Origin of the sequence: Streptomyces hygroscopicus, assembly GCF_026168105.1 — a bacterium.
GTDB lineage: Bacteria > Actinomycetota > Actinomycetes > Streptomycetales > Streptomycetaceae > Streptomyces > Streptomyces hygroscopicus_D.
In genome coordinates this window covers 57,175-101,090 of record NZ_LBMW01000030.1, presented here as the reverse complement: position 1 = coordinate 101,090, position 43,916 = coordinate 57,175, and the positions used below count along the sequence as shown (strand labels likewise).

Here is a 43,916-nt window from a genome sequence, read left to right as displayed (position 1 = left end):
CCGCTCCGAAGCCATAATCCACGTCGCGATGATCGACCTCATAAGCCGACGACTCACCAGCGAATCAACCCCGAACTGGCGCGACACCTGAACCTCGAACCAAACAACCTCGCCGGGACAAAACGCTCTTTTAGGATTGGCCCAGGGGGATTGATATCTGCCGCATATGAATACCCTGCAACGAAGTATTTGTGGGATCGGTAGTCACGTTCCTACGCTGGGTCGCAATGGGGGGAGATTCCGATGGAGCTCAGGCATCTGCGCTATTTTGCGGCAGTCGTCGAGACGTGCCATTCGGCCGGGCGGCGGAACGGTTGCACATGGCGCAGCCGCCGCTTTCCCAGGCGATCCGCCCGCTGGAGGTAGAACTTGACGTCGAGCTCTTCACTCGCACCACCCGGCAGGTCGCCCTGACCGGCGCCGGCCAGGTGTTCCGCGGTGAAGTGGAGGCATCCCCAAAGGCGTCGACGACGCCGTAGCCAGGGTCGGACGCTTCGCTTCGGGAGCTGAGGGGGTGGTGCGAATCGGCCTCACCGGCTCTGCCTCGTACCGCCAACTGCCGACCCTCGCCCGCCTGCTGGAGCGCAAGATGCCCCAAGTGATGCTGGAGGTGCACACCGAGATGCTCACCCGAAGGTGTCGGCGTCGGGCCACCAGCTCATCACCACCCAGCTGTACTTCCAGGGCGGCAGCCACGTCGAGGACGACATCGCGTCTGCCGTCAAGCCGGAGCTGATCCTCGACCCGAAGCCGGCCGCCGACGGCAGCGGCAACGAGGGTCACCTACGACTTCATCCTCGACAAGGCGTGATGAACAGTGCTGTTCGCGGTACGGACGGACGTTGAGATTCCGCGCGACCTCGCCCCGGAGGTTCGCACGGACCTGTTGGCCCGGGAGAAGGCCTACTGCCAGGAACTTCAGAAGTCAGGGGAATGGGTCCACATCTGGCGGCGCGTCGGGCATTACGCCAACATCAGCGTCTTCGACGTCGCGGACAACGAGGCACTGCACCGCATCCTCTGGAACCTGCCGCTGTTCCCCTACATGAGGGTGCAAGCCACCCCTCTGGCGCAGCATCCCTCCGATCTGGCGGCTGCCGCTGAGGACGTGGCGTGATGGACAAGGTGGTCGCCACGGCCCTGGAGGCGATGGCTGATGTACCGGACGGCGCATCGCTCGCCGTCGGCGGAATGGGGCTGAGCGGTGTGCCGAACGTACTGACCCAGGCGCTGTACGAGCGCGGAGTCGCCGCTCTGTGCGTGGTGTCCAACAACTGCGGGGCGATGGGGTCAGGACTCGCAGTGCTGCTTGCCGCTGGGTGGATCGCCCGAGTGACCGGCTCCTACATCGGCGCCAACAAGGAGTTTGCCCACAAGTACCTGGCCGGGGATCCTGATACGACTGAAACCCCGGTCGGCCGCACCCTGCTGGCGGCGTTCTCCGAGAGGGACCCGGCAGGCTACGCGGCCTGCTGTGACGCCCTGGCCGCTTACGACCTGCGAGCCGATCTCAACCGGATCACCGCGCGGACGCTTGTCATCGGCGGTTCACGCGATGTGGCCACTCCGCCTTCCCATGCCATGGAAATCGCCGGAGGCATCCCCGGCGCCGCCTTGATGACCATCGATGCCGGACACCGCGCGGTGGAGCAGCCAGAAGCCGTGCTTCAAGTCCTCTTAGCTCACCTGGGCGCGGTGGTTCGCCAGGAGTAGCGGCGCCGTTCCATAAGTGAACAGTTACCTCGCGGCGCGGCTCACACACTGTCATCCAGCTGTGGGAGCGCAGATGCAGCATCGCACCTCGTACCACCGCTGCCGGTGGCGTCAGCCCACGGCGCGCCGACGACCGGTCGGCGCATCGCCCGCCCGCGGCAGTATCCGAGCCCGGATGACACCGCAGCACAGTGGTCCGGCCCGGGGCCGCTCAACACCCCACCGGACCACGACAAGTTCAGCCCTTCCCCGTCGCGGCGTAGGACCCCGCCGGTGACCGCCACGGCCACCCCAGTCGCCGCATCCCCGTCCCGGACCACCGCTCACCTTCAGGACATGTCATGAGAACCACCATCCGGCCCGCTGTAGGGGCTCCCCCTTCGGCCCTGGCCCGCTGTTGTCTGTACCGCGACGGCAAGCTGCGCCACCCCATCACCAACGCCGTCGGGGAAGGCAGTGAGACTGCCGCACCCGACTTCGCCTGCGCACAGGTGCTGCAAGAGGGCAGGCCGTCGGACGGTGAGGTGCGCCAGAGGCACAGCTGGGCTCGTCGTATGGCACGGGAGCTGTCCCACCACACGGCCGTGCACACCGACCGGCCCAAGGGGACGGCCGTGGTCAACGGCCGCACCGCGCCACTGCGTGGTGCGGCGTGAACCCGTCGGTCCCGCCGTCCAGGCGGTATGTGGCATGGGGGGAGCCGGATGCGTCGCGTGGGCCGGACGCGTGGCCCGGTCGCCACAGGTCACCACAGGGTCGTGGGCGACAGGACGGTTCCCCCCCACGGGAGCCCGGCGCCGACCCTGCGGTCGCCCAGCAGCTCCAGGCAGATCTCGCCCTGTTGCGACTGGGTGCGGCCAGCAGGCGCCCCGTCTTCACCGTCACCGGCGCCGTCGTCTCGCTCTACCTCTTGGACGCCCTGCTGGCTGGCGCGGCGCCGGGCTTGATGGCCATGCATCTTGCCGGACCGCTGAATGTTGCCCTGGCGTTGAACCTTCTCCAGTACGGGACCAGCGCATGGGCGGTCTGGTGGTACGCCCGCTACGGGAGGAGAGTCCTGGACCCGCAGGCCGCACAGGTCAGGGCCTGGCTGGGAGAAGAGGAGGACACCCGATGACCGCTGCCCTGCAATCGGGGCACTCCGCTCCCGTGTTCGTGATCTTCGCAGTATTCGTGAGCTGCGCGCTGTTCCTCGCCATCTGGGTTACGACGGACGCGATCACACCCCGCGACTTCTACATCGGCGACGGCCGCCTCGCACCAATACAGAACGGCATCGCCATCTTCGGTGTCTATCTGTCGGCCGCTACGGTGCTGGGTACGCCTGGCCTGATCGCACTGACGGGGTACGACGCCCTCGGCTATCTGAAGGGCGCGATCGTTGCGTTGGTCGTGAACCTACTGTTGATCGCGGGCCGCTATCACAGCACCGGTCACTACACCATTGGCGACAGGCTCGGTCGGCGATTGCACACCCGGTCCGTGCAGGTGGCCGGAGGAGTGGCCGCACTCGGCATCTGCCTGGTGTACGTGACCGCCCAGATGGTCGGTGCCGGGGCACTGGCCGCACCAGTCCTGGGCCTGGAGGGACCGGGCGCGCGGCGGATCATGGTCGTCTCGCTCGGCCTCCTCCTCATCCTCTATGTGGCGATCGGGGGCATGCGGGCAACGACGGCGGTCCAGGTGGTCAAGACGGTCCTGGTGCTGGGTGGAGGCGGTTGGCTGAGCATGCTGGTGGTGTCGAAGATCGGCTGGAATCCTATGCTCCTGCTGAGCCGGGCTGCGGACCACAGCGGACTCGGAGACACCTTCCTCCAGCCCGGCGTAAGCTACGGCGACGGCACCATGGGCAAACTCGACTCCTTCAGCCTGCAGTTGGCACTGCTCGTCGGACCGGCTGTGCTCCCGCACGTACTGGGGAGGCTCAGGACCGTCCCCACGGCGCGCGCGGCCCGCCGATCCGTCGAGGTCGCGACCTGGTTGACGCTGGCTTTCTGTCTCATGGTCACCATACTGGGGTTCGGCGCGGCGGCGCTGCTCGGCCGGACCGCCATCAAGGTCAATAACGCGACGGGAAACTCTGCCGTGCTGATGCTGAGTGAGTCCCTCGGCGGGGTGATCCTCATTACTCTGATCTCGTGCTTGGCCTTCACTACGGTCCTGGCCGTGGCCTCCGGAGTTATCCTGACCGCGTCGACCGCATTGGCGCACGACATCTATCAGGTCGGGCTGATGAAGGGAAAGGCGTCGGAGAAGAGCGAACTTCTGGTCGCTCGGGGCGCGGTGGTGCTCGTCGGTCTCACAGCAATCGGGCTGTCGTTGTTCGCCCAGGGCCAGAACATCGCGTTCCTGGTGACCCTGGCATTTGCCGTCGGGGGATCCGCCGTGCTGCCGCCGTTGCTCTACAGCATGTACTGGCGACATTTCACCGCCAAGGGTGCCTTGTGGAGCGTGTACGGGGGACTGATCTCCTCGGTGCTCCTGGTGGTGTTCTCCCCCGCCCTCTCAGGCAGTCCGACCTCCATGCTGCCTCATCTGGACTTCGCCGCTTTCCCCCTCAGCAACCCCGCAGTGGTCACGATCCCGCTCGGTTTCCTGCTGGGCTGGCTGGGGTCGGTTCTCGATTCGCGGGAACCCGACATGGCGGAGTACGCCGAGAAGGAGGCCCGCGTCCTCGCCGACGTGGATGTCGACCGCCTGGCGCGGAGCTCCGGTCCGTGAGGTGCCGGCAGCCGGTTCGACTCGGCATGTGCCGCACGTAGCGCTTGTTCCTCGTCGCTCATGTTTCAGACCGGGGGCCGGGACATGTCGTGTCCCGGCCCCCGGTTGCGGGACGGGGTGGTCCGAAACTGGCCAGCAAGGAGTTTCAGCACGTGCCGGGCGGTGCCCGCCGGACCGCATTCTTGCGAGTCGTCCAGCTCGGCGCACCGCTTGAACAAGTGCGGGTTGCTCAGCCCGGCCAGCGACTCGCGCAAGGCGGTGTCGGCCGAGACCAGGACGCTCTTGAGCTGGTTGATGGCCTGGGTCCGGGACTTGATCGCGGACCCCTTCGCGAGCTTGAGCAGCCGCAGCTCTTCGACCGGGCCGTCGCTCGCCTTCGCGGTCGCGGTCGCGCGACCTGACAGCACGGCGCGGGCTGCCGCTTCCGCGTCGACGGCGTCGGTCTTGCCACGTCGTCGGCGCGCTGCCTTGTCAGGCTGGTTGACCTCGGTCACCTCGATGCCCTCGGCGCGCAGGTGACGGGCGAGCGAGGCGGCAGAGGAGCCGGTGCACTCCACCCCGGCACGGTGCAGGGCGCCGAACGAGTGTGCCCACGAGACAAGTTGGTGATAGCCCTCGGTGGTGGCCGGGAAGCTACGGCCGTCCAATGCGGCGCCAAGGACGGTGACGACGGCTGCCGCGTGGAAGTCCTTGTGGGTGTCGACGCCGAGGAGGATCTCTTCGCCGGAATCGACCGGGACGTGACACGGGGCTGTGGGCTGCGTGATGCTGGGCAAGGTCGCCTGTCTCCTGATCGCCTCGGAACCGGTGGCCGTCGTCGGGCAGGGGAGGTCAAGACTGTGACACGGTGCCTGTCGCGAAGACTCCTATCGGGACACGCCCCCTGCCTGGCGGCAGCAGATCCCGCTCCGGGCGGTGGCCGACAGATCAACAGCAGGGCACCAAAGCCAGTCTTTCCGCGGGTCAGGCCACCGCTCGAGGCGGTACCAGATCATCCTCACAGTCGTTCCGAATCTGAGGGCGGCGTTTTCGCTGGTCAGGCGTAGGGCGGGTGATCCGGTGGGAGTGGTGGCGTGTCGTGTCGTCGCTCCGCGGGAGGTTGCGGATGCCGTCGGTCGTCGGACTGCTGGAACAGCACGAGCTCGCCGCTCGCCATCGAGTCGACGGGGTGCGTGAGGAAGCCGGTCGCATCCAGGCCGAACTGGCCGCGGCCGAGCAGGAATCGCAGGAGTGGGCGATCTCCCGCAGGCGGGTGGGCGCCGTCCTGGCTCCGGACAACGGCAACATCGCTGATCAAGATGCTGTCCCCGGCCCGCAGGAGGCGGACGCGCGCTCGGCGCCCGGGCAGGCGGCGAACCCGAAGTCGCAGGTGCCGGTGTGGCATGAGGGGCCGGCCTGGTCGGTGCTGTCGGTGGACTATCAGCGCATCCTCACCGCGCTCGCGGACCGGCACCGGCTCCATCAAGGGCCGCTGACCTGCCAGGAGTTGGCCGTGATGTTCGGTCTGGACGCGGTGGCGGCCAAGGTGGAGGCGGTGCGGTCGAAGGCGAAGCGCCTGGTTGCGCGGGGCTGGCCGGCCGAGCGGCAGCCGGGCCGGTTCACCCCCGCCCAGGGTGTGGCCGGGCAAGGCGGCGCGTCATGAGCAGGCTCATCGACCAGTAGACCATCGCCTCGGCGCTGGTGGTGCGGCGTTCGAAGTCGCGCACCAGATGGCGGGTGCGCATCAGGTGGGCGAAGGACCGCACGACGGTTCACCGCTTGGGCAGCACCACGAAGCCGCGCATGTCATCGCTGCGTTTCACGATCGCAAGGACGGGCGCGAGCGTGGTGAGGCAGTGGGCGACGAGGCCGCCGGTGCGGCCGCCGTCGGCCCGGACCGGTTCCAGCCGGTGGTGCACGTCGGCGACCTGCCCGGGCAGTTCCTGGGCGGCGATGCGGTCGCCGGTGTCCGCGGCGGTGACCATCACGCCCGGCAGAAGGCCGAGCGTGTCGGCCACGACATGCCGCTTGCGGCCGTTGATGAGTTTGCCGCCGTCGAAGCCACGGCTGTCCGCTGCGACGGCGGCGTCCGCCCTGACCGACTGCGAGTGGATCACACCGGCCGTCGGTGCCGCCCGGGAAATCGGTTCCAGCGGCCTCCGAACTCGACGTGGCGCCGCCGACTCCGGGCACACGGTGAGTCGGCCGGAGTCGGCGTCGTAGCCGAGGGCAGTGCATGCCCGGCGAGGTCGGGAGCGAAGTGACGGCCACATGGTTCGGGCGGAACCGAACCCGACCCGCGACACTGATGGCGGTGAGACCGCCGCCCGACCCGTGCAGCGGGTCGGTTCCCCCGGCGCGGGCACGGGCGGGCCTGCACCGGGGATTGCGCTGCGGGTGGCGAAACGGTCGGTCGGCGTTGCGGCAGGGGTCCCGGTCGGGCATCGCAGGACAGACCGGTCGAGATATCGGGCTGCCCGGGCCCGAGGATCCGCGGGGACCGGCGGGCGCATAGCAGTCACAATAGGCGGCGAGGTGGCCAGCGGTGAGGAAGGCGGACCCGTCACCGACGTCACCGCGCCAGGCGCTCACAGGACCCCGACAGTGCCGAACTGCTGGCTACCGGGGCGTCATGACTCAGCTTCTCCGCCCGCGCGACCGCCCATCTGAAGATCCATCGCAACACCCTGGCAGCGCGCCTCACCCTCATCGAGGACCCGCTGGGCCTCGATCTGAACCGGCTCCCCGACCAAGCCGCGCTGGCGCTCGCACTACGCGCCATCGCCACAGACATCCCGCCCCGCCCGGAGCATCACACGACAGCAGCCGAGGGGACAGCGCCCCCGCTGGACGAACACCTCACGCCACCCTACGTCGTGGCGTGGGCACAACGACAGTTCCATCCCCTACAAACGCCCGACGTCTCGACCTGCCTCGCGCAGACGCTCACCACCTGGCTGCGCCTCGATGCCCGCATCGGCCCAACGGCCGCCGCGCTGTCCCTCTCGGCATCCGCGGTGCGCAAACGCCTGTCTCGGAGCGAAGCACTGCTCCAGCGCTCGGGTGGCTCAGCCCATATGTGCCACCGCGTAGTCCGCGTCCGGGGACGCCGCGTCGTCAGGCGTCGCTTCCTGCCGCGAGGCCGTACTGCGCCAGAGCCGACGGCAGGCCGAGACCGTCGCCACCAGCAGCAGCCCGTCGCGGATCAGCAGTACGACTATGCCCGGCAGATTGCTCCGCACGACCTGGCCGAAGCCGACGGGGAATTCGAGCACCGTGAAGAAGCAAGCGGCCAGGATGAGCAGCACAGGCCGGCGCTGGACAGTGGAGCGGCTGGTCAGGCAGAGCGCGCCGAGGCCGAGCAGCCAGATCAGGTACTGCGGGCTGATCACCCGGCTGGTGATGACGAAGACCAGCACCGCGGCGAACGCCGCGTCGTAGAGCACGACGTCGCTGAAAGTGCGGGCGCGTACCCGCCACCAGACCAGCCAGCAGAAGGCCAGCACCGCGCCGGCCAGTGCGATCCGGGCCACGGTGGGCACATACGGGCCGAGGAACTCGTACGACCCGTAGTGCAGCCGGGAGGTGCCGTGCCACAGGCCGAGCCAGCGCAGGACGTGGAACGGCAGGGCGCCCAGCGACTCGATCTCGACGCCGCGCTGACGCTGCTCGGTGAGGAACGCGAACGGTCCCTGGGTGAACGCCAGGAACGCGGCGCTGACGCCGACGGTGGTGACCAGCGCCGCCCCCCAGGAGCGGCGGGTCGTGCGGCCCGGCCGCGCACCGGCGAGCACGAGTACCGGCCAGACCTTGACCAGCGCGCCGATCCCGGCCAGCGCGCCCGCCACCCGGGGGTGCCGTGCGGCGGCCAGCAGGGCGGCGACCGCGAGGGCGGTGACCATCACGTCGTAGCGGGCCAGGGCCAGCGGGCCGAGCACAGCGACCCCGGCGACCCACAGCCAGGCGCCGGCCAGGTCCCGGCCATGGGCCCGCCCGGCCCGCAGCAGCATCGCCAGAACCGTCGCGTCGGCGGCGCAGGCGAGCAGGTAGAAGGCCTGCGAGTAAGTCAGGAACGGCAGCAGCGCCGGGGCGAGGAAGGCCGCCGCCGCGGCGGGCGGGTACTGCCAGGTGACGTCGCCGACCGGAAAGCTGCCGGTCAGCAGCCGTTCGTACCAGCCGTGGTAGATGACGACCACGTCGGGGCGGACGTCGTCACCGGGGAAGCCCAGGGCGCCGAAGAGCGTCAGCAGCAGTACGGCCCGCGTCACCGCCCAGGCCAGCACCGGTATCCATGTCCTTGAGCGACCTGCGGTCACCGTTCCACGCCACCACACCGTCACGTTTCAAGGCCTCTCCGCCAACCGCCTTACACGGGTCACACTGCCGATGTCGGCCCGCATAAAGGTGACAACACGATGAACATAAGGCACTCTCCGCTGAGATCAACAAAAAGCACCACGGCTCTGGCACCAGCCCAGTGAACTGCAACCTCACCCACACAACCACTACGCACACCGAGCCACAAAAGATCAGTCTTGTCGATCTCGGTGCGGATCAGGTGCGGGTCGGCGAGGAGAGTGGTGATGTGCTCCCAGACGACCTTGTCGAGGTAGTCGGCGCGGACGGGCTTGTTGGGGCAGATGCGGCCGCCCTCGTAGCGGTAGTCGTCGGAGCCCAGGCACCGGTAGTAGTAGATCTTCCGGTTCTTGGTGCGGGTGGAGGTGCGGTAGTAGCCGTATCCGCAGCCGGCGCAGGCGGCCAGGCCCTGGAGCAGGGAGGGGACCTTGCTGTTGCGGGAGGCGTACTTCTTGTTGTCGGCCAGGCGCTGGGCTGCGCGTTCGAACGTGGCATGGCTGATGATCGCGGGGACAGGGATTTCGATCCATTCCTTGCGGGGCCGGTCGACGGCCTTGATGGCGCGCGGGGTGGAGCGGCCCTCAAGGCGGGCGATGCGGTTCAGGCCGGGCGACTCGTGGACGATCATCGTCTTGCCGAAGACGGCCGAGCCCATGTAGGCGGGGTTGCGGAGCATGCCCCACACGACGCTGCGGTCCCACCGGGCCTTGCCGGTGCGGGTCGGGGTGTTGGTGCTGGTGCTGGTGCTGGTGCTGGTGAGCCAGCGGGTCAGCTCGACGGGATGTCTCGCCGAAACGGGCCTCACCTTCACGACATCACGGCAACAAGGTCAGTAACCGTTTCTATCCCCTACGACACCGCCATCGACTTGACTGGCCCGGCCCTCCCGGACATCCGCATCGGGAGCCACTTCCAGGTGGGATGCGTGCTATTCAGCGATTGAGGTCGAGGACAGGCACGCCACGCTCTTCGTACGGCTTCGGGTCGACCGTGGCGACGAGCGCGTCTGCACCCCACTCGGGCAAGTGGCGAGCCGCGTGGATCGCGGCTCCGATCCCCAGCGGCACGCGGTCACGGTGCAGCTGGGCCACTGCCAGCATCGCCGGATAGTCCAGATCCACAGTGTGGATGACTTCCAGCTGCCCGACATGCTCGGCGATCCCCAGATATTCCTGGTCCGCCTCCAGGACCGCCAGCACCGGCACCCACAGCCGGGTCTCCGTCTCGAAATGGGCCCGGTGGACGAGCGCGGAGACCTGTCGGTTGCCCGACAACGCCAGTAGGGTCGGTGCGTCGAGGACGAGATGGTGCAGGATCACGCGGCCGCACCCTGCTCGCGGGCAAACGCCTCCCGCAGCCTGCGCCCCATCGCCGCGCTCTCCTCGTCCGACACCTCCACCCCGAAGTGCTCGGCCAGATACGCTCGCGTCTGCTCCGCCCGCTCCCGGCGCTCCTCCTCCGTCAGCGTCGACTCTGCGAACTCCTGCACCAGGGAACGGATCGATGTCCTCCGGGACTCCGCAATCACCGCCAGGCGGTCACGCACCTCAGCGGGCACTCGAATCATCGCATCAGCCATGAGGCAAGTATACGCGGACGTCTACAGCTGTGGAGCGACGGGCTCTGCTCATGCTGCGGCGGGCCCCAACGTCGAGTCGCGCTAGGCAGTGAATCGACCGCTACAGCACCGACACCAAGAGCGGGAAGACCACCCGGCAGACGGTCTACGCGATCACCGACATGACCTCCCGCCAGGCCTCTCCGCAGCGTCTCGGGCAATTCGCCCGCGCCCAGTGGGCCATCGAGTCCCTGCACCACGTGAGAGACACGACCGTCGCCGAGGATGCCTCCGGGGTCCGCACCGGGCACAGCCCGGCGAACATGGCCATCCTGCGAAACCTCGCGGTCAACACACTCCGCGACGCCGGTCATCGCAGCAGGACCCCTGATGATCAACGTTCTCGAAGCATTTGATCACAAACAGGGGTCGCGTTCGCGTGCCGTCCTCCCCGATCGAGGTTCTCCAGCGCCACCGCGGCGTTGTCGACCTGTTGCACTTGCCTGCCGGACCGCCCGAACCCACCTCCCTGGCCGACGTGCTGGACCGGCTGCCCGATCCGCGACGGATGCGGGGTTGCCGCTAGCGGCTGGGGTCGCTGCTCGCCCCGTGCCTGCTCGCGGTACTCGGCGGCGCCACCACGCTGGCCGGCATCGCCCGCCACGCCGTTGGCGTCGCTCCCGACTTGAAGCCTGAGAACGCATCAGCCTTGGGTCCGCCCCTCGTTCGTGCCGCGCAGCCGATCCGGCAGCTGTGGGACCTGACCCGGCATCGCACCGACGTCGTGCGCGAGCGCGCCGGGGAGGCCCAGCGGCTGCGGAACCTGCTGGAGGACTGCGGGATCAAACTAACCTCGGTGGTGTCCGATTTCCTCGGCGTCTCCGGGCGCCGGATGCTCAAGGCAAGATTTTCGTAGCGGAGATCACCACAGGGACGTGGGACACGAGCTTCCCGGTGCTGGGCATCTCCCGTTGTGTGTTGCCGAACTTGCCTCCCTGTCGCACTTGACCGGCGTGACGGTTATCTCCGTAGACACGACAGCCCCTGTCGTGAGCGTCCGAGCTCGTAGCCACGAAGTGCCTGCTCGGTGTACGGGCTGTGGCATCACCAGCGACTGGGTGCACAGCCGCTACGTACGCCATCCGGCCGACAGGGCGATCGGTGGACGGCCGGTGCGCATCGAGCTGAGCGTGCGCCGCTTGTACTGCGAGAACCCGGCCTGTTTGAAGGTCACGTTCGCCGAACAGGCCAGCGGACTGACGGTGCGTTACCAGCGTCGTACCCCGCTGTTGCAAAAGCTGGTTGACACGGCCGGTGTCCTGCTGGCCGGGCGGGGCGGTGCCGGGCTCCTGGAGCCTCTGAACGCGCCGCTTTCGCGGACCAGCGTGCTGTTCCAGCTGTTGACTTCCTCCCTCGCCTGAAGGTGGGGATTCCAGCGGTCGCCCGCTGGGTTTCGTGCTTCATCGGCGACTGCCCCGTCCGGGAGGACTCCCGTTGAGGTCTTACACCGTCTCCGAAGGCAGACGCCGCCAGCCCGGCGGCGAGTATGTTGCGTGCCGCGTTCACGTCGCGGTCATGCACGGTGCCGCAGTCGCACGTCCACTCGCGAACGTTCAGCCGCAGCTTCTCGCGGACCGTGCCGCAGTTCCCGCACAGCTTGCTGCTGGGGAACCAGCGGTCGATCACGACGAGTTCGCGCCCGTACCAGGAGCACTTGTACTCCAGCATGGAGCGCAGTTCCGTCCACGACGCCTCCGAGATAGCGCGCGCGAGCTTGCCGTTCTTCAGCAGGTTGCGGGCGGTCAGGTCCTCGATCACGGCCACTTGGTTCTCGTGGACGATGCGCGAGGTCGGCTTGTGCAGGAAGTCGCGGCGCCGGTCGGTGATCCGGGCGTGGACTTTCGCTACGCGACGCGGGCGGTGTCTCGGTTGTTGGAGCCCTTCGCCTGGCGGGAGAGTTCCCGCTGGACCGTGGCCAAGCGCGCCCGGTCCCGGCGCTGGTGCCGGGGGTTGGTGACCTTCTCCCCCGCGGACAGGGTCAGGAGCGAAGTTGTGCCCGCGTCGATACCGGCCGCGTTCGACGTGGTGGGGGCCGCAGTGATGATGCCCTCGACAAGCATCGAGACAAACCAGCGTCCCGCCGCGTCGCGGGACACCGTCACCGTGGACGGCTCCGCACCCTCCGGAAGGGGACGCGAGCAGCGGATGTGCAGCGGGTCCGCCGTCTTCGCCAGCGTCAGCTTCCCATCACGCCACTTGAAGGCGCTGCGGGAGTACTCGGCCGACGCGCGGGACTTCTTCCGCGACTTGTAGCGCGGGTACTTTGGCTCGCTTGGCAAAGAAGTTCCCGAACGCCGTCCGAAGGTGCCTCAACGCCTGCTGGAGCGGTACCGAGGACACCTCGGCCAGGACGGCGAGTTCTTCAGAAGCGGATCACGAGCGGCCGCGCCGGCGTCCCGCTCCAACGCCAACGCGTCGTTCTGTTTGCTTACTTGAGACTCCGCTGCACCGATCAGGCCGCGTCCCTTTGGTGATATCCGGCTACGAAGATCTACCAGAGCCACGTGAGCTCCTACCCCGACACCAGAGTCCGCGCCACACCGCGTACCGGCACCAGCGCCTCCTCCCAGCGGAGTTATGCCCAGCCACTGCCTGGCCGCCGCCGTCTCGCCGTGGTGACGGAGGCGCTCGCCGTCGAAAGACGCCGCGATCGAAGTCGGCCTTGTTACAACACCAGCGTGCGGCCACGGAGCACGTCCGGTAGTCGGGGCGGCAGCTCGCCGAAGGGAAGTGCCTGCGCGGCTCGCGCCGCAGTTCTTTGCGCACGGTGATCACGGCCGACTCGATCGATTTCAGTCACATAACAGCCGTTGATCCAAGCCAGGCTGAACCAAGCTTGCCCGCGTATCCGTGGAACTTGTAGGCACGGCGCATTCGCCGCGGTCAACAGCCAGACAACGGAGCCGAAATGATTCCACCTATCCTCAACGAGGCATCTCTTGCAGACGATGAACGCGCATTGGTTTGCGATTTTGTCCAAATGGTCGCCATGCGGGGGTTATACGAGACGAAGAGGGTTTTTACCGCCTCTCAGTTGTGGGAGGCCATCGTGAGTGCCGGGCAAGACAGCGGGCTGTCGATTGAGACACTTGCGGGCCTGGCGACTGATGTCCAGGAAGCGTACTCCGACGAGATGCCAGTAAGGAATCTGGACGGTGAGCTCCAATTCACTCTGAACGATGCGGCTGCAGATTTTTTCAGGACCAACCGGGTCGTTGGTGTGCTAGCACGCATGCAGTGTCTGGGAAACCCCTCACAGCGTCAACAGGGCAGCACAGGAACAACGTCTGCCACGACTGGACAGTCGCGAACTACTCAAGGCTAACGGGGCCCAGCACGTTCTCATTGAGCTTCTTCAGCGGTGCTTCCCCCAGGGTGAGAACGGCCTTGATCCTTGACGTCAGACGGATTGGGCTGCAGCGGAGTGCGCACGGCTGACGGACTTCTGGGTGCACGGTCAGCTCACGCCCGCCGTTTGAATGGTGTGCAGACGGTTCCTCCGGCGCGTTCGTAGGCTTTGTCCGCCAGGACGGGAATCTTCAGACGTTCACACACGGTGATGATGCGGTGGGTGGGGGGCGGTGATGTCCACCGTGCGGCCGGGCAGTGCCGGTGGGTACCAGATCAGCTCGCCGGACGGGCTGATGGTCGCCTGGATGTTCACTCCGTGCCGCCTGGCCTTGACGGAGTATTTGCGTTCGCCGTCGCCGAGCCGGTCGCGCTCGGCGACGGCGCCGTCCACCAGGATGTACTCGGTTTGGCTCGCGGCAGGGCGCGGGTGGGAGACGGGGCCCTGTCCGCCGGCAGTGCGTCACGCTGTGTACATAGGCGTGAGCGGTGGCTTCACTGATGCGGAAGCCGGCAGCGATCTTGGCCAGGGTGGTGTGCTCACGCACGTTGCGCGCAATGGGCGAATGGGCGCAGCTTCGTGGAAGGGGGACGGGCAAGAAGAAGTTCGCCTGAGTCCCGCGAGCTCCAGTGCGACGTCGGTCCCGGTAGGCGCCGTAGCGGCGGCTACCGGGACCGACAGCTCCTGGTCGCACCGGATCATCCTGCCCGTTGCGGTGTGGCGGGTGCGGGGCAGGCCCCCGCACCGTTTCCCGAAGCCGGCGGTTGACGGTGGCCCGCGTCAGGCCTGGGCCGTCTCCGGTTCCGGCAGGGCCGGCTCCTCGAGGGTCTCCACGCGGGGGGCTGTGTGTTCGACGGGGCGTCGCTGGGTCTGGTTGAGCAGCAGGCGGGTGACGTCGGGGCGGGAGTAGTGCCCGACGGGGTCGGCGGCGGCCTTGGCGACGGCGATGGCCGCCAGGTTGATGTCGGCGTACAGGATGCCTTCGGCGTCCTCGGGCAGCGGTTCGGCCAGGGGGCTGCCGTCCGGGCCGTAGATCTGTGCGAAGCCGCCACCGCGCTGCAGCATCTGCTGCTTGGCCGGGGTGTCGCAGAACAGCTCGAGGGCGGCGTCGCCGATGAGCGAGCACGGGGCGAGGACGAAGACCTGCCCTTCGACGGCGTACATGCGGGAGGCCGCGGTGTTGACCTCCGGGCCGAGCGCGTAGGCCGCGCCCTTGTAGACCGAGAAGCTGGGCCAGGCGGCCACGTGGATCTGTTCGTGCTGGCTGTACATGGCGTACTTGGACAGCGGCTGCAGGTGTTCCCAGCAGCACAGGCCGCCGATCCGGCCCAGCGGGGTGTCGTGGACGGCGAGGTCGGAGCCGTCGCCCTCGCCGAAGACGGTGCGTTCCACATGGGTGGGCTTGAGCTTGCGCCGGGAGGAGACCAGGTCGCCGTCGGCGGAGATCAGTGCCTGGCCCATGTAGAGACTGCCGCCGCTGCGCTCACTGAACCCGGCCATCACGTTGATGTTGTTCGTGCGGGCCGCGTCGAGCAGGCGCTTGAATCGCGGACCGTCCAGGGTGAGCGAGTTCTCGTGGTAGCGGCCGAAGAACTCAAAGCCCGCGGCGGGCGAGTCCAGCCACAGCCACCAGGGGTAGCCGGGAATGAAGGTCTCCCCGAAGGCGATCAACTGCGCTCCGGCCGAGGCGGCTTCCTCGATCAGGGCGATGCTCTTGTCGATCGTGGCATCGGCATCCAGCCAGACCGGCTCGGCCTGGACCACGGCAGCCTTGAAAGCGCCCGTGTACTCCACCATGTTCTTCGTCTCCTTTGTTCTTGGTCCGGATTGTTCTTGGTCCGGATCGTTCTTTGTCCGGACGCTGCCAGGTCCCGGTCAGTCGGTGATGGTGCTGTGGTGGTGGGCGGTCAGCGGCAGGAAGCCTGTCGCCTGGTGGCAGTTGACGTATTCGGTGGTGACCGCGCCGCCGGGCAGGACCGACACCTCGTGCCAGAACGCGACGTCGAGGGGCCCCGGCCCGCCTCCGACCATCTGGAAGAAGCTGGCGTAGATCTCGAGGTGGGTGCGGTGTGATCGGCACCAGGTCATGAGGTGCTCGAGCGAGGCGAACCAGGCGATGGTGCAGGCGCGCGGCAACGGCGAGCCGTCGACCGACTCCTCGTCGAGGTTGCGGGCGGCGATGCAGCCGGAATCCGCGTGAGTGGCGAGGAAGTCGACACCGCGGTCCTTGACCGGTTTGACGTCGGCCAGGTATTTCTCGCGGTAAAGGGTGCTGGCGGACCAGTCCTGCGCGGTACGGATCAGGGCGACGTTCCCGGGCACCTCGACGGTGATCCGCCGTCCCAGCGTGTCGCACTCGAGGGCGGTCCGCGGTTCAAAGACAGGAAGCCCGGGCTCGAACGGGTCGACGGCAGAGTCGGCGATGCGGTCGCGAGCGGCGCCCCAGTAGTCGTGCACCTGGGTCTCGGGCAGTTCCACCGCCTCGTGCTGGGCCAGGCCGCTGGTCGCGTAGTCGGCACGCCGGTGGGTGTGCAGGGTCTCGTTGCGCTCGACCGGGATGACGCACGCCTCGCGCCAGTGGCCGACCGGGCCGTCGGAGGGCAGCTGTTCCCAGGCGGAGCGGACGCGATCGGACCGCTGCCACCGGTCGTGGGCCTCCGGGTCGAACCAGTAGGCCAGCCAGACGACATTGTGAGAGCCGGCGGTGTCGGTGAACCGTCCGCGGTCCAGCACGTCCGGCTGGTGCTCCCCGGCGAACAGTTCCGCGAGCGCGGCGGCACCGTGCGCGGCCTCGTCGGCTGAACCCGCCTGACAGGCGAACTGGGCAAACACGAACGCCTGCATGTCCTCTGGGAAATGCGAACTGTACGCGGGGAAGCGCGGCGTGCGCCCAGAGCGCCCGGCTGTGGACATGTCTCCTCCGGCAAGCAGTGGCATCAGGGGTGGCTGGAGGCTAAGCCGCACACCTGGCCGGATTTGACTGGCGGCGCCCCGGGACTTGACCAAAAACGACACGGCTTTTCCGGGCCCCGCCAGACATCGATCGATCAGCACGCTGGGGCATCGGATACGGATCCGTTACAGATCATTTGACGGCTGCCTGGTTATAGTGCTGCGCAGCGCTGCAGGAGGAGGCTTTTGTGGCCGTTGTCCTCTCCACGGAATCCGTACCGCCCGGCGACAGGCTCGCCTACTGGCACGACGTCGTCTGGCGCACTTTCGTACCACTGGATGTCGCGGCGCCGCAGGGCGAGCCCTTCTTCGGCGCTGTCACCACGGAGCAGCTCGGGCAACTGCAGATCTCCACGGTCGACGCCGAACCGGAGCAGGTGCGTCGCAGCAGGCGTCTGATCGCCGGATCCCCCGACGAGTACATGCTGGTGGGCCTGCAGAGCCGTGGCACGGGCGTCGTCGTCCAGGACGGGCGGGTCGCGCGGCTCGAACCGGGTGAGTTCGCCCTGTATGACACGACCCTCCCGTACACGCTGCACTTCCCGGAACGCTTCGAGATGATCGTCTTCCAGATGCCCCGGCAGGCGATGAGGCTGCCTGAGTGCGATCTGCGGCGCATCACCGGTGTGACCATCGGACCCGATCAGGGCCTGGCCGCGCTGGTGGTGCCGCTGCTGTCCAGGCTGTCCGCCGAAGCCGGGTCATACCGCCCCGAGGTCGGCGAGATGCTCGCCCGCAATGTGGCGGACCTGCTCACCACGGTCGTCGCCGAACGGCTCGGCCAGGACGCCACGGAATCCGACGCCGCCCAGCAGACCCTTTTGTTGCGGATCCGCGCCTACATCGACAGCCAGCTGGCGGAGCCGTCGCTGTCGGTGGAAACGATCGCCGCGGCCCACCACATCTCCCCACGCCATCTGCAACGCCTCTTCCAGAGGCAGGACGAGACGGTAGGGGGATGGATCAGGCGTCGGCGTCTTGAGGAGTGCCGCCGGGAACTCGCCCGCCCGCGCCGGACGAGACCGGCCGTCGCCGCCGTGGCACACCGGTGGGGTTTCTTCAGCGCCGCCCACTTCAGCCGGGCGTTCCGCACGGCCTACGGGATGTCTCCGCGCGAATGGCAGGCTCTGACGGACAGGTCCCCGTCACCAATGTCAGAGCGGTCGGTGCCGGCCCCGTCCACGGCAACCATGAGGTCCTCTCGCTGAGCCGGGACGCCGGCGGCCACGGCGAGGATGAAGCATCGCGCCGGGCAACGCAGGTGAGGCACGCGGAACGTTCCCGGACGAAAGGTGGCGCCCCCGCCGCGAGCTCCTCCTTGACTGCTCTAACCGGGAAGGTTCGCCGGGTCAGCGGCTCCAGCGGTTGGATGTCCGGAGACGTTTGATCCAACTGCTGGGGGCGCGAACCGCTCCGGGTCTGATGGAGGCTCCGGACTATCCCGAGTTGGGTGGAGTCACGGCTCGTCGGTCCTCATACCCTGCCGAGCTTCGTGGGCGTGCCGTGCACTTGGTCGCGGAGATCCCCCCAACTACCCAACTGAGTGGGCCGCGATGAAGGCGGCCGCTGCGAAGCCGGGCATCGGTTCCGCCGAGACGGTGCGGACGTGGGTCCGCAAGGCCGAGGTCGACGCCGGCCAGCGTCCCGGGGTGACTTCGGGGGAGGCCGCGGAGATCAAGCGGCTAAAAGGCCGAGATCGCCGAGCTCGCCGGGCCAACGAGATCCTCAAGGCGGCCTCGGCTTTCTTCGCGGCCGAGCTCGACCTCCCGCGAAGCGCTCGTAGCCGCTTCAACGCCGAACAGCGCATGTGCTCCGGTAGCACCGCTGGGCACACGGTCGGCGGCGTGCCCGGGACGGCACGCCCCCGCCGACCCGGGGAACCTCAACCGCAGATCGCCTCCAGGGTCAGCCCGAGGGCGAGCAGTTCGCGGTCGGCTCCGGCAGGGGCGTCGATCTCGAGGCCCGTCGGCAGGCCGTTGGTCGCCACGCCCATCGGCATGCTCAGGCCGGGGGCGCCGATGACGCTGGCCGGGCCGGTGTTGCGGATGAAGGTGGCGAAGGTGTCGACTGGCTGTCCGCACAGGACCATGCCCTGGTCGCAAGTGGCCAGGTCAAGGGCGGTGGCCGGGGTGGTCGGGAAGGCCAGGCCGTCCAGGCCGTGTGCGGCGAACGTCTCCGCGTAGGCCGCGCGCAGGCGCTGCCGGTGGGCCAGGCACTCGCGGTAGACGTCCTCCGAGACCAGGGCCGGGGCCCCGTCGAGGATGCAGTTCTCGAAGACGCCCCGCACGTCGGGGCCCGCGATGAGGGCGGCGAGCGCGGCGAGGTCCGTCTCCGGCCGGTACTCCGCCAGGTAGGCGGACAGCTCCACCCGGGTCTCGTACAGCACTATGGCCATACCGGTCTCAAACTCGCGTTCGATGAACGAGGTGACGTCGACCGGGACCAGTTCCACGCCGGCCGCCTCCAGGCTGTGCAGGGCCGTCTCCCACTGGACGGCGACTTCGTCCTCCAGCGGCTCGGTGAAGTGACCGGTCGGCACCCCCAGCCGGATCGACCGCGGCGGACGGGCAGCGATTGGGGTGTCGTCATCGCTGAGGACGCCGTCCAGCAGGGCCAGGTCCGCGACCCGGTGCGCCATGGGACCGATGGTGTCCCGGGTGCTCGACAGGGGTGTCACGCCCTGCCCGGGGTAGCGCCCGACGGTGGGCCGAAGCGCGCAGGTGCCGGTGACTGCGGCAGGGATGCGCACCGAGCCGCCCGTGTCGGTGCCCAGCCCGGCCTGCACCACTCCGGCCGCGACGAGCGCGGCGACCCCGCCGCTGCTGCCCCCGGCGAAACGGCTGGGGTCGTGCGGGTTGCGGACCGGACCGAAGGCCTGGTTGTTGCTGCTGATACCGAGCGCCAGCTCGTGCATGTTGGCCTTGCCCAGGATCACGGCACCGGCTTCACGCAGCCGCCGCACCGCGGGTGCGTCGCTCGCGGGGACGAAGTCCCGCAGGGCGGGTGTGCCGGCCGTGTTGGGCAGCCCGGCGACATGGATGTTGTCCTTGACCGCGACGGTCATGCCGGACAACGGGCCCGGCCCGCCAGGGGCCTTGGCGGCGGCGTCCCGGTCGAGGGTGATGAAGCCGCCCAGGTGCGCCGCCTTCTCGGCGCGCTCCAGAGCCCTCTCCACGGACTCGTGTTGGCTCCGCGCGCCCGCAAGTGCCGCCCGGCTGGTCTGCGTGCCGGGGCCCTTTGTGGTGGGTTCGCTCATGGCCTGCTCCTTCGTGCGGATCCGCTTCGACAGCTCACGGACGATCACTGCACCGCCGCCCGTACGACCCCGGCTCCGGTATCGGGTTGTCCGTGGGTTGACGGCCCCAGAGGCTCATGTCATCGTTCGCTCACGCGATGACATGTTGGAGGAAAACGTGTCCACCATCAAGCCCACTCACCTGAGCAGGACCTGGCTCGCCGTCACCGCGGCCTCCGCGCTCGCCCTGACGGGCTGTGCCACCGACGGCGGGAAGTCCAGTGCCGGCAAGCAGCACTCGGACTCCGGCGGCACGCTGAAGATCGGGCTGCTGACCAGCATGTCCGGGCCCGCCGGGCTCTTCGGTCCGGCAACGAGGAACGTCGCGGAACTGGCGGCCCAGGAGATCAACGCCTCCGGCGGGGTGCTCGGCCGCAAGGTCGGCGTGGTCATCGGCGACGACGCGACCAACCCCGACACCGGCAGACAGACGGCGGCCCGCCTGCTGAACTCCGACGGCGTCTCGGTGCTCGTGGGCATGCACACCTCCGCCACCAGGGAGGCGGTGCTGCCCGAGGCGAGGTCCGCGGGCACGCTCTACATGTACACGCCCGTCTTCGAGGGCGGCACCTGCGACTCGGACCTCTTCACCAACGGCGAAGCCCCCAGCCAGCAGCTGAAGCAGACGATTCCCTGGACGCAGAGCGCCACGGGCCGCAAGAAGTGGTTCCTGCTCGGCAACGATTACTCCTGGGGACGCGCGAGTCTCGCGGCGGCCAAGCAGTACATCACCGCGTCGGGAGGGCAGGTGGCCGGGACGGCGTTCGTGCCGCTGGGCACCACCGACTTCCAGGCCGTGATCCAGAAGATCCAGCAGGCGAACCCCGGGCTGCTGCTCCCCGCCCTCGTCGGGGGTGACGCGATCGCGTTCGAGAAACAGGCCTACGACGCCGGTCTGGGTAACAGTCAGGCGCAGCGCCTGGGGATCCTGTACGAGGAGAACACCCTGGCCGGCATGGGCCCGAAGGTCGCCGAGGGGATGTACACCTCGCTCGGATACTTCCAGTCCCTGGACACCCCCGCCAACTCCGCCTTCCTGACGGCGTACCGGAAAAAGTTCGGAGCCAAAGCTCCGACCGTGACCTCCCTCTCGGAGCAGACCTACGTCGCCATCAAGGCATGGGCGCAGGCGGCCAACGCGGCCGGAAGCACGAAGGCGAAGGATGTGGAAGCCAAGCTCGGCGGGCTCTCCGTCGATGCGCCCGCCGGAAAGGTCACGTTCGAGAAGAACAGGACCGCCACCCAGCCCATCTACGTCGGGCAGGTGACCGGTGCCACCGTCAAGATCAAGAAGGCCTTCCCGGACGTCGCGGCCGACAGCCAGTGCACGGGGTGACGGACGAATGGACCAGACCATCGCCCTGACCCTCGGCGTGCTGTCCTCCGCCGCGGTTCTGGCACTGACGGCCGTCGGACTGTCGCTGTCCTTCGGGTTGATGCGCATCATCAACCTGGCGCACGGCGAGTTCCTCACCATCGGGGCGTACAGCTCCGTCGTCACCGCCGACCACGGCCTGCCCTGGGGGGTGGGCCTGGCGGCAGCCGCCGCCGTCGGACTCGGGGCGGGGGCACTGACCGAGCTGCTGCTGATACGTCGGCTGTACCGGTCACCGGAACTTTCCATCCTGGCGACCTTCGGCCTGTCGATCGTCGTCCGCCAGCTGATCCAGCTGGGATTCGGCAAGGACTACCGGATGGTGGCCAACCCGCTGCCCGGTGCCACCAAGGTGCTTGGCGTCCCCTTCCCCGCCTACCAACTCCTCCTCACCGCCTTCGCGGTGGCGATCGTCATGGCGGTCCTCGCCGCGCTGCGGTTCACCTCCCTGGGACTGCGGGTCAGGGCAGTCGCCAACGACGCTGCGCTGTCGGAGACCCTGGGGGTGCGTTCCGCGCGGGTGAACCTCGTGGTGTTCGCGGCGAGTGCGGGGCTCGCCGCGACCGCCGGGGCACTGGTCGCTCCCGTCACCAACGTCCAGCCGGACATGGGCCTGGACTACGTGTTCACCACCTTCCTCGTGGTCATCGTCGCTGGACGGCGCGTGGCGCCCCTGCTCATCGCCGCGCTGGGTCTGGCGGCGGTGCAGAACCTGACGACCTTCTGGACCGACCCGCTCCTGGCCCGCCTGGCGGTACTGCTGCTGGCGTTCCTGGCAGTGCAGGTCCGTCCCTCCGCGAGTTTCCGGGTGGCCCCATGAACCCCTTCGTCCGACAAGTGCTGCCCATATCGCTGGCAGCCGCGACGGCCGTCCTCGCCGGGTCCTGGGCCGGCGGCCTGCTGGCCCAGTTCCTGGTTCTCGGCACGGTGACCGCCGCGCTGGCCCTGACCTGGGGCACGGCAGGAATCCTCAATCTCGGTCACAGCGTGACTTTTGGCGTGGGCGCCTACGCGGGTGCCTGGTTCGGCCTGCACGCGGGGGCGTACGGATCGCTCGCCGGGCTGGCCGCCGGGGCGCTGCTCGGCGGGGTCATGGCCAGGCTGATCGCGGCGGTGGGCCTGCGGCGCAGGCTCGACGCGGTCGGCTTCGCCCTCGCCACCTTCGTCGTGGCCCTCGCGGCGGAGCAGGTCGCCAACCGCTGGACCCCGGTGACCGGCGGCTTCAACGGCCTCACCGACATCCCGCGCTTCCACGTCGGCGCGCTCGCGTTCACCGCGACCGCGGCACGGGGCGTCACGGCGGGCCTGTCGGTACTGGTGATCCTGCTGCTGGCGAGTCTCGCGCGCCGCCCGTACGGGGCCGCCCTCGCCGCCATACGGGACAACGAACGCCGGATGGCCGCACTCGGCTACGACGTGGGAGCCGCGAAGTCCGGCGCGTTCACCTTCACCGGGGTCGTGGCCGGGTTGATGGGGGCGGTGTACGTGCTCCAGGTCCAGTTCGTCTCGCCGGGCCTGATCGGCCTCGCCATGGGCACGAACTTCGTGGTCTGGGCGATGCTCGGCTCGCGGCGGACCATCTGGGGACCGGTCGTCGCCACGCTGGTGGTCAACGCGGGTGCCAACCAGCTGGCCGGCGCGGCACTCGACTACTGGCTGCTGGTGACGGGCGCGGCGTTCATCGCCGCCGTGGTCCTCGTCCCCGACGGGGTCGCGGTCATGGTCCGCCGCGGTCTGCCCACACGGTGGTTCCGGGCCCGGCAGGTGGTGCTCGGTGTGGCGGCCCCGTCGACGGACAGCCTGGCCGGGGGCGGACTGGTCGTACGGTCGGTCGGCTGCCGCTTCGGTCCCTTCACCGCGCTGCGCGGGGTGGACCTGGACCTCATCGAACCGGGCGTGCACTGCCTCATCGGCCCCAACGGGGCGGGCAAGTCGACACTGCTCGACGTGCTGTCCGGGTTCACGTCGGCGACCGGCGGATCCTGGCAGCTGAACGGGCAGGACGTCACCGGCCGGCCCCCGTGGGAACTGACCCGTTCCGGACTGGGCCGCAAGTTCCAGGCACCCAGCGTCGCCGGTTCACTGACCCTGGCGGAGAACCTCGCCATGGCCCGGTGGGGCAGAACGCACCGCACACTCGCACTGATACGCCGGCGCTGGACGGCGGAACTGCCGCCGGAGGCCTGGTTCGTCCTCGACGCCGCCGGATTCGCGGATCGTATGGACACCCCGGCGGCCAGCCTCTCGCACGGCGCGCAGCAAATGCTGGAGCTCGCCATGACGCTGACCGCGAACTGCACCGTACTGCTGCTCGACGAGCCCACCGCGGGAATGACCCGGACCGAGACGCAGCAGATCGCCGAGGTACTCCGCGGACTCGTCCGCGACCACGGACTGACGGTCCTGGTCGTCGAGCACGACATGGCCTTCATTCGCAGCGTCGCCGACCGGGTCACGGTGCTGCGCGGCGGCGAGATCATGGCCTCGGGGACGGTGGCGGAGATCGAGTCGAATTCCGAGGTGTCGGCGGTCTACGTCGGCCGGGCGGCGGGAGACCGGCCATGAACACTCCCCTGGTGAGCACCCGGGACGCCGTGAGCGTCCCCGGCGCGAAGGCGATCGAGATTCGTGGGCTCGCCGCGGGCTACGCGGGAACCACGGTGGTGCGCGGCGTCGACCTGTCGGTCGCGCCCGGCGAGGTCGTGGCGTTGCTGGGCCGCAACGGCGTCGGGAAGACCACGCTGGTGTCCGCCGTGTCGGGCACGCTGCGTGCCGACATTGGGGCGGTGCTCCTGGCGGGCCGGGACGTCACCGGCTGGCCCGGCTCCCGGCGCCGCAGGCGCGGGCTGCGGGTGGTCGCCCAGGACCGGCCTGTGCTCGGCGAGCTGACCGTGGCGGAGAACCTGCGGCTGGCCGGAATCCGTGACCTGTCGGAGCCGACGGAGCTCTTCCCCTTCCTCCGGGGCCGGGAACGTCAGCGCGCGGGAACGCTCTCCGGCGGGGAGCAGAAGATGCTGGCGATCGCCCGCACGGTCGCTGCTCCGGGCACGGTGTGTGTATTCGACGAGCCGACGGAGGGCCTGCAGCCCGCCAATGTGGCCCGGTTCGCCGACGCGGTTCGGCGGATCGCCGCCGCCGGCGTCGGCGTACTCCTCGCCGAGCAGCACCTGGACATGGCGCTGGACGTCGCGGACCGCTGGTACCTGCTGGAGAAGGGGCAGATCGCAGAGGAGGGGAAGGTACACGAGGGAGCCGTCGAGCATGTGGCGGGCCGGATGGCGCCCTGAGCGCCCCGGCCTGGTCCGGAGGGCACGGAAACGGTAAAGTCAACGGGTACTCATACATTGACACGTTGTCGCCGAGTTCCGGAAGGACGAGAGGTCCAGGAAGTGATCGACCAAAGCCACGAGAGCGACCTGGTATTCCGTGCCCTCAACGACGCGACCCGGCGGGCCATTCTGGCCCTGCTGGCGTCGGAACACGAACCCACAGCCGGAGACATCGCGGCCGCGTTCCCGGCGATCGGCCGGACCGCGGTCTCGGCCCACCTCCGCATCCTGCGGGACGCGCAGCTGGTTTCCGAGGTGCGCGACGGCAAGCGCCGGCGGTACCGCCTGGGTCCCAACCGCGCGGACGCGGCGATCGCATTCCTGCGTCAGATCTACGAGCAGTCGCTGCCCGCGGGTGACGCGGTGGCATCGGAGCGGCCGGAGGGGCTGCGTGAAGCGAAGAACGGATGACAGCCGCGGGCACGCCTCCCGGCGTGCCGGCCAGATGGACTCACCACCCGTCGGGACCCGCGGGGAGCCGGTGACCGGCATCCCGCGGGTCCTCCCCCCGGCCCTCCTCGTGACAGTCACAGCCGGCTGAGGAGAGCCTCATGCGCGAGATCGTCCTCGTCAACGAGACGCACCTCGGACTGCCCCCGCACGAGGCGTTCGGCATGTTCGGGCGGACCGGCGGCGCCGGCTGGATGTTCTCCGCGCGGTTCGAGAACGCGGAGCCCGGTACGGCGGCCGGGATCGACATACCTCTGCCGTTCGCGGCCCCGGGGGGCGAGGCGACCGTGCGGGGCACGGCACGCATCGTTGAGGTGCGGCCGTACCGGCGTCTCGTGCTGCAGCACGAGACGCCGTGGACCGGACGCATCACCATCACCTTCGCCCCCGAGGCCGCAGGCACACGGGTGCGGGCGGTCACCGAACTGGACGAGGACGCCCTCGGCTGGATGACGCAAAGCCTGGGCTGTGCGGCGCCGGACGGCGAGAGCCGAGCCGACGAGATACCTGTCGCCTTGCTGACCAGCCTGTCCGGGACCGCCGGCCTCTTCGGCCGGGCCGCCGCCAACTGCGCGGCGCTGGCGGCCGAGGAGATCAACGCCGAGGGCGGCATCGGCGGCCGGCCGGTGCGCGTCGAGGTGATCGACGATCGCACCGACGCCGCAACCGGACTGGCCAGGCTGCGGGACCTCGACCAGCGGCGCGGCCTGGCGGCCGTGGTGGGCGTGCACAGCTCGGCGACCTTCAACGCGGTGAGCCGCTACGCGCAGGCATCGGGCCTGCTGTATCTCTATACCGCCGCGAACGAAGGCAGCCAGGTGCAGGACGGAATGCTGTTCCGGCTCGGCGAGTCGGTGCCGGACCAACTGGCGGAGTCGGTTCCGGCGCTGATGCGTGAGAGCGGCGGCCGCGCCTGGTATCTGATCGGCAACGACTACTCCTGGCCGCGGGCCGTCTGCACGCAAGGCCGCCGCATCGCGGAGCACCACCGCGGGCACGTCGTCGGTCAGCGCCTCGTCCGGCTCGGCGAGTCGGTCTTCGACGGCGTGCTGGAGGACATCGAGGCGTCCGGCGCCGACCTGGTGCTCTCCAGCCTGGTGGGGTGGAGTTCGATCGACTTCGAGCGGCGGTTCCACGCCGCCGGGCTGCGCGGCCGCATCCGTACGCTCGCGCCCCTGCTGGAGGAAAGCACCCGCGAGCATCTGGGCGCTGCGGGCAGCGGGGTCTGGTCCTGCCTGCCGTACTTCTCCGCCCTGGACACGGCGGAGAACGCCAACTTCCTGCGCCGCTACCGGGCCGCGTTCGGAGCCTGGGCGCCGTCGCCGTCGGCGCTGACGGAGTCGGCATATGAGGGGCTGCACCTGTTCGCCCGGGCCGCCCGCAAAGCCGGGTCGCCTCGGGGCAGTGAGGTCTCCCGCGCCCTGCACGGTCTCACGCTGGCCGGGCCGCGCGGCAGGGTCTCGGTGGGAGCCGACGGCCGACTGCGGCAGAGCATGTACCTGGCCGAGGCCACCGCCACAGGATTCGCGGTCCGTGGGCAGGTGCCGTCCGGTACCGCCTGACCACGTACGCGGCCGGCCGCCCCAGGTGGTTTGTTACCGGTAGTTCGTTGAATGCGGCCGTGGCGTGAGTTGACGGCAGGTCGGGTTGGCCTTGGGCCGACGGCCGGAGTCAACCACCGTTCTGGGGGCTGGAGATGACCGCCCGCCGTCCGTGTCCGCCCACGCGGGGGCCGTTGCAGGAGTACGCGTCCCCGTTCGACGACCTCTTCGTGAGGCTTGCTCAGCGGCGGGGGCTTCGCGAGTATCTGATCCGAAGAGGACGTCCACCGGCACCGCATCCAGGCCGTCCGGAGCCTTCTCGAGGACGCGTCACACGCATCGCTGCGCACCTGAGTACGGGCGCGTCGGACCCCTTCGACGACAGGGCTGGACGCGGCTACGACTACCGGCAGAGCGTGGCCCTGTGGTTCCACGGCCTGTTCGCCGGGAATCCCGACGTCGACGCCATCTCCCACGCCCCGCTCATCCACCAGATTCATGCCACCGCCGCCTGGGCCATCCTCGCCGTGTGGCCTTCACCCGGCTCGTCCACGCATGGAGCATCCCCCTGTGGTTCGTGTTCCTCTTAGGTGGGATTCAGAGGCGTGATGCCCGTGCCCGCGTACAGGTCGGGCTCCAGTGAGAGGACTGTGACCGGCTCACCGGACTTGGCGGCCTGCCATGCGATCGCGGCCGGGTGCGCGACGGACCACTGGATGCCAGGCCAGGCGAAGGCATCGCGCGCATGATCGGTGGTGAACGGAATGCTCTGAGCGAAGCGGAGCGTTGCAGCGTGCATGCCAGCACCCGGCATCTGGCGCTCCGCAGCCAGAACGGACAGTGATGGGATGATTACCCGCCCCGAGCCGCGGGAGGCCTCAATGTACAGGCCGGTGAGGAATGCGTCGGCCTGGTAGAGCGCGGCCAGAGCCGTGTGGTCGAGGACGGCCGTCAGGTTCACGCGGCGTCGCCGCCCTGATGGGCGCGAATCTTCGCCCAGGCGTTCTGTCCGGCCTGCCGGACCTGCTCGCTGTACTCGATGCCGAGCTCATGGGCAGCCTCGAGGGCACGCTTCTCGCGTTCGGCAGCTGTGAGCTCCCGGGCAGCGAGGTCCTCCACGAGCTCCGTGATCGTGATACCGCGCTCGGCGGCCAGGATCCGCAGCCGGTCGCGCACTGCTTCGCTGGTCTTGATACTCGTCGGTTTGCTCATAGCCCGGATTCTACCGCCGGTAGAACAAGTCACTGCTGCACCAAGCCGGTCTCTGCGACTGAGCGCAGTAGTTTGGCTCGTGAGCACGATGGATGGCCATACTGAGCACCGTAGTTGACCGGCTCCCTGAGCGGGAGGCGGAGGCGCCGGTCTGGCCGCTTGATCAGGCGGCTGGATTATCGCCCTGCAGGAGGTCCTGGGCCTGCAGGGTGAGGTTCATCGGCACCCGCGCGTGCGAGGACGAGGCAAGCAGCGTGCGGCGGTTCCACTTCGGTGACCGTTACCCGTGGGTAGCGTCGGATCTCTGTCATGGTCAGGTCGCTGATCGCCAACAGCGAGGTCGCGTCGGCCAGCACTGCGCAGGCCGCCAGTGCCGGCACGTACACCAGGCTATGGCGCACGCCGTGCGGCTTGCGGGGCTCGGGAACCTCGGCCAACCGGGCCAGAAGCCCAGGCAGTTCGTCCTCGGCGGCGTCAGGCTGATCGCAGAGTTGGTCAAGGACGGGCGGGATCGGAGAAGATACGACGGCAGGCACGGACTTCCCTAGGGATCACTGGACTCGACACCCACATGATCTTGGAAGCTCGCGCCTGCCCCACGTTCCGGGCCCACATCAAGACAACCCAGTCAACCCGCGACTACGCCGAAGCCCTGCCCTGCGGCTGAACCCAGATCCTTGTCTATCCGTTTCCATGAGTAGGCAGGAAAGGTACCTACTTGACTGAATGGAGAGGGTCATGGGCGGCAGGGACAGGGACAGCCTGGCTTCCCAAGCCTACGGACAATACCTCGGCGGCGGCGGCAACGCACAGCTGCCTAGGGACAGCGTGGCTTCCGAATTCTATGAACAATACCTCGGCAGCGGCGGCAACGCACAGCTGCCTAGGGACAGCGTGGCTTCCGAATTCTACGAACAATACCTCGGCAGCGGCGGCAACGCACAGCTGCCTAGGGACAGCGTGGCTTCCGAATACCTTGACAGGGACAGCGACGCAGATTCGGAAACCCTCGATCTAATCACCACCGGCTTCAAGACACCTGCCCAGACAGACGGCGAACCCTCACGTCGCGAAAGCCAAATCTTGCCGCCCAATCCGCCGGTGGCGCCTCGACCTCTTCCTAAACCCCCGAACGAACCCCGGCTCCTCTCCGTTCCAAACACGTCGACTAATACCCCAAGCACGCCTCACACGCAGCAGCCTCCTGCGACGGAAGTGAAACCATACCGGCCCCTCCCGCCCCTCCCCGTTCCAAACACATCGACTAATACCCCAAGCACGCCTCACACGCAGCAGCCTCCTGCGGCCGGACCGTCTGTCAGTCCGACAGATTCACCTGCTGAATCGCAGCTTCGGTCGGTTTTTGAGTTTACGCCGACAGTGGGTGAGCAGGTGCGACGTGTAGCAACTGCGGCGGCGGCTAAGCTGAGGGGCCCTGAGCATCCGAACGTTCTGAGGAGAGGAGCGGACGCGGGCCCGAGTCGGGCGCCCGGGCGTAATCCCGGTCGAACTGGTGGGGTGGCTCGGTAGGTGTTCGCTCGGCTGCACGACGTGGCCTGGGGTTTTGGCCGTTGATTGAGAATGGTTGGGGCTGGGTGGGGCTCTGCTGGTCCTTAATGTGCGGTTGCTTGGGGTTGTGGTCTGCGATTTTGGGTGCTCGGGTGGGAGTTTCGGTGGTTCGGATTGCTCTTCTGGGCCTGTTGGGTTGTGGACCATGCTGGTGGGCTGGTTGGTGTGTGGCGGGTGGTGGTCTGCTGCTGGTTGAGGAGATGCAGGCAACCACCTCATTGCTCACGGACTTGGTCTCGCTTGGAAGAGGGCGATCGGGTCGAGCGTGGCACTGTGGACTTCACCAGGCCTTACTTTCTGCGGGCAGCCGACATCGCGGCTGGATACGGCTGCGGGGTCGGCCTCATCCACGCCTACGCTGTGGAGGTTGGCGGGAGCTGAACGGCTTTGACCACGTCCTCAAGGTTGGGGTCGAGACGACTTCGGGCTGACCGTGCGCACGTTGGGCGCCGACGTTGTTGGCCCGGCCGGCTTGGTGGAAAGTGGCGCGTGCCAGGTCACGCAAGGCGGTCATGACGGTGGGAGCGCGGTGGCGCCGGACTTGGCTGACGTCCTCGGCGAACGTGACGTCCTTGGTCCAGTGGAGGATGTTCCCGATGATCCGGTGGCCGCGTACCCAGACCGCGATTTCGGCGGGGGTGGCCTGGTGGGCGACCAGGTCGGTGACGGCGCAGACGGTCTCGGTCCGCCATCTCCCGGCACCGATGCGGCGGCGTTTGCGGTGGATGCGCACAACCTGCCGGGTGTGCGGGAAAAGGAGTCCGTCGACGGTGACGACTGGACCTCGCGGACATCTTCGCGGCCGTGTCCACGGGTGCGGGAGCGGTCCCGGACGGGGACCAGCTTTCAGGGAAGGGCCCGCAACTGGCCGGCGAGCGTGGGCTGGTTGTTCTTCACCGACAGCACGGAGTGGCCGTCGCGTTGCTCCACGGGTAGCGGGCATGATCCCCTTCTGGTCGTGCAGCGCTTCCACCCAGGACGGAGTGTCTGCGCGGAGCTGTCCGTGCCGACGGGAGCCGCGTGTTCGTCATGGCCGCAGTACGCCACGACGCAAGTCCAGTGCCGCCCATCCCGGTGACACGGCCCCGCCCACCCACAAACAAACAGGGGTGCGCTCGCCGCCAGGGCCGGTGAGTTGAGAGCGGAACTGGTCGGCCGCCCCAGAGCCGGGGACGGGGCCGGTGGGGCCCGCACGGGCCGTCATCGGTCGAAGACCGAAGCCACCTCGGGAATTCGCCTGATGTAGCCGTCCAGAAGCTGCCGACCGATCGTCACCGAGTCGACCAGCGGGTGCAGCGAGAACGCCTTGACGGCGTCGGTGCGCGAGCCGGTGACCGCGGCGCTGATGGTCAGCCGCTCGACGGCCTTGACCTGCTGCATCAGTCCCGTCTGGTGGAGGTCGGGCGGGCTGACGGTCAACGGGTGTACGCCGCCGGCATCCACCATGACCGGGACCTCGACCACCGCGTCCTGCGGAAGCGCGGCGATGGTCGTCCCGTTCCGTACGTTGAGGATCATCGTTGCGCGCTCGTTGCGGCTGATCGCCGCCATCACACCGAGGGCGACCCCCGCATAGCCGTCGGGATCCGCGCCGAACGCGCCTTCCGCAGTGGCCGCGTCCTGGGCCACGCCCCTGGCCTCGGCCATATAGCCGGCGCTGCGGGTCTCCACCGCCTGCCGCCACAGCTCGACGGACGCTCCCTGCGCCGCGTCGGTGATCCGGTCGAAGAACGCCGTCTGCTGCTTGGCCAGGAACTCGCCGCGGGTCTGCGGGGCGTCGAGGATGGCACGCACCGCGTCCCGGTTGAAGTAGTAGTAGTAGAGGTACTCGTTGGGGATCACGCCGAGGTCGCGCAGCCACTCACGGCCGAAGACCACGCCCTCCTCCAGCCCGCCCAGCAGCTTGTCGTCGGCCAGTAGGCGGGGCAGCAGGTCCTCGCCGTCGTAGCACAGCCGGCGCATCCAGCCGAGATGGTTGAGCCCCACGTAGTCCAGCTCCATCCGGGAGCTGTCGAGACCGAGCGCCGCGGCGACGCGCCGTCCGAGCCCGGAGGGGGTGTCGCAGATGCCCAACACCCGGTCGCCGAGGACGGTTTGCATCGCCTCGGTGATCATGCCGGCCGGGTTGGTGAAGTTGATGACGTACGACCGCGGTGCGAGCGCTCGCACCCGATGGGCTATGTCCAGCATCACCGGGATGGTGCGCAGCCCGTACGCGAGACCGCCCGGGCCGGTGGTCTCCTGGCCGAGGACATTCAGGTCCAGCGCCACGCGCTCGTCGCAGGTACGGGCCGTGAGACCGCCGACGCGCAGGGCGGTGAAGACGAAGTCGCTGTCCGCGAGGGCCTCGTCCAACTCGGTCGTCGCATTCAGCGCGGGCGCGTCGGGGAAGTCGGCGGCGAAGCGGGTCAGGGTCCGCCTCATGGCGTTCAGCCGGCGGGCGTCGGTGTCGTACAGCCACACGTCGTCGATGCGCGGCGACCCCTGGTCCCGCAGCAGGGCCTGGTACACGTAGGGCACGCGGAACCCGCCGCCCCCGAGGATGGACAGCTTCATGCGGTGATCACCTTTCCGCCCGCCTGGCGGCACAGTTCGAGCGTCTGGGGGTCGGCGCCGCCGGTGGTGACCAGGACGTCGATGTCGGCGAGCGAGCACAGGCGCAGTGACCCAGTGCCGGGAAACTTCGTCTCCGAAGCGACCAGCGCGACCCGGTCGGCGGCCTCGATCATCGCCTGCTTGATCGGTGCCTCGACGGCCATGTCGTCCACCACGTGACCGTTGGCGCGTACGCCGGTACAGCTGAGGAAGGCAATGTCGGCGCTCACCTGGCGCATCGCCTTCTCGGTGAGAGAGCCGACCAGGGACTGGTAGTTGCGGCGCAGGACGCCACCGAGCATCACCAGTCGCACGGCGTCGTCGTCGCGCAGTTCGTCCAGCACTCCCACGTTGCTGGTGATGACCGTGACCGGGCGCCCCCGCAGCCGGCGGGCGATCAACGAGGTGCTGGTGCCGATGTCGAGCAGGACCACGCTGTCGTCGGCGACGAGCGCGGCGGCCTGTTCGGCCATGGCCTCCTTCATGGCCCTGTCCGTCGTGGCGGTGACATCGAATGGGTGCTCCTCGGTCATCGCGCCGTTGGTCATGTCGCGCAGCGCGAGCGCGGCTCCGCCGTAGGAGCGGATGAGTTCGCCGTTTGCGTCAAGCAGCTTGAGATCTCGCCGGATTGTCGACTCGCTGACCTGAAGGGATTCGGCCAGTTCACGGACAGAGGCCACACCCGTCGCACGGAGCGACTCCACAATCTTCGCGTGTCGTTGGGTCTGTGTCACTCGGCCAACGTAGCACCAGCTGACCGACTTCGGTCAATTGGATGGCTGAGGTCAGTCATGATGCGCGCGTTTGCGTCCCGTTACCTGATCGAACCTTGTCAATCGGTGGTCATGGTGCTCATAGTTGAGCACTTTCACCTGGCTGAAAGGCGGTACCTGTGCTTCGGGACTCCGAGGTGGACGTGATCTTCGCCGGCGAAGTGTTCTGCGACCTCGTCTTCGGCGGCACCCCGCATCTGCCGACTCCTGGCAGTGAGGTGTACGCCGACCGGTTCGCCGTTTCGGCGGGCGGCACCGCCACACGTTGTGTCGCGGCGGCCCGTCTGGGTCTGCGCACCGGCCTGTTCGGCATTCTCGGCACCGATATGTTCGGCGACCGCGTCGCCGCCGAACTCGGTGCTGTGGACGGCCTCGACCTGCGCTGGCTCCGCCGGGATCCCGCCGTGCACACTCCGATCACGGTGGCGGTCGCCAATGAGCACGACCGCGCCTTCATCACCTACGAGGAGAAGGGGTCCCGGCTTCCCGAGACCTGGCACGGTCCGCTACCGCGGGTCGGCGCCCTCCACCTGGGCATCGACCGCCCACTGCCCGACTGGGTCCGCGAGTTGCGGGCGCAGGGCACTGTGGTGGTCGGCGGCGTCGCGTGGGACCCCACCGGCCTGTGGTCCTCCGAACTGCTCACCCGGCTCTCGGAAGTCGACCTGTTCGTGCCCAATGCCGTCGAGGCGATGAGCTACACCCGCACCGGCACAGTGGAAGAGGCGGCAAAGGTCCTGGCCGACTTCGTTCCCCAAGTGGTGGTCACCGACGGCAAGGACGGCGCCGTGGCCGTCGACAGTGCCACCGGCGACGTGGTCAGGTCTGCGTCGCCCAGCGTCGAGGTGGCCGATCCCACCGGCGCCGGCGATGTCTTCACCGCCGCATACATCCACGCGGTGCTGAAGGGCTGGCCGCTCGCCGCCCGGTTGCGCTTCGCCGGGATCTGCGCGGCGGTCTCGGTGCGCACCCTCGGCGGCGCCAGCAGTGCTCCCACCTGGGCGGACATCCGAACCTTTGCGGCAGCCACGCCAGGTGTGAGCGATCAGGACCGTGCACTCATCGAAACCGCGATGCCTCGGACAACACTTCGGGAGAAATCATGAGCGAGAGAACCTGGCACCGACGCATCACCGGCGCCGCACTCGCCACGGCGTGTCTGGCCGCCGTCGCCGCCTGTGCGCCCGGCCCGAGCGCCGCGGGCGGGGCCGGAGCACCCAAGACCGCGGGCCCGGTCTCCACCGATCCCGCAGCCGACGGGAAGGTCACCCTGACCGAGTGGGACCAGAACACCGACCCGGGCGTCAACGCCTCCACCGAGAAGCTCAACGCGGCGTTCATGGCGAAGTATCCGAACGTCAAGATCAAGCGGGTGTCCCGGGCGTTCAACGACCTCAAGACGACGCTGAAGCTCGCCCTGTCATCCAACAACCCGCCGGACGTGGTCCAGGCCAACCAGGGCTATCCCGACATGGGCGCCTTCGTCAAGGCCGGCCTGCTCCAGCCCGTCGACCGCTATGCCCAGGCATACGGCTGGCCCAGCAGCTATCCGCAGCAGTTGCTCAGCCTCAACAAGTTCACCGCCGACGGCAGGACATGGAAGACCGGCAACCTCTACGGCGTCTCCCAGACCGGTGAGATCGTCGGCGTCTACTACAACAAGGACAAACTGAAGCAGCTGGGCATTGCCGTCCCCACCACCCTGTCCCAGTTCGAGACCGCGCTCCAACAGGCCAAAGCAGCAGGAGACTTGCCCATCTCCTTCGGAAACTCCAACAAAAGCCCCGCGATCCAGCTGTTCGGCGTGGTCCAGGCGCTCACCGCGGGCAAGCAGGAGGTACGCAACCTGGTCTTCAGCCAGGGTGGCGCCAAGTGGACCGACTCCGGCCCGGTCCAGACCGCAGGGACCCTGCAGGACTGGGTCAAGAAGGGCTACCTCAGCCCCGGCTTCGACGGGCAGAGCTCGGACCAGGCTGTCGCCGCCTTCGCGCAGGGCAAGTCCGTCTTCATGGTGGACGGCAGCTGGCAGGCGGCCGCACTCGCGGAGAAGATGGATCCCAAGAGCGTCGGCTTCATCGCGCTGGCACCGAGCGGGGGCGCGTCCCCGGTGACGCAGGGCGGTGAGGGACTGGCCTGGGCCATCACGTCCAAGTCGAAGCACGCCGATGTGGCAGCCGCCTACATCAACTTCCTTGTCAACGACAACGGAATGAAGTTCGTCGCCGCCCAAGGCAACCTGCCCGCGATCGTACCGGGCGCCTACCAGCCCCCTGCCGGAACGATCTACGCCGACCTGCTGGCGCAGTGGAAGGCCGTCAGCGGACAGGACGGTCTGCTGCCCTATCTCGACTACACCACCCCGACGTTCTACGACACGCTCACCGCAGCACTGCAGGAGATGCTCGCCGGACAGCAGAGCCCGCAGAAGTTCGGCGAGACGCTGCAGAACGACGACTCAGCCTTCCAGAAGAGCCGGTAGGCAAGGACCTGACCTGACCCATGGTCGCCATCACACCCCGCAGCACCGCGCGCAAGCGCCCGGCCGCCGCTTCTCGCGAGCGCGCGCCCGGGCGCCGCCGGATCCAGTGGACGGGCTACCTCTACGCCCTGCCCGCCCTCACGGTCCTGGCCTTGTTCCTCCTCGTCCCGCTGGGCCAGTTGGTGCAGATCTCCCTCTTCAAGTGGGACGGCCTGTCCGCCTCCACATGGGCGGGCATCTCCAACTACACGGGCATCCTCGAAGATCCCGCACTGGTCTCCAGCTTCGCCCACGCCTTTGTGCTGGTCCTGTTCTACTCGGCCATCCCGATCTCGCTCGCCCTGCTGCTCGCGGCCGTCACCACCCGCACGGCCCGGCTGCGCGGCGTCTCCGTCTTCCGCACCATCCTGTTCCTGCCGCAGGTCGTCGCCACGGTCGTCATCGCCACCGCATGGACGGCGGTGTACGCACCGGACGGCGTGCTCAACGGACTGCTGGAAGCCGTCGGCCTGCAGCAGGTCACCCGCGCGTGGCTCGGTGACTTCAGCACCGCCCTGCCCGCGGTCGGTCTCATCGGCAGCTGGCTGGAGACCGGTCTGTGCCTGGTCCTCTTCCTCGCGGGCATCGGCCAGATCCCGCGGGAGCTGTACGAGGCCGCCAAGGTCGACGGCGCGGGAGCGGTACGGGAGTTCTTCGCCGTCACCCTGCCCGGGCTGCGCGGCCAGATCGCGGTGGCGCTCACCCTGACCGTCATCGCCGCGCTGCGCACCTTCGACCTGGTGTACGTGGCCACCCACGGCGGCCCCGGGAACGCCACCAGCGTGCCCGCCATCGAGGTGTACAACCGTGCCTTCAACACCGGGCAGGTCGGCTCGGCCTGTGCCATCGCCGTCGTCCTGACGCTGGTCATCCTGGCCCTCACGTACGGCATCACCCGCCTGCAGCCGGAAGAGGAAGACACATGATCACGCGGCGTGAACGAGCGCTCAACTACGCGATCCTGACGGCCTTCTCTGCGCTGGCCCTACTGCCGCTGGTGGGGGTTCTGCTCTCCGCACTCACCCCGCAGAGCCAGGCGTCCTCGTCGTTCACCTGGCCCGCCCACCTGGACTGGGGCAACTTCTCGACCGCTTGGACCAAGGGGCACTTTGCCGACTACCTCGGCTCCAGCATGCTGGTCGCGGTGAGCGTGGTGCTGCTCTCGGCAGTGCTGGCGATCCTGGCCGGCTACTCCTTCGCACACTTCTCGTACCCGGGTCGATCACTGCTGTTCTACATCACCCTGGTCGGCCTGATGGTGCCGCCCGAGGCGTTCGACATCCCGCTCTACTTCAATCTGCGGGACCTCGGACTGACCGACAGCTACTGGTCGCTGATCCTTCCGCAGACCGCGCAGTCGCTGGCGTTCGGAGTCTTCTGGATGCGCAACTTCTTCCGAACGGTCCCCCGCAGCGTCATCGAGGCGGCGCGGCTCGACGGGGCGACGGACTGGCGGGTGCTGTGGAGGATCCTGGTGCCCACCAGCCGACCGGCGCTGCTCACCATGGCCATGCTGGTTTTCATGTGGACCTGGAACGAGTTCATGCTCCCGCTTGTCATGATCACCGACGAGAGCAAGCGCACAGCACCGCTGGGACTGGCGTTCTTTCAGGGCCAGCACACCACACAGTTCTCCCTGCTGGCCGCCGCCTCGATCATCGTCGCCCTGCCGGTGGTCGTGCTGTACGTGTTCCTGCAGCGGCACTTCATCGCGGGGATGCTCTCGGGCGCCGTCAAGGGATGAGCAGTGTCAGGTTGTTCGAGGCCTGCCGACAGGATGATCCTTCGGTTGGGTCAGCCTGGTGGTTGCGCTCGGGTCGAGCAGGGCCTCGCCGGACGACGACGCTCCAGCCGGAGTGCGCGGCCACGTCGACCGAGTCCGGCTCGAAGGCGACGACCGCGCCGTCGACCGCGCGGTCCGGTTCCGAGGCCGCCGAAGTGCGCAGCAGCACCGCTCCGTCGCCGTCCAGGCCGAAGTTGACCGGCACGATGGCGGGCAGGGCCCGGCGCGTGTGGACGATACGGCCGATCGGTTCGGTCGCCGGCAGGCTCAGGCACTCGTGACGGCCGCGTTCGCGGAAACCATCGTTCGGATACACGAATCAGCCTGTCTTTCACCCGGTGGAGGAGGTTGGGCTCCATGCTGAGGACGGCTGCGGCCACGGGTGAGGGACCGCCGGTCCCGCCCTGACCGGAGAGCGGCCCCAGGAAGGGTGGCGGCCCTGGGAGGCCGAACGGCCCTTCCGCCGCTCCCATCGGCCCGGATTTCCTGTGACCATGCCCGATACCCTCATCAGGTCCGAGCCCCGCCACACCGAACGTGCCGTCGGGGGGACCACCGTCGTGGAGCTGCGCGGTGAGATCGACATCCTCACGGCACTGCCCCTGGGGGCGCGCCTCGACGACCTGACGGCGGCCGTCCACCCCGATCTCGTGCTGGACCTTCGCGCCGTGTCCTTCATCGACTGCGCCGGACTTCGGCTGCTGTGCCGGGCGTATAACCGGGTCATGGAACGGCACGGCCGGCTGCGCCTCGTCACGGACAGCGCCCGATTCCTGCGAGTACTGAGCGGCGCGGGGCTGGATGGCGTCTTCCAAAGGTACGACCGCCTGCCCGAAGATCTCGCTGCCATGCCCGCCCGGTGCCCCTCCGCCGCGGGCCGGCCGACGAGCCCCTAGGCGATCACGGCCGTGACCGCGCGGGCGTCAACGGTCTGGAACCGGGGCGTCTGGGTCGACGTGGTCCAGGACCGCGGCCACTGCGGCGGGACGGTCAGTCAGCGTCTCACACCTACTCCGGTGTAGGTCGCGAACTGGCCGGACCCTCCGGGCCGTACCCAAGGCGGGGTGTGCTAAGAGCGTGAGAGCACCGCGGCGGCACGGTGAGGAGCCGATGTCCCCTTCGTCGGGCCGGTCAGGGCACGGCCGACCAAGGCCTGGGCAGTGATCCGACGTGTCAACGGGACCGTGCGCGGTCTGGGCCGAACAGCCCGCCGTTCTCTCCGACTTGCCCCCGGCCGGCCCTCCACTTCAGCCTGTTCGGCCCATCTCGCGGCCCTGCTCGGGCTGTCACCTTCGTGTCGGTGACAACGAGGAGGTGCGGAATGATACGCAAGGGCAAGCCCGCGAACAGGAAGCGCAGGCGAACACGGCCGCTGCTGTGGCGGTGGCGGAACAACCCGATCCGTCGACGCGACGACGTCCTCGAGGCATGGCTCCTGCTGGCCCTGGGGACCCTGATCGCAGTAGGTGGCACGCTCGCGGGCGTCGTGACTGCCCATGCCGCGGACCAGGTCTTCGCCCAGCAGCGGGCCGAGCGGACCCCTGCCCGCGCCGTGCTCCTCACCGATGTCCCGCGCATGGCGACCTTGGGAGTGGGCAGGGACCTGGCCTCGGCAGAGGTTCGCTGGACGACCTCGGACGGTTCCGCGCACAAGGGCATGACGCTGGTGTCCACCGGGAAGAAAGCCGGCTCCACGGTCAGGATCTGGATCGATGGTCAGGGGATGCTGAGCACTCGGCCGCCGACCCCCGCCCATGCGGCCGTCGAGGCGGGGCTCCTCGGAGCCTGGGCCGCCCTCGCCCTGAGCGGCGTGGTGTTCGCCACCGGCAGCGCCGGGCGGTGGTGGCTCGACCGTCGGCGCATTGGGCAGTGGGAAAGGGAGTGGACCCTGGTCGGGCCGCAATGGGGGCACAAGACCACTTGAAATCTTCAGGCTCCGCCCCGGACTCGCCGGCCTGTCTGCCGCGTCTGTCTCAAGACGGGCGGCCGCGTGCCAGCCTCCGTGCTCGTTGCGGCGTCGGCGGTAGTGGGCTCGGTCGCGGGGATCGTCTGGCGGTGGTTTCAGCACGGAGCCGCGCGCGAGGCTTGAGGATGTCGAGCCAGACTTTGAGCCCGACCACTCCAAGGGTGAGTGTCAGGGTCAGGGTGTTGGTCACCACGATGGCGACATCTCGCTTCTGGAGCCCGTAGGCCATCCAGAGAGCGATGCCGGTGCCGAAGACTGCGAGGTAGAGCCAGGAGAAATCCGCAGTCGAGCGTGTGCGCCACGATTTGAACAGCTGGGGCAGCCAGCAGCATGTGGTCAGGGCACCGGCGATGAGTCCGAGAATGATCACGTTGTCCTTTCTGGTGGTGGCCGCTGAGCCGATAAGCGATCCGCGACCAGTCCGCGGCCGGCGGGCACAGCGGTGGACTACCGGGTTCCGGCCACGCGGGTGCGCAGCCAGTCCCGGAAGCCCGGCCCCTTGTCGTGGTCCTCGAGGAGGAATTCGACAGCGGCGCGCACCATGCCTGCGGGGTTTCCGATGTCGTGGCGCCTGCCGGTATGCAGGACGGCGTGCACTGGGTGACCTTGGTCAATGAGGTCGCTTATGGCGTCGGTGAGGTCGATCTCCCCTCGGGCGCCGGGGCGGGCGCGCTTGAGGGGTTCGAACACCGTCCGGTCGAGCAGGTAGCGTCCGGCGCAGGCGAAGGTGGAGGGAGCGTCCTGAGGATCGGGCTTCTCCACCATGGCGTGCACCCGTTTCACCCCGGGGTCCTCGGTCTCGGCCACGTCGAAGACGCCATAGGCCGCCAGTTGGTCTTTTGGTGCTGCGAAAGTGCACAGGACGGTTCCGCCGTAGCGCTGACGGACCGCTGCCATTCGCGTCAGGATGCCGGTGGGGAGCACGATGTCGTCGGGGAGGAGCACAGCGACCGCCTCGTCCTGCCCGGTGAGATGCGGCTCGGCGCAGGCGACGGCGTGGCCCAACCCCAGCGGTTCGAGCTGCGGAGCGGTCTCGATCCTGAGCAGGTTCGAAGCGCGCTGGACTATGGCCGACATCTCGGCCTTGCCCCGGGACTCGAGCATCCGCTCCAACTCGTGGTCGCGCTGGAAGTGGCGGGCGATGGCATCCTTTCCCGGAGCTGTGACAATGATCAGCCGTTCGGCGCCGGCGTGAGCCGCCTCGGCGGCCACCAGCTCGATGCCAGGGGTGTCCAGGATCGGCAGCAGTTCCTTGGGAACGGACTTGGTGGCGGGCAGGAAGCGGGTTCCCAGTCCAGCCGCGGGAACGATAGCGGTGTGGAACTCTTGGTTCGGGCTCATGCTCCGCTTCCCTTCCATGAGTCAGCGTCTGCATCGCCGGCCGGACGCCGCTGCCCCAGGGGGAGCACATCCACGGACGCGGTCTGGCGAATGTGGTCCAGGGCAACAGCGACTGCGAGGGACTGCTCCAGCGGCACCAGGTGGGCCGGTTCGCCGGCCGCGGCCGACGAAACCTCAGCGACCATGAGCTGATATGAATCGACGGCAGGGTAGACGTGGGACGCGGTCATGCCGGAGGAGTTCACTTGTAGATCCACTGGTTGGGCGCCGGCAGTGAAGGCGTCGTCACGTGCCCGGATCCACCCCTCGGTCCCCCGGATCTCGAGGTGCTGCCGCTCCTGGTTTGTGAAGGCGGCGCTGACCTGAGCCACGCCGTCGCGGAACGCGAGGACGATGTCGGCGCGCGCGTCGGCCTGGCCTGGCCGGTGAGCGGACAATGCGGCACGGCTCACGTGGGGCTGCTGCCAGGAGAAGGCGCCGAGTGCGGCGCTGATGGCGTAGCAACCTACGTCGAACAGGGCTCCGCCGCCCAGGGACGGGTTCCAGCGGTAGTTGTCCTTGGCGGGCACGGCACCGTGGAATTCGGCGATCACCTCGCGCACTTCGCCGATCATCCCCTTGGCCAGGAACTGCTCCATGTCTCTGGTTCTGGGATGCCAGCGATTCCACGCCGCCTCAACGAGCAGCCGCCCGTGCCGAGCGGCGGTCGCCGCCATTTCGTCGGTCTCCTCGGCGGTCAGTCCGAGGGGTTTCTCGCACAGAACGTGCTTGCCCGCGGCCAGTGCGCGCAGCGCCCAGTGTCGGTGTGCGCTGTTGTGCAGGCATATGTAGACCACGTGGACGCTGGGGTCCTCGACAACGCCGGCGTAGTCCCGGTAGACGACCTTCGGGCCCAGAGCGGAGGCCCTGTCCGGACTGTGGCAGGCAACGGCGTACAGGGCCGATCCTTCGGCGCGGTGCACCGCTGGGGCGAGGCTGGTGCGGGCGATGGAACCTGCTCCTATGAAGCCCCAGTTGATCATGGTGCACTGCCTGGGTCCGGGGGCGTCGTCGTGAGACTGGCAGGGAGGGGGTCGGCCGACGGGGACGCCGTCGTGGAGGCAGCGTCTATGAGGTCGAGGACGAGGCTGCTCCATCCGAAAGAGACGGCTCCGTGTCCTTTCCCGTCATAGGGCCCGTAGCATTCCCGCATGCCGGCTGCTGCTGCAGCCGTGATCGTCCGGGTCGCGAGGACGTGCGCGGCTTCGCATGCGCCGCGGTCACGCAGGGCCCAGTAGAGGTACCAGTTCAGGTTGACCCAACTGGATCCCCGGAAGATCGCTTCGGTGGCGAAGACGGGGTCGAAGGCGGGTTCGTTGGCGGCAACACTCGGCAGTGGGTAGGGAAGCCAGAACTCTTCTGTGTTTGTCAGGTGTTCGTCGATGACCTGGCGGGCGACAGCGTCAGGCACGTGCTCGATGATGATGGGGAACAGGGAGCTGATGGTAACGGTGTGCTCGCGGCGGGCAGCGAGGAGGTCCACATCGTGGAAGCAGCCCTTCTCCGGATTCCAGCACTCTCTCATCAGCGCGGCCGAGATCTGTTCGGCCCGTTCGGCGAAACGCCTGCCGCCACCGCAGGCAGGGAGCCCTGCACGCGAGAGCAGGCGGGCCAGCCGCGTCAGGCCGTCGGCGTAGATGGAGTTGAACAAGACGTCGGCCCAGTGAAACTTCCGGTGTCGGCGCAGATCGCTGTCCGGCCTGCGGCCTGGGCGGTAGGCGGCGAGAAGTTCCCTCATTCGGGAGTGCCACGCCTCCGCCACATCCGGTCCGGTCTCGGCGGTGAGGCCGAGGGCCGCGTCGTACTTGGGGCTCATGTCCAGCCCGGACTCGTCCGGATGGTAGATCGCCAGCAGTCCGGTGCTGGTGCGGCGGTTCGTGTGCAGCCAGTCGTAGAAACGGCAGACCGCCGGGAGTACCGCCTGCAGCCACCGTTCGTCCCCTTCGGCCGCGTGAATCCGCTCGACCGCTCTGGCCAGCACAGGAGGAGCCAGGGAGACGGATTTCCAGCCTTCCCAGACCGCCATCCGGAAGTCTTGGGACGCGCGAGCCCGCAGGTCGTCCTGCCACAGAAGCATGTGCGGCAGGAATCCGTCGGCATCCATGCCGCGCAGCAGCGAGTCGATTTCGGACCGTGCACGGGGGATGTCTGTCCGGGTGAGGGCGATCGCATGAAAGCAGCTGTCCCATGCCCACTGGAACGGATAACTGCTCGGGGAAGGGCAGGTGAAGTCGTACTCGAAGCCGTCCTTGGTTCCGGTACGCCGATTGTTCGCCAGCGTCTTGAGTGCGCGTTCGGTGGCGACGGCGTCCTCGCTCCGTAATCGCGGCATTCTTGATTGCCTTCCTTCAGGGTCGTCTCACATGTTGTGCCGATGGCCTGGACAGGCAAGGCGGGTCAGGAGGCTCCTTGGGCGACTGCCCAGGCATCGGAGACCATGGCATGCAGATCCCGCTTCGCCGTCCATCCGAGTTCTCGGAAGATCTTCTCGGAGGACGCCACGAGAACGGCCGGATCACCGTCCCGCCGGGAGCACTGCCTGACAGGTATGGGATGCCCCGTGATTTCCCGGCACACCTGGATCACCTCCGCCACTGAATGCCCGGAGCCGCTACCGAGGTTGTAGATCCGGTGTCGGCCCGGTTCGCACGCGTCCAGCGCGAGCAAGTGGGCCGCCGCGAGGTCGGATACGTGGATGTAGTCACGGATACAGGTACCGTCCGGGGTGGGATAGTCGGTCCCGAAGAGCGACACTTCGCTGCCGTGCCCCATGGCGACGGCCAGGACGCTGGCGATGAGATGCGTCTCGGGCTCGTGCCGTTCACCGAGCCCGTCATGGGCGCCGGCCACGTTGAAGTAGCGCAGGCTTACCGCGCCGAAACCGTGGAGTTCCGCGCAGGAGGCCAGGGAGGTGTCGATGGCCAACTTCGTGGCCCCGTAGGGGCTGACGGGCCTGGTCGGGTCCGACTCTCGGATCGGTGTGCTTTCCGGGTTGCCATAGGTCGCCGCTGTGGAGGAGAAGACGATCCGGCGTACGCCGGACTGTCGCATCGCGTCGAGCAGCGCGAGTGACTCGCCCAGGTTTTGGTCCCAGTAGTAGCCGGGCTTCGCTACCGACTCGCCGGTCACCGACTTTGCCGCGAAGTGCAGTACAGCGTCGAAGGATCCGTCGGCGAGCACCGTGGCCGCGCCCTTCCGCAGTGTGGCCACTACCAGTTCGCTCCCGGCCGGCACTGCATCGGCGTGCCCGGTGGAAAGGTCGTCGAGGACCACTACCGAATGCCCGGCCTGAACAAGGTGTGCCGCAACGACGCTGCCCACGTAGCCGGCGCCGCCGGTAACCAGTAACTTCATGCAAGCCCCTGCCTCGTTGTCAGACGCCGTGTCGGTGGTTCTTCGGACCACCGGGCGTCGTCGTACAGCTTCAGGTGACGTTCTGTGA

The 43,916-nt window shown here is 68.3% G+C and carries 45 protein-coding genes and 5 pseudogenes (1 of these 50 running past the window's edge); 27 read left to right on the top strand and 23 right to left on the bottom strand.

The window, feature by feature from the left end; all coding sequences use genetic code 11:
- The 8 genes and pseudogenes from AAW14_RS39530 to AAW14_RS26105 all read left to right on the top strand — a co-directional run.
- Positions 1-91: pseudogene (locus AAW14_RS39530) on the top strand (IS5/IS1182 family transposase); the annotation flags it as partial.
- 229 nt (positions 92-320) lie between these two features.
- On the top strand, positions 321-479 hold the full coding sequence (locus tag AAW14_RS39850) for a LysR family transcriptional regulator (protein ID WP_416223376.1): 159 nt from the start codon (positions 321-323) through the stop codon (positions 477-479).
- Between the two features lie 157 nt (positions 480-636).
- Positions 637-846, top strand: a complete 210-nt coding sequence (locus AAW14_RS26130) for a hypothetical protein (RefSeq protein WP_416223375.1) — start codon at positions 637-639, stop codon at positions 844-846.
- Positions 818-1,117, top strand: coding sequence for a muconolactone Delta-isomerase (locus AAW14_RS26125; RefSeq protein ID WP_265566376.1), 300 nt, complete (start codon positions 818-820; stop codon positions 1,115-1,117). The genes AAW14_RS26130 and AAW14_RS26125 overlap by 29 nt, the downstream gene beginning before the upstream one ends.
- Entirely contained in the window at positions 1,117-1,713 is a 597-nt protein-coding gene (locus tag AAW14_RS26120) for a CoA-transferase (RefSeq protein ID WP_416223374.1), read from the top strand. The genes AAW14_RS26125 and AAW14_RS26120 overlap by 1 nt, the downstream gene beginning before the upstream one ends.
- A gap of 341 nt (positions 1,714-2,054) precedes the next feature.
- Positions 2,055-2,369, top strand: a complete 315-nt coding sequence (locus tag AAW14_RS26115; protein WP_265566375.1) for a hypothetical protein — start codon at positions 2,055-2,057, stop codon at positions 2,367-2,369.
- Between the two features lie 185 nt (positions 2,370-2,554).
- The gene (locus tag AAW14_RS26110) at positions 2,555-2,830 is read left to right on the top strand and encodes a DUF485 domain-containing protein (RefSeq protein ID WP_265566374.1); all 276 of its coding nucleotides are present in this window, start codon (positions 2,555-2,557) and stop codon (positions 2,828-2,830) included.
- Positions 2,827-4,434, top strand: a complete 1,608-nt coding sequence (locus AAW14_RS26105) for a cation acetate symporter (RefSeq protein WP_265566373.1) — start codon at positions 2,827-2,829, stop codon at positions 4,432-4,434. The genes AAW14_RS26110 and AAW14_RS26105 overlap by 4 nt, the downstream gene beginning before the upstream one ends.
- 65 nt (positions 4,435-4,499) lie before the next feature.
- Here the strand turns inward: AAW14_RS26105 and AAW14_RS26100 are convergent, their stop codons facing one another.
- Positions 4,500-5,210 carry an IS110 family transposase gene (locus AAW14_RS26100; RefSeq protein ID WP_265566372.1) on the bottom strand — a complete coding sequence of 237 codons (711 nt, stop codon included), beginning with the start codon at positions 5,208-5,210 and terminating at the stop codon, positions 4,500-4,502.
- A gap of 329 nt (positions 5,211-5,539) precedes the next feature.
- Here AAW14_RS26100 and AAW14_RS26095 point away from each other — a divergent pair, with 329 nt between their 5' ends.
- Positions 5,540-6,076, top strand: a complete 537-nt coding sequence (locus AAW14_RS26095; protein WP_265566371.1) for a hypothetical protein — start codon at positions 5,540-5,542, stop codon at positions 6,074-6,076.
- Positions 6,077-6,185: 109 nt separating this feature from the next.
- On the opposite strand, the gene AAW14_RS26090 is transcribed toward AAW14_RS26095, so the two are convergent.
- Positions 6,186-6,530: a transposase gene (locus AAW14_RS26090; RefSeq protein ID WP_265566370.1), complete on the bottom strand. Its 345-nt coding sequence runs from the start codon at positions 6,528-6,530 to the stop codon at positions 6,186-6,188.
- Positions 6,531-7,076: 546 nt separating this feature from the next.
- Here AAW14_RS26090 and AAW14_RS39845 point away from each other — a divergent pair.
- A pseudogene (locus AAW14_RS39845) lies at positions 7,077-7,181 on the top strand (helix-turn-helix domain-containing protein); the annotation flags it as partial.
- A 300-nt stretch (positions 7,182-7,481) separates the two neighbouring features.
- Here the strand turns inward: AAW14_RS39845 and AAW14_RS26085 are convergent.
- The 4 genes from AAW14_RS26085 to AAW14_RS26070 form a co-directional block, all read right to left on the bottom strand.
- Positions 7,482-8,696, bottom strand: coding sequence for a glycosyltransferase 87 family protein (locus AAW14_RS26085; protein ID WP_265566369.1), 1,215 nt, complete (start codon positions 8,694-8,696; stop codon positions 7,482-7,484).
- 92 nt (positions 8,697-8,788) lie between these two features.
- Complete coding sequence (locus AAW14_RS26080) at positions 8,789-9,580, bottom strand: recombinase family protein (protein WP_265566368.1); 792 nt, start codon at positions 9,578-9,580, stop codon at positions 8,789-8,791.
- Positions 9,581-9,701: 121 nt separating this feature from the next.
- Complete coding sequence (locus tag AAW14_RS26075) at positions 9,702-10,088, bottom strand: hypothetical protein (protein WP_265566367.1); 387 nt, start codon at positions 10,086-10,088, stop codon at positions 9,702-9,704.
- Complete coding sequence (locus AAW14_RS26070; RefSeq protein WP_265566366.1) at positions 10,085-10,348, bottom strand: hypothetical protein; 264 nt, start codon at positions 10,346-10,348, stop codon at positions 10,085-10,087. The genes AAW14_RS26075 and AAW14_RS26070 overlap by 4 nt, the downstream gene beginning before the upstream one ends.
- Positions 10,349-11,040: 692 nt before the next feature.
- Between AAW14_RS26070 and AAW14_RS26065 the strand changes: the two are divergent.
- Both AAW14_RS26065 and AAW14_RS26060 read left to right on the top strand, forming a co-directional pair.
- Positions 11,041-11,231: pseudogene (locus AAW14_RS26065) on the top strand (IS110 family transposase); the annotation flags it as partial.
- Positions 11,232-11,262: 31 nt separating this feature from the next.
- A complete protein-coding gene (locus AAW14_RS26060) occupies positions 11,263-11,748 on the top strand; it encodes a transposase family protein (RefSeq protein WP_322741117.1) in 486 nt (161 codons plus the stop codon).
- Positions 11,749-11,752: 4 nt separating this feature from the next.
- Here the strand turns inward: AAW14_RS26060 and AAW14_RS26055 are convergent.
- From AAW14_RS26055 to AAW14_RS26040, 4 genes and pseudogenes are all read right to left on the bottom strand, one after another.
- Positions 11,753-12,754 (bottom strand): annotated as a pseudogene (locus tag AAW14_RS26055) (RNA-guided endonuclease InsQ/TnpB family protein); the annotation flags it as partial.
- Positions 12,755-13,934: 1,180 nt separating this feature from the next.
- On the bottom strand, positions 13,935-14,129 hold the full coding sequence (locus AAW14_RS26050; protein WP_265566365.1) for a hypothetical protein: 195 nt from the start codon (positions 14,127-14,129) through the stop codon (positions 13,935-13,937).
- Between the two features lie 387 nt (positions 14,130-14,516).
- A complete protein-coding gene (locus AAW14_RS26045) occupies positions 14,517-15,533 on the bottom strand; it encodes a carbon-nitrogen hydrolase family protein (protein WP_265566364.1) in 1,017 nt (338 codons plus the stop codon).
- A gap of 78 nt (positions 15,534-15,611) precedes the next feature.
- A complete protein-coding gene (locus AAW14_RS26040) occupies positions 15,612-16,580 on the bottom strand; it encodes a phenylacetaldoxime dehydratase family protein (protein ID WP_265566363.1) in 969 nt (322 codons plus the stop codon).
- Positions 16,581-16,876: 296 nt separating this feature from the next.
- On the opposite strand from AAW14_RS26040, the gene AAW14_RS26035 reads away from it, so the two are divergent.
- Both AAW14_RS26035 and AAW14_RS26030 read left to right on the top strand, forming a co-directional pair.
- Complete coding sequence (locus AAW14_RS26035; RefSeq protein WP_265566362.1) at positions 16,877-17,896, top strand: helix-turn-helix domain-containing protein; 1,020 nt, start codon at positions 16,877-16,879, stop codon at positions 17,894-17,896.
- Positions 17,897-18,110: 214 nt separating this feature from the next.
- Positions 18,111-18,453: pseudogene (locus tag AAW14_RS26030) on the top strand (IS3 family transposase); the annotation flags it as partial.
- A gap of 117 nt (positions 18,454-18,570) precedes the next feature.
- Here the strand turns inward: AAW14_RS26030 and AAW14_RS26025 are convergent.
- A complete protein-coding gene (locus tag AAW14_RS26025) occupies positions 18,571-19,944 on the bottom strand; it encodes an amidase family protein (protein WP_265566361.1) in 1,374 nt (457 codons plus the stop codon).
- A 157-nt stretch (positions 19,945-20,101) separates the two neighbouring features.
- Between AAW14_RS26025 and AAW14_RS26020 the strand changes: the two genes are divergently transcribed.
- The 7 genes from AAW14_RS26020 (at position 20,102) to AAW14_RS25990 (ending at position 27,268) form a co-directional block, all read left to right on the top strand.
- Positions 20,102-21,319: a substrate-binding protein gene (locus tag AAW14_RS26020; protein ID WP_265566360.1), complete on the top strand. Its 1,218-nt coding sequence runs from the start codon at positions 20,102-20,104 to the stop codon at positions 21,317-21,319.
- A 7-nt stretch (positions 21,320-21,326) separates the two neighbouring features.
- The gene (locus tag AAW14_RS26015) at positions 21,327-22,178 is read left to right on the top strand and encodes a branched-chain amino acid ABC transporter permease (protein WP_265566359.1); all 852 of its coding nucleotides are present in this window, start codon (positions 21,327-21,329) and stop codon (positions 22,176-22,178) included.
- Positions 22,175-23,923 (top strand): branched-chain amino acid ABC transporter ATP-binding protein/permease, encoded by a 1,749-nt coding sequence (locus tag AAW14_RS26010; RefSeq protein ID WP_265566358.1) that lies wholly within the window; start codon positions 22,175-22,177, stop codon positions 23,921-23,923. Before AAW14_RS26015 ends, AAW14_RS26010 begins: the two co-directional genes overlap by 4 nt.
- Positions 23,920-24,645 (top strand): ABC transporter ATP-binding protein, encoded by a 726-nt coding sequence (locus AAW14_RS26005; protein ID WP_265566357.1) that lies wholly within the window; start codon positions 23,920-23,922, stop codon positions 24,643-24,645. The genes AAW14_RS26010 and AAW14_RS26005 overlap by 4 nt, the downstream gene beginning before the upstream one ends.
- Positions 24,646-24,747: 102 nt before the next feature.
- Positions 24,748-25,098: an ArsR/SmtB family transcription factor gene (locus AAW14_RS26000; protein WP_265566356.1), complete on the top strand. Its 351-nt coding sequence runs from the start codon at positions 24,748-24,750 to the stop codon at positions 25,096-25,098.
- Positions 25,099-25,238: 140 nt separating this feature from the next.
- Positions 25,239-26,699 carry an ABC transporter substrate-binding protein gene (locus AAW14_RS25995; protein WP_265566355.1) on the top strand — a complete coding sequence of 487 codons (1,461 nt, stop codon included), beginning with the start codon at positions 25,239-25,241 and terminating at the stop codon, positions 26,697-26,699.
- A gap of 245 nt (positions 26,700-26,944) precedes the next feature.
- Positions 26,945-27,268, top strand: coding sequence for a respiratory nitrate reductase subunit gamma (locus AAW14_RS25990; protein WP_416223377.1), 324 nt, complete (start codon positions 26,945-26,947; stop codon positions 27,266-27,268).
- On the opposite strand, the gene AAW14_RS25985 is transcribed toward AAW14_RS25990, so the two are convergent.
- From AAW14_RS25985 to AAW14_RS25960, 5 genes are all read right to left on the bottom strand, one after another.
- A complete protein-coding gene (locus tag AAW14_RS25985; protein WP_265566353.1) occupies positions 27,265-27,639 on the bottom strand; it encodes a PIN domain-containing protein in 375 nt (124 codons plus the stop codon). The genes AAW14_RS25990 and AAW14_RS25985 overlap by 4 nt on opposite strands.
- The gene (locus AAW14_RS25980; protein ID WP_265566352.1) at positions 27,636-27,890 is read right to left on the bottom strand and encodes a hypothetical protein; all 255 of its coding nucleotides are present in this window, start codon (positions 27,888-27,890) and stop codon (positions 27,636-27,638) included. Before AAW14_RS25980 ends, AAW14_RS25985 begins: the two co-directional genes overlap by 4 nt.
- A gap of 1,912 nt (positions 27,891-29,802) precedes the next feature.
- Positions 29,803-30,192: a hypothetical protein gene (locus AAW14_RS25970; RefSeq protein WP_265566350.1), complete on the bottom strand. Its 390-nt coding sequence runs from the start codon at positions 30,190-30,192 to the stop codon at positions 29,803-29,805.
- A 467-nt stretch (positions 30,193-30,659) separates the two neighbouring features.
- The gene (locus AAW14_RS25965) at positions 30,660-32,015 is read right to left on the bottom strand and encodes a 6-phospho-beta-glucosidase (RefSeq protein ID WP_265566349.1); all 1,356 of its coding nucleotides are present in this window, start codon (positions 32,013-32,015) and stop codon (positions 30,660-30,662) included.
- Positions 32,012-32,788, bottom strand: coding sequence for a DeoR/GlpR family DNA-binding transcription regulator (locus tag AAW14_RS25960; RefSeq protein WP_265566348.1), 777 nt, complete (start codon positions 32,786-32,788; stop codon positions 32,012-32,014). Before AAW14_RS25960 ends, AAW14_RS25965 begins: the two co-directional genes overlap by 4 nt.
- Before the next feature lie 158 nt (positions 32,789-32,946).
- On the opposite strand from AAW14_RS25960, the gene AAW14_RS25955 reads away from it, so the two are divergent.
- The 4 genes from AAW14_RS25955 to AAW14_RS25940 are packed head-to-tail and all read left to right on the top strand — an operon-like array spanning position 32,947 to position 37,089.
- Entirely contained in the window at positions 32,947-33,933 is a 987-nt protein-coding gene (locus tag AAW14_RS25955; protein WP_265566347.1) for a carbohydrate kinase family protein, read from the top strand.
- A complete protein-coding gene (locus tag AAW14_RS25950) occupies positions 33,930-35,306 on the top strand; it encodes an extracellular solute-binding protein (RefSeq protein WP_265566346.1) in 1,377 nt (458 codons plus the stop codon). The genes AAW14_RS25955 and AAW14_RS25950 overlap by 4 nt, the downstream gene beginning before the upstream one ends.
- Before the next feature lie 20 nt (positions 35,307-35,326).
- The gene (locus tag AAW14_RS25945; RefSeq protein WP_265566345.1) at positions 35,327-36,271 is read left to right on the top strand and encodes a carbohydrate ABC transporter permease; all 945 of its coding nucleotides are present in this window, start codon (positions 35,327-35,329) and stop codon (positions 36,269-36,271) included.
- A complete protein-coding gene (locus tag AAW14_RS25940; RefSeq protein WP_265566344.1) occupies positions 36,268-37,089 on the top strand; it encodes a carbohydrate ABC transporter permease in 822 nt (273 codons plus the stop codon). Before AAW14_RS25945 ends, AAW14_RS25940 begins: the two co-directional genes overlap by 4 nt.
- On the opposite strand, the gene AAW14_RS25935 is transcribed toward AAW14_RS25940, so the two are convergent.
- Positions 37,079-37,444 (bottom strand): pyridoxamine 5'-phosphate oxidase family protein, encoded by a 366-nt coding sequence (locus AAW14_RS25935; RefSeq protein WP_265566343.1) that lies wholly within the window; start codon positions 37,442-37,444, stop codon positions 37,079-37,081. The genes AAW14_RS25940 and AAW14_RS25935 overlap by 11 nt on opposite strands.
- Before the next feature lie 178 nt (positions 37,445-37,622).
- Between AAW14_RS25935 and AAW14_RS25930 the strand changes: the two genes are divergently transcribed.
- Both AAW14_RS25930 and AAW14_RS25925 read left to right on the top strand, forming a co-directional pair.
- On the top strand, positions 37,623-38,024 hold the full coding sequence (locus AAW14_RS25930; RefSeq protein ID WP_265566342.1) for an STAS domain-containing protein: 402 nt from the start codon (positions 37,623-37,625) through the stop codon (positions 38,022-38,024).
- Positions 38,025-38,449: 425 nt separating this feature from the next.
- Positions 38,450-39,052, top strand: coding sequence for a hypothetical protein (locus AAW14_RS25925; RefSeq protein WP_265566341.1), 603 nt, complete (start codon positions 38,450-38,452; stop codon positions 39,050-39,052).
- A 49-nt stretch (positions 39,053-39,101) separates the two neighbouring features.
- Here the strand turns inward: AAW14_RS25925 and AAW14_RS25920 are convergent, their stop codons facing one another.
- The 6 genes from AAW14_RS25920 to AAW14_RS25895 form a co-directional block, all read right to left on the bottom strand.
- On the bottom strand, positions 39,102-39,464 hold the full coding sequence (locus AAW14_RS25920; RefSeq protein ID WP_265566340.1) for a SemiSWEET family sugar transporter: 363 nt from the start codon (positions 39,462-39,464) through the stop codon (positions 39,102-39,104).
- A gap of 77 nt (positions 39,465-39,541) precedes the next feature.
- Positions 39,542-40,435, bottom strand: coding sequence for a UTP--glucose-1-phosphate uridylyltransferase (locus AAW14_RS25915; protein WP_265566339.1), 894 nt, complete (start codon positions 40,433-40,435; stop codon positions 39,542-39,544).
- Positions 40,432-41,457 (bottom strand): Gfo/Idh/MocA family protein, encoded by a 1,026-nt coding sequence (locus AAW14_RS25910; RefSeq protein ID WP_265566338.1) that lies wholly within the window; start codon positions 41,455-41,457, stop codon positions 40,432-40,434. The genes AAW14_RS25915 and AAW14_RS25910 overlap by 4 nt, the downstream gene beginning before the upstream one ends.
- A complete protein-coding gene (locus tag AAW14_RS25905) occupies positions 41,454-42,806 on the bottom strand; it encodes an amylo-alpha-1,6-glucosidase (RefSeq protein WP_265566337.1) in 1,353 nt (450 codons plus the stop codon). The genes AAW14_RS25910 and AAW14_RS25905 overlap by 4 nt, the downstream gene beginning before the upstream one ends.
- Before the next feature lie 65 nt (positions 42,807-42,871).
- Positions 42,872-43,828 carry a UDP-glucose 4-epimerase GalE gene (galE, locus tag AAW14_RS25900; protein WP_265566336.1) on the bottom strand — a complete coding sequence of 319 codons (957 nt, stop codon included), beginning with the start codon at positions 43,826-43,828 and terminating at the stop codon, positions 42,872-42,874.
- Positions 43,825-43,916, bottom strand: partial view of a glycosyltransferase family 4 protein gene (locus AAW14_RS25895; protein WP_265566335.1) — the final stretch only. The gene runs 1,024 nt beyond the window's last position; 92 of the gene's 1,116 nt are visible here — the last part of the coding sequence; the start codon falls outside the window, past its right edge; it ends in the stop codon at positions 43,825-43,827. Before AAW14_RS25895 ends, galE begins: the two co-directional genes overlap by 4 nt.

Bases quoted from the DNA above. Each gene is read 5' to 3' on its own strand.
- AAW14_RS39850 (WP_416223376.1), top strand. From the start codon at position 321: ATGGCGCAGCCGCCGCTTTCCCAGGCGATCCGCCCGCTGGAGGTAGAA.
- AAW14_RS26120 (WP_416223374.1), top strand. From the start codon at position 1,117: ATGGACAAGGTGGTCGCCACGGCCCTGGAGGCGATGGCTGATGTACCG.
- AAW14_RS26115 (WP_265566375.1), top strand. From the start codon at position 2,055: ATGAGAACCACCATCCGGCCCGCTGTAGGGGCTCCCCCTTCGGCCCTG.
- AAW14_RS26105 (WP_265566373.1), top strand. From the start codon at position 2,827: ATGACCGCTGCCCTGCAATCGGGGCACTCCGCTCCCGTGTTCGTGATC.
- AAW14_RS26095 (WP_265566371.1), top strand. From the start codon at position 5,540: ATGCCGTCGGTCGTCGGACTGCTGGAACAGCACGAGCTCGCCGCTCGC.
- AAW14_RS26070 (WP_265566366.1), bottom strand. From the start codon at position 10,348: ATGGCTGATGCGATGATTCGAGTGCCCGCTGAGGTGCGTGACCGCCTG.
- AAW14_RS26045 (WP_265566364.1), bottom strand. From the start codon at position 15,533: ATGGTGGAGTACACGGGCGCTTTCAAGGCTGCCGTGGTCCAGGCCGAG.
- AAW14_RS26040 (WP_265566363.1), bottom strand. From the start codon at position 16,580: ATGCAGGCGTTCGTGTTTGCCCAGTTCGCCTGTCAGGCGGGTTCAGCC.
- AAW14_RS26025 (WP_265566361.1), bottom strand. From the start codon at position 19,944: ATGAGCGAACCCACCACAAAGGGCCCCGGCACGCAGACCAGCCGGGCG.
- AAW14_RS26015 (WP_265566359.1), top strand. From the start codon at position 21,327: ATGGACCAGACCATCGCCCTGACCCTCGGCGTGCTGTCCTCCGCCGCG.
- AAW14_RS26010 (WP_265566358.1), top strand. From the start codon at position 22,175: ATGAACCCCTTCGTCCGACAAGTGCTGCCCATATCGCTGGCAGCCGCG.
- AAW14_RS26005 (WP_265566357.1), top strand. From the start codon at position 23,920: ATGAACACTCCCCTGGTGAGCACCCGGGACGCCGTGAGCGTCCCCGGC.
- AAW14_RS25995 (WP_265566355.1), top strand. From the start codon at position 25,239: ATGCGCGAGATCGTCCTCGTCAACGAGACGCACCTCGGACTGCCCCCG.
- AAW14_RS25980 (WP_265566352.1), bottom strand. From the start codon at position 27,890: ATGAGCAAACCGACGAGTATCAAGACCAGCGAAGCAGTGCGCGACCGG.
- AAW14_RS25965 (WP_265566349.1), bottom strand. From the start codon at position 32,015: ATGAAGCTGTCCATCCTCGGGGGCGGCGGGTTCCGCGTGCCCTACGTG.
- AAW14_RS25950 (WP_265566346.1), top strand. From the start codon at position 33,930: ATGAGCGAGAGAACCTGGCACCGACGCATCACCGGCGCCGCACTCGCC.
- AAW14_RS25945 (WP_265566345.1), top strand. From the start codon at position 35,327: ATGGTCGCCATCACACCCCGCAGCACCGCGCGCAAGCGCCCGGCCGCC.
- AAW14_RS25940 (WP_265566344.1), top strand. From the start codon at position 36,268: ATGATCACGCGGCGTGAACGAGCGCTCAACTACGCGATCCTGACGGCC.
- AAW14_RS25930 (WP_265566342.1), top strand. From the start codon at position 37,623: ATGCCCGATACCCTCATCAGGTCCGAGCCCCGCCACACCGAACGTGCC.
- AAW14_RS25925 (WP_265566341.1), top strand. From the start codon at position 38,450: ATGATACGCAAGGGCAAGCCCGCGAACAGGAAGCGCAGGCGAACACGG.
- AAW14_RS25915 (WP_265566339.1), bottom strand. From the start codon at position 40,435: ATGAGCCCGAACCAAGAGTTCCACACCGCTATCGTTCCCGCGGCTGGA.
- AAW14_RS25910 (WP_265566338.1), bottom strand. From the start codon at position 41,457: ATGATCAACTGGGGCTTCATAGGAGCAGGTTCCATCGCCCGCACCAGC.
- AAW14_RS25905 (WP_265566337.1), bottom strand. From the start codon at position 42,806: ATGCCGCGATTACGGAGCGAGGACGCCGTCGCCACCGAACGCGCACTC.
- galE (WP_265566336.1), bottom strand. From the start codon at position 43,828: ATGAAGTTACTGGTTACCGGCGGCGCCGGCTACGTGGGCAGCGTCGTT.